Below are 55639 nucleotides of genomic sequence, written 5' to 3'. Positions count from 1 at the left end.
GCAATCGGATCCAGCCGCGAACGCACCTGTGTCGCCAACTCTCTGGTCGGCACGAGCACCACACCACGGGGCTTTTTGGGTCGCGACGCCCCCCGCCTCAGAAGCTGAATCATCGGCAGCCCGAACGTGAATGTTTTGCCGGAACCCGTCGGTCCGCGGCCTAGCACGTCCCGCCCCTCGACGGCCGCGGGGATGGCCGCAGCCTGGATAGGGAAGGGCTTAGTTATCCCCTCGGCGGAAAGCTCCTTGGTGATGCAGTCATCCAGCCCAAGCTTTCCGAACTCTGATCGGGACAATTACGCCTCGACCTCGCTGCGATCTCCGGACCACAGGGTGTGGAAAGATCCCTCGCGGTCAGTACGGCGGTAGGTGTGCGCGCCGAAGAAATCACGCTGGCCCTGGATCAGTGCCGCCGGAAGACGCTCGGCACGCAGGGAATCGTAGTAAGACAGGGAGGATGCGAATACCGGTACCGGGAGGCCCAGCTGGGTAGCCAGGATGACTACGCGTCGCCAGGAATCAATCAAACCGCCCAGTTCGCCCTTGAAGTAAGGATCCAGCAGCAGGGAGGGTAGCTCCGGGTTGGCATCGTAGGCCTCGCGGATGCGGTTGAGGAACTTCGCGCGGATGATGCAGCCACCACGCCAGATGGTGGCGAGGTCGCGGGGATCCACGCCCCACTTGTGCTCTTCGGAGCCAGCCTTGATCTCGTCGAAGCCCTGCGCGTAGGCCACCAGCTTGGAGGCATAGAGTGCGCGGCGGACATCCTCAATGAACTCTTCCTTCGGAACATCCAGAGTGCTGAGCTCGCCAGCAGGCAGGTTGCCGATAGTGGCGTCGCGCTGCTCGCGAGCGCCGGACAGAGCACGGGCGAAAACGGCCTCGCCGATGCCGGTGGTGGGGATGCCCAGATCCAGAGCAGCCTTTACCGTCCAGCGGCCGGTGCCCTTCTGGCCTGCTGAATCGACAATGACATCGATCAGTGGCTTGCCGGTCTTCTCATCCACCTGGGAGAGCACCTCGGCGGTGATTTCGATCAGATAGGAGTCGAGGTCGCCCTCGTTCCAATTCTTGAAAACCTCTGCGATCTCCGCCGGCTCCATACCCGCGCCGTAGCGCAGCAGCTGATAAGCCTCGCCAATGACCTGCATATCGGCGTACTCGATGCCATTGTGAACCATCTTCACAAAGTGGCCGGCGCCATCCGGACCAATGTGCGTCACACACGGGGTGCCATCGACCTTCGCAGCTACGGACTCCAGCAGCGGGCCCAGAGCCTCCCAGGATTCCGCCGGGCCACCGGGCATAATAGCCGGCCCATTCAGGGCGCCTTCCTCGCCACCGGAGATGCCTGCGCCAACAAAGTTCAGTCCACGCTCGGACATCTCCGCTTCACGGCGGATCGTGTCGGTGTACAGCGCATTACCGCCGTCGATGATGATGTCGCCCTCGTCCATTTCCTCAGCGAGCTGGGAGATGACGGCGTCCGTACCAGCACCTGCCTGCACCATAATGAGCGCGCGACGTGGCCGCTCCAGCGACTTAACGAAATCGGCGATCGTCTCCGAGGGAACGAAGTTGCCGGTCTCACCGAAGTCCTCCATGAACTTCTCGGTCTTCGCGGTGGTGCGGTTGTAGACGGCCACGGTGTGACCGTTATTGGCAAAGTTCCGGGCGATGTTGGACCCCATGACGGCCAGGCCAACAACGCCAATCTGGGCGGTTCCTTCAGCAGTAGTCATGGTTTTACATCTTACAGGGCGAAGAGTTGGTTAGGCTTAGGCGCATGTCCAATATTTTCATTGAACTAAGTCGCGTAGCCACCGAGCGGGAACTCACCGGCGAGGAGATTTCTACCCTCAACGAGCTGCTCCAGAAGCATCCGACGCTTGACCGCACCCTAGGTGTGCAATACCGCGCCATTGGTCCGAAGAAGCTGCAGCTGGCACTCGAAGTCACCGAGGATCACCTGCAGCCGTGGGGAGTGACGAACGGTGGTGTTTACGCGAGCCTGGGGGAGACCGCCGGCTCTATGGCCAGCTTCGTCGCCGCTGGTGCCGGACCGGCCGTGGTCGGAACTTCGAATCAGACGCACTTTCTGCGTCCGTCGGTAAAAGGCGACGTCATTGTCTCAACCGCGGAAGCAGAGCATACCGGGCGCACCACGCACCTTTTCCGCATCGAGCACATAAATGAAAAAACCGGCAAATGCTGCGCCTTGACTTTCCTCAAGACGCAGGTTGTGCCGGATATGCCGAAGGCTTAGTCAGAGACCGCGCGGGTATCGCGACCCTCGCCGAAGCGCAGGTTGTCGCGCACCTCGATGGAGCGCGTGCCTTCCTTGTCCTCCAATTCGCGCAGCTTGCGCAGTGCGTTGCGTGCGTGCAGCTGCTGGCGGGTAGCTACCAACTGCCAGCGGCGGCGGGACACGGAGTTAAGACCCCAGCTGAATGCAGCGACTGCACGGTTGCGGAAGCCAACCATGTACAGCAGGTGCAGAACCAGCCACATGACCCAGCCCATGAAGCCGGAAACCTCGGCCTTGTTCATCTTCACCACCGCGTTGAAGCGGGAAACGATGGCCATGGAGCCCTTGTCGAAGTAGTTGAACGGCACGCGACCCTCGTGGGAAGTGCCGTTGTTGACCTCGTCCAGGATGGTGGTAGCGGCGTACTGGCCACCCTGCATGGCGACCTGAGCTACGCCCGGCAGGCGGTCCTTGCTCATCATGTCGCCCACGATGAAGATGTTGTGGTAATCGCCCAGGGTCAGGTCATCGTTTACCGGCACGCGACCCGCACGGTCGACCTCGATACCTGCCTGCTCGGCAACGTGCTTGCCCAGTGGGGAGGCGGCCACACCGGCGGACCAGATCTTGGCGTAGGAGGGGATGAAGTACTCTTCTTCGGTCTTCATGTCCTTGTAGCGCACGCCTTCCTTGGAGACATCGGTCACCAGGGAGTTGAGGATGATCTCTACGCCCAGATCTTCCAGGCGGCGGGCGGCCTTGCGACCCAGGCGCTTGCCAAACGGCGCCAGCACCTGCGAGCCACCGTCGATCAGCAGAATCCGGGTGTCCTCGGTGTCGATCTCGCGGAACTCGTCGCGCAGGGTGCGGTGGGACATCTCGGCCAGCTGACCGGCCAGCTCCACACCAGTCGGGCCAGCACCGACAACAACGAAAGTCAGCAGACGCTTGCGCGCCTCCGGGTCGGTGGTGATCTCGGCGCGCTCGAAAGCACCGGTCACGCGGGCACGAATTTCCAGTGCGTCGTCCACGGACTTCATGCCCGGCGCGAACTCGGCAAACTGCTCATTGCCGAAGTAGGACTGGCCAGCGCCCGCCGCGAGGATCAGGGAATCGTACTTCAACACGGCATCCATGCCACCCAGATCGGCGGTAACGGTCTGCTCGTTGATGTCGACGTTGCGAACCTCGCCCTTGACCACACGGACATTGTCCTGGTCAGCCAGGATCTGGCGAATGGAGGGCGCGATCTCGCCTTCGGAGAGGATGCCGGTTGCAACCTGGTACAGCAGCGGCTGGAACAGGTGGTGATTCGTCCGGTCGACGATGGTGACCTTGACGTTTTCGTTCTTAAACTTCTTAGCCGCAAAGAGGCCGCCGAACCCCGCGCCGATGATTACGACGTGGTGGCGGTTAGATGCGCTGGTCATGTAGTTGCTTCTCCTCAAATATGGTTGTAATCCGGCACCATCTTAATTGGTTCAGGCTTGGCCTTCACACCGAGAGCCCCCGGGTTAAGAAAAATTCAACCCATTTCGGTTGCGCCTCGAGAGCAAGAAGTTGTTTTCCTAGTAACTTCGGGGGGAGTTGCAGTGTTAAAGGAAGGCAGGATGACGTCTCCGTACATCGATGAGGAGCGCTGGCCGCACCTCGTGGCCACTCCACAGGCACGCTTTATGGGCCGCCGCGCCGAGGCTGTTACCTCGCGCTTGGAAGCGCTGCTTTCCTCTCAGGGTATTTCTCTGGACGCCGGCACGGTGCCGCACATGGTCGTTCGAGACGGCCAGGTGATCGATCGGATGGTCGCGGAGGGGTGGCTCGGTCTAGCGGAGGGGTACATGGCCGGCGAATGGACGGCTGAGCCTCTGCCGGAGGTGCTGGGGGCACTGCTGGATCAGCCCTTCGAGGGCAAAATAGGAGAGTTCCTCGCTCGCCGCACGCCCAGGCGCCGCGGTCCCGTACCGGGCGAATTGCCCGAGGCGCTCGTTGAGCTTTATACGGGCGCTACCCGGGCAACTGGTGCAGCGCAGTTCAGCAGCGCCTCGCGTACAAGCGCCCACGACCACGGGATCGATTTCACCTGGTTCGGCGACCCCGATGATGTAGATCGCCAGGATCTCGACGACGCCCAGCGGCGTCGTATCACCACCATGCTCGACGAGGCCGAAGTCGGCCCAGGCGACCGCGTATTGGAAATGCCGTCCTCCGGAGGCCAACTGGCAGTACAGGCTGCTCAGCGCGGCGCACGTGTGGATGTGCTGACCAGCGACGAAGACCACGCCGATGCTGTGCATGCCCGTGTGCGGGCCGCCGGGGTAGGGGGTGCGGTGAATGTGGAGGTTATCGCCGGTCCAGTACCTTCCCCCCGACAATGGTCGGGGCGCTACGAGGCCATTTTCTCTGTTGAGCGCATGGAGACTTTGGGGCTGGGTGGCCTCAGCCACTACCTGAAGGCAGTGGATCGCATGCTGTCCGACGATGGTCTGGCAGTAATCCAGTCAATCGTCGCCACCGACGAGCTCCGCGAGACTGCCAAGGAATCCCTAGATGTCATGCGCGCATACGTATGGCCTGCCCTGGAGTACCCCACAGCCCAGCAAGTGCGCGAAGTCACCGCCGAGCACACTCAACTTACCGTTGTTGCAGAGAACAACCTGAGCGGCCACCTACGTGCGACCTTGCCACTGTGGCGCGCGAACTTCCTCTCCCGCGAACGCCAAGCCGCCGCAGCGGGCTTCGACCCAGTCTTCCGCAGGCTCTGGGATTACCAGCTGGCGCTGCATGAGGCTCTGGCAACCACTGGGGATATCGGCTGCGTCCAATTTGTTTTCGCACCGAAGTAGTTTTCCGATTTTCCCTCCGGAGATCACCGGATAGTTTTAGCGTAATAATAACTATTCGTGTTTGACCTTCGAGAGGATCCCTCCTGTGACTACTCCCACCAACCCCGATGTCATCATCGTCGGCGCCGGTCTAGCCGGCCTTGTCGCTGCCTATGAGGCGCAGAAGTCGGGGCTGAAGGTCCTGATCCTGGATCAGGAAAACCGTAACAACCTGGGCGGACAAGCTTTTTGGTCGCTGGGTGGCCTGTTCTACGTGAGCAGCCCGGAACAGAAACTGATGGGCGTAAAGGACTCCGAGGAGTTGGCGTGGCGCGACTGGGAGAACTCAGCGCAGTACGACGATTCCAACAACGACTACTGGCCCCGCCGTTGGGGTAGGGAATATGTCCGCTTCGCCGCGACGGAAAAGCGCGACTACCTCAAGGCTCTCGGTCTCAACGTTCTTCCCACCGTCGGTTGGGCCGAGCGCGGCTCCGGCGACGCAAGTGGCCACGGTAACTCCGTACCGCGTTTCCACCTCACCTGGGGTACTGGCCCTGAGGTCGTTCGCGTTTTCCGCGAGCCCATTGAGGCCGCCGAGGCTGAGGGCAAGGTCGAGTTCCGCTTCCGCCACCAGGTCGACGAACTCATCCTAGAAAATGGCGCCGTCGTCGGCGTGCGCGGCAGCGTGCTGGAACCGAGCGATTTGGACCGCGGCGTGGCGTCATCGAGAAACACCGTTGGCGAATTTGAGCTGCGCGCACGTGCGGTGGTCGTGACCTCCGGAGGAATCGGCGGCAACCTGGATCTCGTACGCCGCGCTTGGCCGACCGACCAGTGGGGGCCGGTGCCGAATGACATGGTTACCGGCGTGCCCGCCCACGTAGACGGCCGCATGATTCAAATCTCCAACAATGCCGGTGCGAACCTGGTGAACACTGACCGTATGTGGGCGTACACCGAGGGAATGAAGAACTGGAACTCCATCTGGCCTGGCCATGGCATTCGCATCATCCCTGGCCCGTCCTCGCTGTGGATTGACGCGACCGGCAAGCGATTCCCCTCTAACCTCATCCCGGGTGGCGACACAATCTCCACCATGAAGCACATCGGCACCACGGGCCATAGCTACTCTTGGTTCATCCTCAACAAGACGATCGCCGACAAGGAATTCATTTTCTCCGGCTCCGAGCAGAACCCAGATCTGACCATCAAGAAGGTCAAGAACCTGCTGTCCAAGGTAGGCCCCGGCACGCACCCCGCGGTCAAGGCCTTTATGGACCACGGCGAGGACTGGGTGGTCGCCGACGACCTCGGTTCCCTGGTCGAGGGCATGAACGCCATCGCCGATGGCGATGCACCCGCCCTTGACGTACACGATCTGCGCCGCATCATCGAAGATCGTGACTCGCAGATCGACAATAACTTCAGCAAGGACGCGCAAATCAACTACATCCGCACTGCCCGCGGATACCTCGGCGACAAGATTGTCCGCTGTGCCGCGCCGCACCGCCTACTCGACGAGTCGAAGGGGCCGCTTATCGCCGTCAAGTTGCACATCCTGACCCGCAAGACCCTCGGCGGCATCGAGACCGATCTTTCCGGACGGTGCTTGCGCTCTGATGGATCGGTGCTGCCTGGCCTCTATGCCGCAGGCGAGGTCGCCGGTTTCGGTGGCGGCGGTATGCATGGCAAGAATGCCCTTGAAGGCACCTTCCTCGGTGGCTGCATCCACTCCGGCAAGCGTGTTGGCGAGAACCTGAAGGCGACCATTGCTGAGCTCTAGTCAGTGGCGCACCGCTGCATGGCGTGCCGGTGCTCATTAAGGAAGAAGTTGATGTCCGCGGGGTGCCCACGACCTACGGCACCAATGCCAACCCCACGCCCGCGGCCTCCGACGACGAGATCGTCCGCCGACTCCGTGCCAGCGGTGCGATCATCCTGGGCAAAACCACTATGCCTGCCTTTGGCGCTTTCCCTTTCACCGAGTCGGAGGCTCGCGGTATCACCCGCAACCCGCACAACCCGCGCTTCACCCCTGCCGGCTCTTCCGGAGGCTCCGCGGCGGCCGTTGCCGCTGGATGGGTGCCCTTCGCCGTTGGTGGCGACGGCGGCGGTTCTATCCGCATCCCCTCGGCCCATTGCGGTCTCTTTGGCCTCAAACCCGCCCGCGGTACTCTCCCCGGTGAACTGTGGTGCCGCCTCGGCACTGCTGGCCCCATCGCCCGTACTGCACGCGACTGCGCCCTTCTTTTTGACGCCCTATCTGGCTCCGAAGCCACCGAATCTGAGGTGGCGTCATTAAGGATTGGCGTAAACCTCCAACCGGCAACGCCACTGACCCCACCACACCGCGACCATGTCCGGGCAGTATGCCGTGTTGCCGATCAGCTGCGAGGGCTGGGACACACTGTGAGCGACTATGCGCTGCGGCACAAGGATCCGACGGCGGCTTTCGTCACGCAGTTCTTCGCGGGGATTCGGGAGGAGATCGCCGGGCTGGAGTATCCCGACCGCATCGAGGGGCGCCACAAGGTTACCCACCTGGCAGGTGCATGGGCACAGGGGCCGGTGCTGCGTTGGGCGGAGAAGTTCTCCGACGAGCTGGGGGAGGAGCTGGATCGGGTGTTCGAGGACGTTGACGTGCTCCTTACACCAACGGTGGCCTCGCGCCCGGCCCGCGCTGGTGTGCTTTCCGGGAAGGGGATGTTGGCGGCACAGATCGCGAGTTTGCCCTCGGTTGCCTTCACAGCGCTGTGGAACGTTTCCGGGCATCCGGCGATGAACATCCCCGCAGGTAGAGGAAGAGATGGCCTGCCCGTTGGTGTACAGCTCGTAGCACGCGACGAGCGGCTACTTCTTAACCTTGCCGCTTCATTATCCGCGCCATAGCTTCCGTCATGACGCGCCGTGGCATGCGCTGCGAGATGCTTGTTAGCACCTTGTTGCGCGCGCCCGCGACTACCGACGGCGGCGGCGACTTGCGCAGCAGTGCTTCGATTCCCGCCGTCACGACATCGTGGCTGCTCATGCGCTTGAGCCCGCCGTCGGCTCTGTCACTGCCGGCGACTCGGAAAAACTCCGTCTCGGTTGGCCCCGGGCACAGCGCCATGATTCGTACGCCAGAGCCCTTTCGCTCAGCGTATAGGCCTTCGGTAAACGACAGCACAAACGCCTTCGTCGCACCATAGACCACCATGCCAGGGGAGGGCTGGAACCCTGCAATGGATGACACATTGAGGATGAACCCATTGCCTCGCTCTTCGAATCGTGGCAGAAACATGTGAGTCAGCTCCACTAGTGCGTGGACATTGACCGCGATTTCTGCGCGCAGGCTATCTGTCGGGATATCACTAAAAGACTCGTAGTTCGCGAAGCCTGCGTTGTTGATCAGCGAGGTTACCGTGATCCCGCGCGTGGACAGCTCCCATGAAATCTCGCCGGCCACGCCATGTTCGGATAGATCCTTCGCTATAACTTCGACCTTTACTTTGTGACGCCTCTTAATTTCGGCCGCAATCTTGTGCAGCCGATCCTGACGGCGTGCGACCAGCACGAGATTTGCGCCCTTTGCTGCCAGCTGGGAGGCGAATTCTTTGCCTAGGCCTGAGCTGGCGCCTGTGATGAGGACGGTTTCCTGTGAGAGGTCTAAAGTGCTCATACCTTCATTTGTACATGAATGTCGGCGGGCTGGAAGGTTGGCTTTCTAATTAGAAAACGCGTTCTACTTAAACTAAAGAGTTAGCATTTTACTTGGTAAAAGCATTGACTCATGTAGAACGGGTGTTCTAAACTATTGTTAGTTCATCAAAAGGGGGTATGCATGACCACCACACTCACCACTGCCAATACAGTCACAAGACCTCCCGATACTGCCGAGCCTTACTACCGCCTTGCGCGTTCCGATGACCCGTTGACTGCCACATCGCGGGCATTGAACCTGACCCATTTAACTATGGTGGAGCAGTCTACTCCGGCGCCCGACGATCTCGTTCCGGATCACGTTTCCAAGATTGCGGTGCGTTTCGGTATTAGCAAAGTGGTAGCTACCAACTATGCTGACGCAGGCCTGATGCTTCAGGCTTTCCCGCGTATTCACGAGCTATTCCGGTGCGGAGCATTTTCGATTCGGCACATACAGCAGGTCACCGAAGCGGTCCAGGCGGTCGCGCCCGGCGAACGGGCTGACGTGGAAGACAAGATCCTCAGGGCGTTGAGACCCACCCGCCCGAATCAGCAAGTGCCCACACCACGAGCGGTTTACAACAAGATCAAAGCAGTCATTGGCCGGCCGGATCACATTCCGCCCATGGATACAAACTCTCCTGAGCTTTTTATAGACCGCAGCAGATGCGAAACAACGGTCTTTACCCTGACCGTTCCGCGGCTGAAGGGCGTGGAGTTGCACAAGGCTGTTAAGGCGGCCTCTAAGAGGCACAGCTGCACAATGGGCGAGGCCTTTCTGGCGATGCTCGAACAGAACATCACCACCGAGGTCACTTTAAACCTATATAAGGCCGTCGACCCACAACCCGGCGGGGTATTCGCTGAAGACCATTGGTTGAGCGACGTTGCCAGCCGTAAGTGGCTCGCGAAGGTCACTCACCTGGCAGCCCCCGGCTATACCGCGACGAAGGGCTACCAGCCGACGGAGCTGCTGCGGGCGTCAGTAACCGGGCGTGATGGGCACTGTCGCTTTCCGGGGTGCGACGTTCCGGGATACGCCTGTGATGTCGATCATGTGCATCGCCACGCGAATGGAGGGGCGACGACCACTGCGAACATGCACCTGCTGTGTCGCACGCATCATCGCCTGAAAACAGCCGGCACTTGGGACGTTGAGCTGCATGCGGATGGCACGGAGGTGTGGACTTCTCATGGAGACGGACACGAGATCGTGACCGTGCCCGGCGGGCCGTTGGCTCGCGAGACTTTCGCCGAACGGGGTATTCGGAAAGCGCGGGTGGCGCGGACATTCAGCGAAGAGGAACCACCATTCTAGTTTTTACTTTGAGGAGGTCACAGGCAGCACCATCACAGCACCGACGATGCAGATGATGCTGCACATAAGGAACATTCCCGGATAGTCGAAATGCCTTAGGGCAAGGGCGGCCAGACCGCCGCAGAACATGTTGCTCACTCCCTGGGTGAGTGACATGAGTGATACGTCGCGCGCCCGGTTCTTCTTACTGGGCAGCGACTCATTGACCATGGCCTGATCCACGCTGCTGAACACGCCCCAGCTAATCCCCAGCAGTGCCGCCGCGACATACACGAGACCCATGCCGCTGGCGACCGTCATCAAGCCCGTGGCCATGGCGACTCCGAAAGCGGAAGTGATAACCAGAATCTTGCGCCGTCCCAAGCGATCGGAAAGATTGCCGCTGACGATCGCCGTGATGATCGTGAACACCGCATACAGGGCGGTGAGCGCCAGCACGCCCGCATCCGGATCCGGTACGCCGATGTGGTCGCGCAGATAATACAGCAGATAAAACAGGCTCGTGTAGTTGGCGAGGTGGATGACAAAGCGACTGCAAAAGACCAGCCAATAGTTGCGATACGACCCCTCACCGCCGACCGTCACGGACAGCGAATCATGCGGTCGGACGTGTACATCAACGCGGCCGCGCCCGACTGCGAATTGGAAGATGAAAAGAAGGGATATGACGCCGACAGCCCAGTACGCCTGCTGAATCGGCAAAGCCGTCGCAACTGCGGTCCCGCCGACAATTCCAAATGTGTATGTTGCGCCCACGATTCCGGAAACCAAGCCGAACTTCTCCTGCGGCACGACATCAGCGGTGACCGTCATGAGGTTATTCGTTACGAAAGCAACGAACACCTGCACCAGGCACCACAGCCCAGTCAGAACCCAGAAGCTGGGCGTAAAAGACATCAGCAGCAACCCCAGGGTGGCCAGCGGTGCCGCCAATAACACCCATGGCAGGCGCTTACCCCAGCGATTCACCCAAAACCAGCTGCGGTCTGCAATATAGCCGGTCAGCAGGCTGGAAACGACGGCAGTGGCTCCGCCCAGCATCATCATCAGGGCCAGGGAATCTTCCTTGGTATCCGGGCGCAGCTGGATCATCTGCAACCCCAGCAAAAGCTGCGTCGGTCCAGCCCAGGAAAATACTGAACCGAAAAAAGCAATGCCGAACTTCCAATAGAACAGTCGCGGCTCGCGTTCGGCGGCGGTGAGTGTTTGCAACATTAGTGGCCTTCCTCACGGAACTTCGCATCAATTTCTGGGGTAATAGCACCCTCGCGGATCAGTTCCTGCAGTAGTCGCCCCGCGGGTTTGACCTGCCGTTCTATATCCACCACACCGAACTTCTGCGCCATGCCCTCCGACCACTCCCAGTTGTCGACGAAGCACCAGTGGTAGTAGCGCTCGACCTCGGGCATACGGGACAGCTCCGCCAGGTGGTCCAGAATGAAAGCGCAGCGGAAGCGCTCGTGGGCATCGGCAGTGCCGTTTTCCGTGATCCACACGGGCAGCTGGTAGCGGCGTGCCAATTCGCCGGAGACCTCGGAAATCCCCGGCGGGTAGATCTCCCAGCCGAGATCATTGGTTGGGGTGCCGGGGAACGTGGCGTCGGAAAAACCGCGAACTGCTGTGCGCGAGTAATAGTTGATGGCCACAGCGTCCGCGAAGACCCCGCCGCTGGGAACTTCGATGTCTGGGCGGCCGAGTAGGGGGTGGAAACGCCCCTCGAAGAACGCGGGTTCGATTGCGCCCTGGAATAGCCACTCGACCAGGGGTGTAAGGGCGCGGTGGAGGAGGTTGCGCGGGTTCATGGGGGCGAAGACGCGCCGGTGGTGGGCGAAAGTTACGCGCGGAGACTCGAGGCGGGAGTGGATGCGCTGGTAGGCGAGTAGGTGAGCGGCCGCCATATTGCGCAGGCACGGACGGACTTTAGCGAGGCCGCCGCGGCCGGGTGGGGTAGAGCCGAAGAGATAGGCCTCGGTGGCGAAGACATTGGGCTCATTGATGGTGATCCAGTCGCGCACGATGTCGCCGAGGTGGTCTAAGACGACGTCGACATAGCGGAGGAAGATCTCCACATTGGCCTCGCGGGTGAACGCTCCGCTGGCTTCGAACCACGCGGGATGGCCGAAGTGATGCAGCGTAACGAGTGGTTCAATGCCACGTTCCCGCAGGTCCAGGAACTCTTCGCGGTAGCGTTGCAGGGCTTCGTGGTTGTAGCGGCCAGGCTCGGGCTCGACGCGCGACCATTCCACGCCGACGCGTGCGATCTGTAGTCCGAGGTCGCTCATGAGCTGGTTGTCCTCGCGCCAGCGGCGCCAGTGGTCAGTGGTGGGGTGGGGAGTGGTGCCGTCTTTGGCGATCCATTCGCTCCAATTGTTGGGGCGGGGTGATCCTTCGATCTGTAGTCCCGCCGATGCTGTACCGATGCGGATGTGGCTTAGGTCCATGAACTTAACTTATTGACGCCCTTAGTTTCCTTTGGCTAAGTTATCCGTTTTTACCCCAACGGGGGTAGTTGGTTTGTTAGAACTAAGCAATGATCAAAAAGACGACAGCGCTAGCATGCGCTACAGCCATTGCAATTGTCGGATTCGCTACGCCTGCTCAGGCGGCGGAATTGACGAAGAGGGAGAAGGTCGCATATTCCAATGTGTTCGGCGATCTGCATATGAGAATGCCGAAGACGGTGGATCGGATCGAGTACACGACGACCACCTCAGAGGGGGAGAAAGCGCAGGTCAGTGGATATATTGTGGAGCCGGTGGTGGAGTGGAAAGGTAAGGGGCCACGCCCAACGGTCGTCATTGGCCGCGGAACGGTTGGGCAGGGTGACCAATGTGCACCGAGCAAGAACTGGCCTCTGGATGGGCAGCCGGATCCGATCAAGTCGAAGCGTTTGGTGAACCTGGAGGGAATCTACGACTGGGTATTTGCCTCTAAAGGCGTGCGTGTGGTGGTGACCGACTATATCGGTATGGGCACCCCAGGTGTGCACACATATATGAATCGGGATGACCAGGCGCATGCGATGTTGGATGCAGCACGGGCTGCGGGTGTGGGCGATGGTCCGGTGGCGTTTTACGGGCACTCGCAAGGTGGTGGCGCATCTGCAGCGGCTGTGGAAGCAGCAGGTGACTATGCGCCGGAACTGAATGTGGTGGGTGCGTACGCGTCCGCGCCGCCTGCGGACTTGGAGGCGGTGCAGCGAAACATTGACGGTTCGGATCTTATGGGGGCGATCGGCTTTACGATTAACGGCTTGCTGGAGCGCTATCCGCACCTGCAGCCGCTGTTGGATAAGCACCTCAACGAAGAGGGCAAGCAGGCGCTGAAGGATCTATCCACGATGTGTACCGGGGAGATCACGGAGAAGTACGGACACAGGAAGACGAGCGAATGGACGAAGTCTGGTAAGACGCTCGACGAGCTATTGAAGGATATGCCGGAGGCGCGGGAGGCTATGGAGCGCCAACGCATTGGAACCAAGCGTCCGGTGGCGCCGGTGATGGTGATATCTGGGCGTCACGACAAGAACGTTGAATACAACCAGGCGAAGGAACTAGCTCGCACGTGGTGCGCGAAAGGTGCGCAGGTGGAATACCGCGACGACATCATGCCACCGGTGGGCGAATACAATCACTTCATTCAGGCGGTGACAGGTGGTGCCTTTGGTATCGACTTCATTCTGCAGCGTTTCCGCGGCGAACCGTTGGGGCGGACATGCGAGGCGCCAGTGGGGCAGCTGCAGGGCTCGGTGGAAGGAAGCGCAGCAATGCCGAACGTGATTGGAAGCTAAAGTGTCATAATGTATATTATCGGCTTTTGCTGGCTTGCCACAGCTGGAAGCAGGTGCCGGCCAGGAATAGCACGCAGAACGCGGCGAAGACATACGTCAGCGTCGTGCCCTTCCACAGCAGATAGCCGATAAAGAACAACAGCACGACGATGCGCATGATGCGCGAGTATTTCAGTAACTCTGGAGACATAGCTCCTAAGCCTACTTAACTTGCTCTAGTACCAGCAGCACATCCAGAGTGCCTTGGTCTGCAATCGTCGCGGCGACGAACTGTGGAGTCGCGATGTCAAAATCGGAACGCTTAAACGGAATGTTGCCCTGCAGGATTACATGCTCGCCAGTGCGCAGAACCTTCAACTCGGCGGTCATTTCTTTCTTCTTGCCGTGGAGTTCCAGATCGCCGGTGACGCTCACAGTATCGGTCGTGCCATCATCCGGCAGTTTGGAGACATCTGCGGGCTTAGTCAGCGTAAACGAGGCTTCCGGGAACCTATCGGTGTGCAAAATGCTCTTGCGTACGTTGATATCGCGTTTTTCAACGTCACTGCTGATGCTGGCGACATCGACGGTGACTTTACCTTCGGTGAGCTTCTTGTCCTTGACCTTGAAGTCTCCCTTGACGTCCTCCGTGCGACCCGAGGTGGTTTTGGCACCCGCCGGGAGCTTCTCGTCGAACGTGTAGCCAGCCTGCGAGACATTGTCGCCGGCTCCCCTCACCACATGCCAGGTGCCGTCCATGGCTACGGTAGCAGGCTCTCCACCTGCGGTAATGTCCGCGGTGCGGAGCCCGCGGTCGCTAAAGAAATTCACGACCAGTGGCCCGAAGGCCATCAGCACGCCAACGACCATGCCAATAACGGCGAGAGTGATGATTCCCTTACGCATGCTCTATAGCATAACCCTTAGTGTCTGCGACCTCGAAGTTGCTCGACGCGGTGAGCCAGGGCCTCTAGTTCTGACGCCAACTCCTCCACTGTCTCGGCCGGCTCCCCTTCCTGCACCGCGGTGCACAGGTCTTCGGCTGCGCAGCGGAGTTCGAATAGCTGATCGTGAAACTGCTCGACTGCGCTAGCCGGCAGAATGATGGAATCTTTGGGAATCGACGTGCCTGCAAGCTGGGCACGCTGCTCATAAGCGCGCTGGCGACAAGACTGGCCGCAATATTTACGCGGTCGATTCGTCGGGCCAGGTACAACTTCCCTGCCGCACCAGAGGCAGTGCTTTGGTCGAGGCATGGAACAATTCTTCCCGGTTCTTCGTTGTTATGATGGATTAGTTCGAACTAATTGAGGAGTGATGAAAAGATGGCCGATCGCGTACTGCGCGGAAGTCGCATGGGTGCCGTTTCTTATGAGACGGATCGCGACCACGATCTGGCTCCCCGCCAGATGGTGAAGTACCGCACCGAGGCTGGAGAAATCTACGAGGTTCCCTTCGCCGATGACGCGGAAATCCCGCAGGAATGGATGTGCAAGAACGGCCAGCTAGGCACGCTGGTAGAGGGCGAAGGGCAGGAATCCAAGCCCGTCAAGCCCCCTCGTACTCACTGGGACATGCTGCGTGAGCGTCGCAGCCTCGAGGAACTCGACGAACTGCTTGACGAGCGCATCGAACTCCTCCGCAAGCGCCGCCGCACCGCGGTGAAGCTCATGAAGGAGCAGGAAGCGGCTCAGAAGTAGCGACGTACGGTGCCAGCGCCGATGCGCCAGGACTCCTGTGCCAGGTTCTTCACCTGGTTGTAACGGTGCGTGGCACCCCACTTCGTCACCTGGACCAAAGCCTCGGAAACGATATTGCCGCTCATCTTGGAATCACCGATTTCACGCTCGGTGAAAGTGATCGGAACCTCGCGGACGTCGAAGCCGGCTTCGACGGCACGCCATGCCAGGTCCACCTGGAAGACATAGCCGGCAGAATCAACGGCATCGAGATCGATGCCCTCCAGCACCTCTCGACGATATGCGCGGTAGCCACCTGTGATATCGGACAGACCCGCGCCCAGAGCCATGGAAGCGTAGACATTGCCACCGCGGGACAAAACCTGGCGGCTGACCGGCCAGTTTACGGTCTTTCCGCCCTTGATATAACGGGAACCCAGAACCATTTCTGCTCCCGTGTCGATGCGATCCAGCAGCAGGTACAGCTGCTCGGGAGCGTGAGAACCGTCCGCGTCCATTTCACACAGGATCTCGTAGTCACGCTCCAAGCCCCAGTGGAAGCCAGCGATATAAGCGCCGCCCAGGCCGCCCTTGCCACCGCGGTGCATCACGTGAATCTTCGGGTTTTCAGCGGCCATCTCGTCGGCCAGCTCACCGGTGCCGTCCGGGCTGGAATCGTCGACGACAAGCACGTCCACACGCTCGGGCTCGGCCTTCAGCAGCCGACCAATAATGAGCGGAAGGTTTTCCTTCTCGTTGTAGGTCGGGATGATGACCAGGGTTTTATCGCTGAGCTTATTCATGAAAAGCTTTCTTACCTCTCCTATATGTAAATGCCACGGACAGCAGCCCCAGGATAGCTAGAATCCGCTCTACCCATGGGCCGACGCGAGCCGACAGTGTCATTGTATCGCTTAGAGGCAACTCGGCCTCGAGGGCGTCAGAGGTGAAGATACCCGTCCGCTGCTCGACGCGCCCGTCGGGAGCGACAATAGCCGAAACGCCCGAGGTCGCGGCAACGACTACGGAACGATCGTATTCCTTTGCTCGCATACGCGACATGGCCAGCTGCTGGTAGGTCATGTCCGTGAAACCAAAAGTGGCGTTGTTCGTGGGGCTTGTCAGAATCTGCGCGCCACCGCGCACTGCCGAGCGGAACGCACCATCGAAGCTAACCTCATAGCATGTGGCCACACCCACCGGAATTCCTGCCATGTGCACCACACCGTTATCGTTTCCAGGCTGGAAGTTACCGGCGCGATCGACATACTCGCTGAACTTCCGCAGGAAATCCCGGAAAGGCATGTACTCGCCGAAGGGCTGCAGATAGTGCTTTACATGCTTCTCCCCCGGCCCGTTTTTGTCCCACACCACCATCGTGTTGTGCTCCGGGCTAACGGTACCTACAAGGATTGGTGCGTCGATGGAGCGTTGCGCTTTCTCGACCCGCTGGCGGGCGGTGGCATCGGTAAACGGATTGACGTCCGCTGAATTCTCCGGCCAGATAACGATGTCCGGGTGGGACTCCACCTTTTCTGTGCGACGCACGTGGTTATCCAGTACAGCGCGACGCTGCGCATTGAAATCCAGTCCCAGGCGTGGCACATTGCCCTGCACCGCGACGACATTCACGGTGTGGTCGGCGGAGGGCGCGGGGATCAGCAGCGCATAGGCGCCGACCAGTGCAACCACACCGGCCAGTGCGGAGGCGGGAACTACGTGTTTGCGGATGCTGAGTGCGAGGAGCAGACCAATCAGCACAACGGCGAAGGTGACAACCGAGGGGCCGCCGAGGCGTATCAGCCAACTCAGCGGGCCACTCGCCTGCCCCCATGCGATGCGTCCCCAGGGAAAACCGCCGAAGGGGAAAGAAGATCGCAGCCACTCCACAGCGACGAACCAGGTCGGAATGCCGACGATGTGGGCCGTGAGGGGGCGTCGAAGCAAATACTTGAGGCCTACGCCGAAGAGCAGGCTATAGAGGGACTGAATAACAGCCAGGGCGATCCACGCGGCAACGCCGACGAACTCTCCCACCCACGGCAGCAAAAGACCGTAGATGGCTAGACCCTGCACCCAGGCCATCAGCATGGCATGGCGGGAATCAGCAAAGTAGAACAGCAACGCGAACCCGAGCGGCGCGGCCCACCACAGGCCGGTCGGCTCGAAGGAAGCGAAGACCATCACGCCGCTGAAGACAGCGACGAGGATCTTAAGAATCATTCGTTTTCGCCCGCGCGGTGGTCAATAACGTCTCCCCAACCGCCCGAGTTCTGGATGCGATTGACGCGAGTGTAGGTTGTGACGCCGAAGCGCTCCAGAGAACGGCGTGCTGCTTGACCCAACATTTTGCGGATCAGCGTGCGCGTCGGAGGAATCAGGAAGAAGATTCCCAGGAAACTAGAGACAATACCCGGTACCGCTACACCCACCGCACCGACCATGGACAGCGCCATATCGGCAGTTAGAGCGCCCGGGCGATCATTCTGGCTCAGCGCGCGGACGGTGAGCTCGCGCATCTGCCACGTAGCGAGGGCGAGACCCAGCACAAACAAGCCCAAAAGAATCAGAAGCGCCCAGCCCCAGCCGATCCAGACTCCCAACAGAATGAAGGCGATGAGTTCCATAACCAGATACACGGCAGGTAGAAATTGCATGATGGTTTGGAGGCTCCTATAGTATCCGTCTGAAAAATTGTTATGAAAACGCGATCTTTGTAACAAAAGCGTGCTTACATAACGATAACGAAGGTGTGGAACAAAAGGTTCCTACACGCCAAAGCATTAACTACGTTTAAGGGAGTACCTCGATGCGTATTCGTCGCACTATTATCGCCGCTGCACTGGCACCCACGATGGCTCTAGCCACCGTTACCCCGGCCGTGGCAGCAACTAATACCCAGAGTTCCAGCTCTGGTACCACTACCGAGGGCTCCAGCACCAAGGACTCCGACGAGTGGTGGGAGAACCTGAACCCGTTCGCGAAGGTTGCAATCGGCATCGCCGCGGCAACCGGCATTTCCGTGGCATTCGGTGTGTTGCGGACGATCTTCTACAACATCTTCCACGTTTAGATCTTCCACGTATTAGCGAGGAGCACGCCGCCACAGCCAACGCGGAACTACCTGCATAGCAGCGGCCAGCAGTTTCAGGGAGCGCGGGATCCACACGGATTCCGCGCTTTCGTCATTGATAGCGCGGACTGTGACAGCCGCGACTACATCCGGAGTTGTGGACAAGGGCGCCGGATCCATGCCACGAGTCATGCGACCAATGACGAAGCCTGGGCGGACAATGACCAAGCGCACCCCGGTGCCCTGAAGCGCATCCTGCATGCCCTGGCAGAAACCATCGAGACCCGCTTTCGCCGAGCCATAGACATAGTTCGGCCGGCGCACGCGCGCACCCGCGATGGAGGAATAGGCCACCAGTACTCCCCTGCCGCGGGACTTCATTACCTGTGCCAGCTCCGTGAGTAGCACCGCCTGGGCTGTGAAGTCCGTGTGCAACACGCGGTACACTTCGGCGGAATCGCGCTCGGCAAGCTCTTGGTCGCCCAGCACCCCGAACATCGCCAGGGCGACGTCCAAAGGGCCGGTGGCCTCGATCTCCGCTATGAGGCTGGCGTGGGAATCCACGTCGGTGGCGTCGAAAAAGAAGGAGTCAACCTGAGTGGCGCCGAGGTTATACAGCTCTTCGGCGAGATCCGTGGTGCGGCGGCCAGCGAGCACCAGATGGTTGCCGGGAGCCAGCATGCGGGCGATCTCGCCACCGATTTCGCTGGTCGCTCCGAAAATTGCGATCTTCTTAGCCATCGAGGGCCACAACTCCTCGTCTCATCGCGGCGACTGCCTTGCGGGAGGCCGCCTTTACTTCATTGGAATAACCGGTCAACTTGATCTGATCCAACAGGTCGATCACCCGGCGGCACCAGCGTACAAAATCACCCGGGGTGAGGGTGGCGCCGCTAGCCTCCGCCGCGCGCAGGCAGTACTCCAGCGGTGCACCGGCAGTCCACTGGTGCACGGCGGTGGCGAAGCCCAGCTCTGGCGCACGGGTCACGGTGAGGTTGTGGCGCTGTTCATCGGTGGAAAGTTCTTGGTAGATGCGCCAAGTCTGGCTAATTGCGGTGGCCAGGGGTTCCGTCGGCACACCGTCGTCTTTAGAACCGGAATCGCGTCGATTTTCGAACACACACGTGCTTGCCACTGCGGCAAGCTCCGCCGGATCCAGCTCGTCCCACACGCCACGGCGCAGACACTGAGCCACCAGCAGGTCAGATTCGTGGTGGATCTTAGAAAGCCGCTCGCCCTCCATGGTGATGCGGGCAGTGTTTCCCTCGAGCTCCACGTAGTCCAGCTCCGACAGTAACGCGAGGATGCGGTTGAACTGCGCAGACAAAGAGTCGGACTCCTGCGGCTGCTCCTTTTGCTCGAACTCCAGGCGGCGGGCGGCCTTCAGGTACTGCTCTGCGGCGCGACAAAGCTCTTCGCGGCCCTCCCAAGCGTGCACCGGGTGCGCGTGTACTTGCTCGCGCAGCTCGAGCGCTCGAAGGGAACGGCGGCGTGCCCGCGGCTTAAGCTTTTTGGGCTTATCCAGCTGCAAGCGTCGCAGGTTGGCCGCTACTGCCCTAGCCTGACGCTTCGGGTTGCGTGCCACGCCCTTGTGCAAATGCATATGGCCAATATGCACCGGCGTGTTGCCGAACATATCGGGATTCACACGCTCCACCCAGCCGTCCTCGGTGATAATGGTGGGACGGCCACGGTGGTCCGTCCGAGCGATCACGGCAGTCATTGGGTTCTTACCGGTAGGCAGTGCGATTACATCGCCAGTCTGCAGAGATTGCAGCAGCGATGTCGTTTCCGTTGCGGCCTCGTCGACCACCATGCGCTTGGCACGTCGCTCCTCTTGAGAAAGTTCGCGGCGCAGCTGCCCGTACTCGGTAACCATTTTGAAGTCGTCATTGAGACTATTGGACGGGCGACGTACCTCGCGGATCTTAGCTTTCAGCTGCTTTTCCTGTTGCGCCAGCTCGCGGCGGCGCTTCTCAATCTGCTCGGCGCTCTCCACCACCGCGCCGTTGGTCTGGTACTGCGCAAAGGAACGCAGCAGCAGCCGATGCGCCTCGTCCAGTCCCATGGTGCCGATGAGGTTCACGGCCATGTTGTAGCCGGGGCGGAAGGTGGAATCCAACGGATAGGTTCTTGTTGACGCCAAGTCTGCGACCCCATAAGGATCCAGACCCTGGCTCCACAGCACCACCGCGTTGCCCTTCGTGTCGATGCCACGGCGGCCAGCGCGACCTGTGAGCTGAGTGTATTGGCCGGGGGTGAGGTCGGCATGCGTCTCACCATTAAACTTCACCAACTTCTCCAGCACCACCGAGCGGGCAGGCATATTGATGCCCAGGGCCAGAGTTTCGGTGGCAAAGCAGACTTTTAGCAGCCCGCGGGAGAATAGATCCTCCACGATGTGGCGGAAGGCCGGCAACATGCCGGCGTGATGGGCGGCGAAGCCGCGGGACAGCGCGCGCCGCCACTGGCGGAAGCCCAGGACATTTAAGTCTTCTTCCGTCAGATCGGCCACACCCGCGTCGATCGTGCGCAGGATTTCTTCTCTTTCCGCTGGAGACGAATAGTCCACGCGATCGACCAGCAGGGCGCGAACGGCGGCGTCACAACCAACACGCGAAAAGATAAAGTAAATCGCCGGCAACATCCCGGCGGTGGCCATGTGCTGGATGACGTCGCCGCGCTTAGGGCCACGGCGTTTGCCAGTTTCCTCAGCCTTGGCGGCGGCTGCAACAACCTTGCGATTGATGGCACCGAGATGCTGCTCCGAGCCCTCGAAAAGCGGCAGGATCTGGCGGCCCACCATCATGAACTGTGTCAGTGGAACGGGACGCTTTTCAGTGACGATGATCTCGGTATCGCCGCGCACTGCGGAGAGCCAACCGCCGAATTCCTCAACATTGGATACAGTCGCCGACAGCGATACCAGGATCACGCGCGGATCGAGATTGAGGATCGCCTCCTCCCACACCGGCCCGCGGGAACGATCAGCCAAAAAGTGCACCTCGTCCATGACGACGTGCGTGAGCGTTTCCAGGCGCTCGGAATCGGCATAGATCATGTTGCGCAAGACCTCGGTGGTCATCACAACGATGGGTGCATCACCGTTGATGGTGACGTCACCGGTGAGCAAGCCGACGTTTGCCTCACCGTAGCGAGCGACGAGATCGTGGAACTTTTGGTTACTCAACGCTTTGATAGGCGTGGTGTAGAAACACGTGCCGTCACCGTGGAAGGCAGCGAACACGGCGAACTCGCCGACGATGGTTTTACCCGCGCCCGTCGGGGCGGCCACGAGAACGCCCCGCCCCCGGTCGATAGCATCGGCCGCTTGTACCTGAAAGTCGTCCAGAGGGAAATCGTACTGGGCGCAGAAGCGCTCTACCTGGGGGCTAGAGAATGTCATCGAAATCGCTAGTCGAGAAATTCTGTGCCTTGGGATCCTGGCGCTTGGGAGTAGTGATCGGGCGGGCTGCGCTGGTGGACTGCGGAGGTGCGGTGGCGGTTACGGGGCGGATCGGCTCCGGGGCGTCGATGTCGGTGGTTGCATCGTCATCGACCTCCAGCCATTCCTCCTGGTTATCCTTCCTGCGCTTGTCGTTGATCCGAGCAATTTGCGTGGCGATTTCCATCATTGCACACAGCGAGATCGCCAGGATCACCATGGAGATCGGATCCTGACCAGGAGTGACGAAGGCAGCGAAGAGGAAAAGGAAAGCCCAGATGAAGCGACGCTTGTCCTTGAGCTGCTGATAGCTCACTACGTGTGCCAGATTTAGCAGCACGGTGATGAGCGGAACCTCAAAGCTCACACCGAAAATCAACAGCAGCGCCATGGCGAAGCTGAAATAGCGCTCGCCGTTAAGCGCGGCGATCTGTGCCTCATCACCAATGGTGAGTAGGAACTCCAAGCCATAAGACAGTACGAAGTAGGCCAACACCGCACCGACGGCAAACAGCAGTCCGGCGGAAATGCCCACGCCGAGAGTCCAACGCTTCTCGTTCTTGTGCAGACCTGGGGTGATATATGCCCAGATCTGTCCCAGCCATATGGGCGAGGAAAACACCATTCCGGCCAGTGCGCCGACCTTCAAGCGCAGCATGAACATTTCAAAAGGCCCGGTGGCCAGCAGTCGGCACTCCCCTGCTTCGGAACCGAAGCGGGCTTCCTCCGGCAGGTTACAGTACGGTCCGCGCAGCACCTCACCCAGTGAAGGGATCGGGCCGACCTCGACGTTGTACCAGATATATCCGATAACGGTGCCGACGGCGATCGCGATCAGGGCAATGAAGACGCGCTTGCGCAGCTCATTGATGTGCTCGACGATGGTCATCGAACCATCGGCGGGTTTCTTTAGCTTCTTAGCCACTTACTCGTTTGGTTGCTGTTCGGTCTTGGGCTGGGACTGCGGCTGAGCCAGATCCTGAGCCTGCTGCTGCTCGGCGGTCGGAGCCTGCTTCTCGGTCAGCTCCTTGCTCTCCTTGCCATCCTTGTCGGTCTTCATCTCGTCCATCTCGGACTTGAAGATGCGCATCGAACGACCCAGGGAGCGCGCAGCATTGGGCAGGCGGGTCGCTCCGAACAGCAGGAAGATGACCAGAGCGATGATAATTAGTTCAGGAACGCCAAGGTTCGGCATTGGTTTCTACAAGCTTTCTGTAGTTGGGATTGGTCTTTCTATCCTAGCCCTCGAGCCTCGTATGCATCGAGGCCACGCCGGGCTAGGACTTTTAAGTTCTCGGCCAATGGTAGCGGTTCCAGCACTCGAATTCCGGGCGAAAAGCCGAGCAGGAAACGCATAAACCACTCGCCCGTGTTGGGCACGTCGACGACCAAGCGGGATTCATCCTCCACCACCCACATAGGGAAGTATTCCAACATCCAACGCAGCGACTCATCCAGCTCTACCCGCGCCCATTCGTCGGTCTCCTCAAAGCCGAAGGGATCCTGCGGGTCGATGTCGGGTTGTACTTGAGGGGAGGCGGAACCCTCCTCGCCCAGGTCGAGCGCGTCGATGCGGGATAGCGCAAAAGTTTTTGTGGTGACGCCACCTTCCCGTGCCCAGAGGTAGTACTCACCGTCGACGAGAGCGACATGGTCCGGGTCAGCGGTCCGGGACGTGAAGGTATCGCTAGAAAGCGATTGGTAGTTGAAACTCACTTGACGGCGAGTTTGGATGGCTTCGGCAAGGCGACGTCGCAGTGGCAGAAAAGCCGGCGCAGAGGGGGTTGTCTCGGGGGTGAAAGCCTCCGTGTACTCGCGCCGGGCGCGCAGCAGAGTCTGAATCTTATCGCTGGCGGAGTCGATATTCTGCTGCATCTCCGGCGGTGCAGTAGAGCGCAGAGCCTGCAGGTTCAACAACAGCACGCCAGCCTCCAGGCTGTTCAAGGCGACCGGGTGGTCCAAACCGGCGGAGAACTTTACCGATGCACGCATTCGATCCACCGTCACTTCCACCGGCATATCCAAAATGCTCTCGGGCATGCGGCACATGCTGACCTGTCCCAGTTCATGGGTGATCTGCGGGGTGGAAAGGCCCAGGGTGCGCGACGCTTCCATCAGGCTGCCGTCCGGATGATTACGGAACCAGGCCAAGACGGAAAGGGTGCGTAGGAATTGTTCGGCGTTGGAACGTGGTGGCGTCATGAAGCAGCCTCCTTGAGTACCGCGACGATAGCGGCGACAATATCCGGTGGCGAAGTGACCACGACCTGCGGGGCGTAGGCAGCCGCGGTCCGGATCAGCCAGTCGCGATCCACAGGCCCAATGGTGCCCGAGTCGTTAGTGAGGCGGCGGAGCTCCCAGGCTCCTTCGCCAGGAAATTCGACCGTGGCGGTGACCATCTGATGGCTGCTTTCCAGACCCTGCTCGATCAGCTGCTGCGGGGTACCCTGCGGACGCGGGTGCTGGGCGAACTCCGGCAAAGCGGAAACGGAGTCGATGCGCGCTAACCGGAAAGTGCGCTGTGCGCCACGGTCCAGGTCGAAACCCGTGACGTAAATAAGGCCATCCCGGGCGCCATAGGCCCAGGGCTCGAGGCGACGCTGCTGGGGATTGTCGACCAGCGAGGGATAGTAGTTGAAGGTCAGGACGAGACCGTTATCGAGGGCGCGGAAAATCGCGTCGATGGAGTCCCCATCCAAGGCTGTGTGATCAGGCACGCTTGGAATGGTTACCTCGCCGGAGGCGACACGACGCTGCAGACCAGCGGCAGCCAATTTGGTGTAAGCGGACTGGGCAGCAGAAAGCATCTCCCCCGACTGTGCCCAACGGCTCGCCGCGGTGATGACAGTGGCTTCCCCATCGGTGAATTCAATGTCCGGCAGGAAGGACTGGGAGGAGTCGAGGGAAAGCAGATCCGTACCTCCGATGTGCACCCCGAGCGCTTCCAGATCCTTCCGGTCGCGCTCTAGCTGCTTTCGCGCGGAGTCCATGTTCACCTGCTGATAGCCTTCAACATTGGCCAAAATCCACTCGGGCGTGCGCGGCTTTTCGGAATTAATGAGTGCAATGACCAGATTAAATAGGCGCGTAGCGCCTGGTATCCAGTGAGTTTCAACGGGGCGGTTGCGATTCATCGGGCTTCCATAGAGGCAATAATACGATCGACATCCTCATCGGTTGTGGCAAAAGGGTCGGCCAGCAGGGACTCCGCCCCGTTCTCGCCGTTGACCTTCACCCGCATCCAATCCACCGTATAAGACAACTCCGGGTGGGCACGAACAGCGGAAATGAAGCGTCCACGCACCGCGGCACGGGTGGTTTGTGGTGCCTGGCGTACCGCTTGCTCGATCTCCTCTGTCTCCAGCAATGTGCGAGCCAGGCCGCGGCGGGCCAACACGTGGAATAGGCCACGCGTCGGGTGGATGTCGTGGTACATCAAATCGATCTGTGCCAGGCGCGGGTCAATTGGATCCAGGCCGCGGGCAGCGGCCATGCGATCCAGCAGGGACTTCTTGATAACCCAGTCGATCTCAGTGGAGACCGGGGCGAAGTCGCCCGTGTCGAAGCAGTCCAGCACTCGGCCCCACAGATCCACCACGGGGGCTAGCTCAGCATTGGGGGTGCCCAGCTCCACGTCCTCACGATGAGCGAGATAGGCGCAGGCGGCGTCATAAAAAGCGCGCTGTACCTCCAACGGTGTGGCAGTCGAACCGCTGCGCAAGGCAATGTCCACCTGGCCGGTGAAGTCGCGGGCGATTTCGCGAATCGAGCGGATCTCATTGGCCATCTCGAAATCGGGCAGTGCGACGCCGGCTTCGATCATCTCCAACACCAGCAAGGTCGAGCCGACCTTCAGCGCTGTGGTGACTTCCGACATGTTTGAATCGCCAACGATAACGTGCAGGCGACGGTACTTGGCGGAATCGGCGTGCGGCTCGTCGCGGGTGTTGATGATTGGCCGCGAACGGGTGGTAGCGCTAGAGACGCCCTCCCAGACGTGGTCGGCGCGCTGGCTCATGGTGTAGCCGGGTCCGAAATTCTCGTTCGGCGCGCCGGGGTACGGGATGGCAAGTTTGCCCGCACCGCAGATGAGCTGGCGGGTAACCAAGAAAGGCAATAGCTGCTTACTGAGGCCTTTCAAGGGAATATCGCGGCTGACGAGGTAATTCTCGTGGCAGCCATAGGAGTTTCCCAGCGAGTCCGTGTTGTTCTTGAGTAAATAGACCTTGCCACCGACGGCCTGCTCGGCGCGGTCGGCCAGCTCATGCATCATGAGATCACCGGAGCGATCATAGGCGATCAGCTGGTGCAGGCTATCGCACTCCGCCGTGGCGAACTCCGGGTGTGCGCCAACGTCTAGATAAAGTCGCGAGGCATTCTCGGTGTAGATGTTCGAGCTGCGGTGCTCTTCCACCACAGGGGCGAAGAGTTTGCGGGCGATCTCGTCTGGGCCGAGGCGACAGGAAGAATCCTGCATGTTGGCGATCCCGTACTCGGTCTCCAGACCCATGATGCGGCGGCGAATAGCTGTCACTGTCCGCCCTTTTGCACGTAAGAGCGAACAAACTCCTCAGCGTTATTCTCTAGCAGTCCGTCGATTTCATCCAGAAGGTCATCGGTGCCGGTGACGTTGATCTGCTGGGTGCCGGCGCCGGTGGCTTGTTCGATCGGTTGGTCGTCGTCACGCCGACCGCCGCCGGCGCTAACCTGTCCGCCCTGTGCCATGTTTAAACTTCCTTTCTGCCAACCCCGGAAACCTTCTCCGGGTTGATTTCCTTCAAGCCTGCCACGAGTTCGGAAATGCCGGGCCTAGTCCCGGATTCCAGCAGCGTTCGCAGCTCCAGTTGATTGAACCCGCGCGGATCGTCCATGGTGATCTGCACGACGCCGTCCGGGGTATCCACGATAACGTTATCCCAGTTCGCCGAGAGGATATCCGCAGAGTAATTCGCCACCAGGTGGCCCCGCAGCCATGCGCGAGTTGAGGCCGGCGGGGTATCGACAGCGGAGGTGACCTCCGCAGGGTCGATAAAGGTACGCATCCGCCCCTTCTTAACCAGCGCGTGGTAAAGCCCGCGGCGCGGGTCGATATCCGAATATTGCAGGTCGACTAGTGCTAGGCGGGGGTCGGTCCACTCCAATCCGCGGGCACGGTAAGCGTTAATCAGCTGCAGCTTCGCCGTCCAATCCAGGCGGTCGGCGGTGGATAGCGGATCGGCCTGAAGATCGTCGAGGATCTGGCCCCACAGCTCATAGACCTCAAGATCGTCTCCACGCAGGTCCATGATCTCCCCCACGCGCTTGCGAATTTCCCGCTGCGTCTCGATGGCCGTGCGCTCAGCTTGGCCATAGAAGCGCAGGCGCGTAGTGCAATCCAGGTCGCGAGAAACGCGCTGGACGTCGGACACAGGCTCAAGCAAACGCAGATCACCGAAATAAGCACCCTGCGCCACGGCCGCGAGTACTAACGCAGTGGTTCCGAACTTCAGGTAGTTGGAGAACTCGCTGAGGTTCGCGTCCCCGATAATGACATGCAGACGACGCCACTTGTCCGCGTCCGCGTGGGGTTCATCGCGGGTGTTGACGATGCCACGGTTGAGCGTGGTCTCTAGTGAGATCTCGGTTTCGATATAGTCGGCGCGCTGGCTGATCTGAAAGCCAGGCTGCTCGCCCTGCTGCCCCAGCCCAATGCGCCCGGCCCCACAGAACACCTGGCGGGTGACGAAGTGCGGGATCAGCGCAGCCTGTACATCTTCCACGTCCAGATCGCGCGGGTAGAGGTAGTTCTCGTGCGAGCCATAACTGGCGCCCTTGCCATCGACGTTGTTCTTGTAGATCTTCAGTTCCGGCTCTGCGGCCTCGGCCGCGCGGTGCATGATGATGTCGCCGGCCTTGTCCCACACCACCGCGTCGTAAGCGGTCGTGGATTCCGGAGAGGAATACTCGGGGTGTGCATGGTCTACGTAGAAACGCGCGCCATTGGCAGTAATGACGTTCGCAGCCCCCAGCGCATTGGGATCTAAAACCGGTGCGCTTCCCCTGCGGTAGCGGCGCAGGTCAAAGCCGCGAATATCGCGCAAGGGTGATTCGTTCTCATAGTCCCAACGGGTGCGACGGTTCACCCCCTGTCCGCTGTGCTCCGCATAGGCCACGACGGCCTGGGTGGAGGTATGGATCGGGCTGGCTGTCGGATCGTCTACCGCGACAATGCCATACTCCGTTTCGGAGCCAATAATATGCGGTCCAAACAAAGTGCGAGCCTCCTAAACCCTCATTAAACCCTGTGTACGTCGATGTCTACGACGCGCTTCGTCCCATGGCCGTAGATTCGCGCCCACTCCGCCGGGTTCGTGGTGTCCGGCAGGTCCTCGGAATCGGCTACCTCTGCACGCACGGCTTCGGTCACGTGCTCTGGGCGCATGCCGTCGGAACCCTTATGCAGCGCGTCCTTGATAGCCAGCGTCTTCGCCCGATCCACGATGTTTGCCAACATTGCGCCGGAGACGAAATCTGCCCAGTACAGATCATCGCTCGTACCGTCGGCGTAGTGCAGCGTGACATAACGGTGCGTCTCATCCCGGGCGAATAGCTCCTCGACAATGCTGCGTCGCAGGGAGGCGACGGCGGCTTCGTCGGAACCGGCTGCAGCGGAGAAGTCGGCGTCAATAGGAAGAGAAGCGTCGAGATGCTTGGATAGGATCGCTTCCGCGCCTTCCGCATCGGGGCGGGCAATACGGATTTTTACGTCGAGTCGGCCAGGGCGCAGGATGGCCGGGTCGATAAGCTCCTCGCGGTTCGATGCGCCGATGATGATGACATTGCCCGCGGCCTCCACACCGTCGAGCTCGGCGAGGAGCTGCGGAACGACTGTGGACTCCATATCAGAGCTCACACCGGTGCCGCGCGTGCGGAACAGCGCCTCCATCTCGTCGAAAAAGACGATCACCGGACGGCCGGAGCTAGCCACGCGGCGAGCCTGCTCGAAGATCAACCGGATCTGGCGCTCGGTCTCGCCGACGAATTTGTTCAGCAGCTCGGGTCCCTTGATGTTGAGGAAATAAGGGGAATCTGATTGCGCCAGAGAGTTCGCCACGGCCTTGGCAATGAGTGTCTTGCCATTACCGGGCGGGCCATAGAGCAGCACTCCCTTCGGCGGTCGAAGCCCGTAACGAGTGTAGATCTCGGGATGCAGGAACGGCAGTTCGACCGCGTCGCGGATCTGGGTGATCTGCTGGCCCAGGCCACCAATGTCGTCATAGGTGACATCCGGAACTTCCTCCAGGATGAGGTTGTTCGTCTCGGCTCGGGGCACTGCCTCGAAAGCCCAGCCGGATTTGCGATCCACAATGACGGAATCGCCGGTGGCCACGGTGCCAGCCAGTTCTGTGGTGGCCTTGACCACGAACTCCTCGCCCACCTTGTCGGCGATAATTAGGCGGTTACCCGTGACCTCCACTACCTGCGCGATATCGCCGAAGTCCGGTTGCCCCGTGACCTCCACGACCTGCTGGCCCTCCCCGAGGCGCACCATCGCGCCGGGAACTAGCTCGTGCTGTGGCACATGCGGCGAGACCATGAGCCGCATCCGGCGACCAGCCGTAAAGACCTCCGCACTGAGATCGCGGTTGGTTTCCAGCAGGGTGCCGTAGGTACTGGGAGGTTCGGCCAGGGCTTCCAACCGGCCGTTCATTTCCTCCAGCTTCGCACGGCTGGCCTGCAGCAGCTCCACGAGTTTCGCGTTGCGCGCGCCGAGTTGCCGATTGGCGACCTGCAGCTCGCGCAGAGTTTGAGGTCCTTCCGCTGATGTGTGCTCGGTCATACTGGCCAGTCTACTAACGGCGGGCGCGGCGTTGCGGTCGAGGTGCGGTGACGCCATCAGCCAGCCTGCGAGCCAGGATCAGAAATGCCGTGTGCGCGTTCATCCGGTGTTCGGGGCGGGTGGCCAGGCCGTCGACCTTCCACTCTCGTACCAGGGATTCCCACGCTTTGGGCTCGGTAAAGCAGCCGGTTTCGCGGATGCCCTCCATGACCTTCATGAGCTGCGGGACGGTGGCGACATAAGTCATAAATACGCCACCGGGAATAAGCACGTCCTTGACGGTATCCAGCATCTCCCAGGGCTCCAGCATGTCCAGCAGCACGCGGTCGACGTCGCCGACATCCTCCTTAGTGACGGTCTTTAAGTCACCCAGACGTAGATCCCAATTATCGGGGTGGCCACCGAAGTAGTCCTCCACATTGTCCTTGGCATAGGCCAGGTGATCTTCGCGGATTTCATAGCTAATGACCTTGCCTTTCGGTCCGACGGCGCGCAGCAGCCACGTACTCATGGCACCGGAGCCCGCGCCGGCCTCCAGTACGGTCGCGCCGGGGAAGATATCGCCTTCCACGAGGATCTGAGCGGCATCCTTTGGATAGATCACCGCTGCGCCACGAGGCATGGAAAGCACGTGGTCAACCAGCAGGTGACGGAAGCACAGGTACTCGCCTGCACCGGAGGACTTCACTACGGTTCCTTCATGCTGACCGATAATGTCGTCATGGCGGATCTCGCCCTTGTGGGTGAAGAAGCTTTCGCCTTGTGCGAGGGTAATTGTGAAGTGCCGGCGCTTGGCGTCGGTGAGCTGCACGCGGTCGCCTTCGGTGAAACGTCCGGAATAAGCCATATGGGATCTTCCTTCCTGCTTTAAGGGATCTGGTTCATTTTACTAGGCTGGTCAGGGTGATTAAGAAACTAGCCCTCTCCCCCTCCCGCGCCAACGACTACAAGCAGTGCCCGCTGCTGTATCGCTTCCGGGCGATTGACAAGTTGGAGGAGCCAAGCACCGTCGCACAGGTAAAGGGAACTCTGGTACATGCGGTGCTGGAGAATCTGCACCAGCTGCCACGGGAGCAGCGGACCTATCCGGCAGCGGTGAAGATGATCCGACCGGAGTGGGAGAAGATGCTGGCCAAAGACGACGAACTGGCCGAGCTGGTGCCGGAGCAATCCACTCTGGAATTTTGGGAGGAATGTCGCGAGCTGGTTAAGGGCTATTTTCAGATGGAAAACCCGGAGGGTTTTGACGCCCACGAGTGCGAACAATACGTGAATCTGACGCTGCCAAACGATGTCCCGGTGCGCGGTTTCATCGACCGGGTTGATATTGCCGAAACCGGTCAGGTGCGCGTGGTGGACTATAAGACCGGTAAGAAACCCGCGCCGCGTTTCGCCGATACTGCCCGATTCCAGATGCTGTTTTACGCCTTAGTGTGGTGGCGCATGACTGGCGAACTACCCACTCAGCTGCGATTGATGTATCTGAAAGTCAGCGACGATATGGTGCTGAGCCCCACTGCTGCGGAACTGGTTGCGTTTGAGCGTGAATTAGGCGAGCTGTGGCAGCGGATTATGTCTGATGTACGCAGCGGAGATTTCCAGCCGCGTACGACCAAGCTATGCGGTTGGTGCCATTTTCAAGACCTCTGCCCGGCCTTTGGTGGCACCCCGCCGGACTATCCCTCGGAGTTTTCCTCGCTGTAGTCCGTGTACAGCTTGCCCTGGAATGTCGGGTTCAGCAGGTTCTCCGGGCTCAAGACCTCGTCGAGGGTCTTTTCGTCAAGCAGGTCCATTTCCAGCACCAGGTCGCGCACGGACTTGCCAGTGCGGGCGGCCTCCTTACCGATCTTGTCACCGTTGTGGTGGCCGATCAGCGGGTTCAAGTAGGTAACGATGCCGATGGAGTTTTCCACGTACTTGCGGCAGACATCGGCGTTGGCGGTGATGTCCACGACGCAAAGGGCACGCAGAGTGGTGCAGGCCCGGGCCAGGAAACGCACAGACTCGAAGACGCACTGTGCGATGACGGGCTCCATGACATTCAGCTGCAACTGACCGGACTCCGCGGCCATGGACACGGTCTGGTCGTTGCCGAAGACCTTGAAGCAGATCTGATTGACGACCTCGGGGATCACTGGGTTGACCTTGGCGGGCATGATGGACGAGCCCGCCTGTCGCTCCGGCAGGTTGATCTCATTGAGGCCAGCGCGTGGGCCAGAGGACAGCAGGCGCAGGTCGTTACAGATCTTGGACAGCTTCATGGCCACGCGCTTCACTGCGGCGTGAGCGTTGACATAGGCGCCGGTGTCGCTGGTTGCCTCGATGAGGTCGCGGGCGGGCTCGATCTTCAGTCCACTGACTTCGCTCAGCGCGCGGATGACAGCGCTCTGGTAACCGGGTGGGGTGTTGACGCCGGTACCGATGGCGGTGGCGCCGAGGTTCATCTCACGGAGCTGAGCCTGCGCGCGTTCCAGCTGTAGGCGCTCCTCGGCGATGTTGTAGCCAAAAGCGCGGAACTCCTGACCGAGGGACATCGGCACCGCATCCTGTAGCTGGGTGCGCCCCATTTTGAGGATGTTGCGGAATTCGTGACCCTTCGCCAGGAAGGCGCGCTCCAGGGCATCGAGGTGCATGATGAGCTGGTCGATGGCGAAGTGCAGACCCAGGCGGAAGCCGGTCGGATACGCATCGTTGGTGGACTGGGACATGTTGACGTCATCGTTGGGGTTGATGATGTCGTAGGAGCCCTTCGGATGGCCGAGGTATTCCAATGCCAGGTTGGCGATGACTTCATTGGTGTTCATGTTCACACTGGTGCCGGCGCCACCCTGGAATACGTCGATCGGGAACTGATCCATGCAACGGTGCTCTTCCAACACCTGATCGCAAGCCCACATAATGGCCTTCGCCTTCTCATCTGGCAGGGCGAAGACCTCATTGTTGGCAATCGCGGTGGCCTTCTTCACCATCACCATGCCGCGGATAAACTCCGGAATCTGGTTGATAGTGGTGCGGGAAACCTGGAAGTTATCGACCGCGCGGAGGGTGTGCACGCCGTAATAAGCGTGATCCGGAACCTCCATGGTTCCCAGGAGATCTTCCTCGGTGCGGAAGCTCTTTGCAGCTCGCGCCAGCTGGGAGTGTGTTTCAGCCGACGTGATGATATCGGTGGAGCTGACGACATTGTCGCCGTGAACCTTTGCCGCTGCTGCAGAGGGGATTGGTTGATCAGTCACGATTCGTCCTCATGGGTGTTGGGGATAAAGATCTTTCCCCTACCCTAACGAATTGTGACTAGATGCGAGCAATCCGTATGTCGGTGGCCAAAATAGCCTCTGCGCCGAGGGCAGAAAGTTCGTCCATTAGGGAGTTTGCCTGCGTTTTCGGCACCATTGCACGGACGGCTACCCAGCTGTCGTTGGCCAGAGGGGATACGGTTGGAGCGGACAAGCCCGGGGTGATGGCAGCAACCTTCTCAAGGTTCTTGCGATCCACGTTGTAGTCCAGCATTACGTAGTTGTGTGCGTGCAGAATGCCCTGGATACGGTTGATCAACACTTGCTGCTCAGCGGTGACCTCCGCTCCCTTTCGCCCTACAATTACGGCCTCGGAGACACACAGCGCGTCGCCGAAGGGCTTGAGTCCCTGCTGGCGCAAGGTACGACCGGTGGAGACCACATCGGCGATGACATCCGCTACGCCCAGGCGGATAGAAATCTCAACAGCTCCGTCCAGACGGATCACCTGCGCATCTAGACCGCGTGCGGCGAGATCCTTGCGCACCAAGTTTGGGTAACTCGTGGCAATGCGCTTCCCATCAAGCTGCTCCACCGTCCACTCTTCATCCTTCGGGGCGGCGTAGCGGAACGTCGAGGCGCCAAAACCCAGAGCCAGCAGCTCGTCGACCTCTTCTCGGGTATCGGCGGCCAAGTCACGACCGGTAATACCGATGTCCAGGTGTCCGGAGGCAATGTAAATGGCAATGTCCTTAGGGCGCAGGAAGTAAAACTCCACGCCATTGGCCTCGTCGGTGATCGTCAGAGACTTGGAATCACCTCGGGTGGCATAGCCAGCTTCCTTCAGGATGGATGTTGCCTTCTCGGACAGGGAGCCCTTGTTGGGCACTGCGACGCGCAGCATGATCGTCGTGACTGCCTTTCTTGCTTAGAGGAACTTGTAGACGTCAGCGGGAGTCAGGCCCCGGCCAACCATGACTACCTGTAGCCAGTACAGAAGCTGGGAAATCTCCTCGGCCAGCTCCTCATCGGACTCGTACTCCGCGGCTAGCCATACCTCACCAGCCTCCTCAACGATCTTCTTGCCCTGGAAATGCACTCCGGCGTCCAGAGCCTTGACCGTGCCAGACCCTTCCGGGCGCTCCTGGGCGCGGGAAGAAAGCTCAGCGAAAAGGGAATCGAAGGTTTTGAGTTCTTGTTCGTTTACGTCGTCCACGTCATCTATTGTGGCAGATCGCACACCAGCCGGTGCAGTGTGCCCTAGGTCTGCGTAGATCTGGCGCAGATCATGTAGCGTGAAGCCTTCCAGATCCTGCACTCCCCCGCGCAGCTCAGCCAAGGTGTGCACATCATCGGGGATTGCGGTGCCTGCGTCCGTTGGGGCTCCAAGCACTCGGCAGCCAGCATCCCGCGCGGCAGTCATACCGGTTGTGGAATCCTCCACTACCAGGCATTCATCCGGCGAAAAGCCAAAGCGCTCGGCAGCGGTGGCATAGATATCAGGGGCGGGCTTGCCATGTGGAACCTCGTCGCCGCACAGGGTGAAGTCGAAAAATTCCCGTCCGATGGATTCCAGGGAGAGCTCCGTCAACGCGCGGTTGGTATTGGTTACCAACGCCATGGGGAAACCGGTGGCTTTGGCCTCGGTGAGAATGTCCCGGATCCCAGGGCGGAACTCTAATTGCCGCGATAGGAGCTCGCCGACGCGCGTGTACATAAAGTTCAACCACTCCGCCTTGGCGGCGTCATCGAGTACTAACCCCGCATGCTCGGCGCAAATTTCGACGGTTGTGGGGGTTGTGGCGCCCACCGTCCGCTCGCGAACCTCGGGCGTTAGCGGACGCCCCATTTTCTCGCCCATTTCGAAAGTTGCGATGCCCCATAGCGGTTCGGAATCGACCAGGGTGCCGTCCATGTCCCAAAGTATTGCTTTCATGATGAGCCTCAGTTTAGGACAAACCCGTCGCCCGCCCTCGACCATATGGGATAGTAAGTGACGTAGGACACACCTATGAAAGGAACAGCATGAGCGAGCAGTCGGCTTACTTCATACCTGGCGAGGCTAAGGAAGAAGGTGGCCAGATATACCGCAACTATCACCCCACCCGTCACACCGAAAGTCCATGGGGGCCGGGCTTTCAACACGGCTCCCCTCCTGCGGCACTCATCGCCACCGTGTTGGAGGACGGTGCGCGCGATGCTGGACTGTCTTTGCAGGAAGGCCGCTTCAGCCGCATGACCGTGGAAATCCTTGGCGCCGTGCCGCTGGGCGAGTTGCAGACCACTGCCCGGGTGGTGCGTCCGGGAAAGCGCATCAGCTTCCTCGAGGCAGTCGTCACAGACGTCACGGGCCGCGAGTACATCCGCGGCTCCGGATGGTGGATTCGCCGCGGGGACACCACGGAAATTGAGCGCACCGTCGGTGAGTCCATGCCCGGCCCACACGCTGCCGAGGACGGAACGGAGTTTCTCGAACGCTGGGCAAGCGGCTATATCGATTCGATCGATGTGCGTAAGGCAGACCTGGACGACAGCCAGCTGGAGGTTGCCGCAAAGCGCAACCCTGCAATCTACTGGTCGCGTACGCAGCTGCCTGCTGTGGCTGGCAAGGAAGATTCCACCTGGGTACGGCTCATGAAGACCGTGGACATTGCCAATGGCCTGAACAACCTATTGGATACCGACAAGTGGACGTACATGAACGTCGATACCACCGTCTACCTGCATCATGAGATGCGCGGTGACTGGCTGGGGCTAAGCGCCGAGGCGAACTATGGTACCGACGGCATTGGTACGACGGTCACCCGCATCTATGACGAACAGGGGCTCATTGGCACCTGCAACCAGGCAATTATGCTGGCGCCGCGTTAGCTTTCGCAGACGGCCTCGGCCTGGTTGGCCACGAAGATCTCATCGGCATCGAGATCCACGGCCAACTTCTCGACCAGGGCGAGCAGATCCTTGATCTCCTCGTCCTCTAACAGCGCGTCCTCGTGACGGGCGGAGAGCTCCTTGAGCTTCGAAATGTGCTGCGTGATGACAGTGGTGATCGCCAAAGTGGTGGCGTTGGGCTGCTCCTCCGCACTGTCCTCAGTGTTTTGCAGCTGCAAGGTGGCCGCGATCTTGTTCAACTCTGCCTCGTCGCTAGCTGCCACGGACTGTGCAGCCTGCAGCATACCGTCGATGATTCCCTCGGCTTCGTCCACCGCAGACTCCGGGTACGGAGCCTCCCAGAATTCGCGATCCTCGTCACGGAGGTAACTTCCCGTCGCCATTTGGCGCAGGTTGTCGATGAACTCTTCACGGGCATCGGTGGTGGCTGTGCTCAGCTGTGTGGTGCTCATAAGAGATAGTGTGCCCTCTAAACGCTAGAGGCGCACGCCCAACAGCGCATCGATAGCGGTTTTTATTTCTGACGCCGCAGCCTCATCCCCTGCCGCGCCCGGCTTAACTGCCACTGCCCAGTCGTCGAGAGCCTCCAATGCGCCTGCGGTATCGAGGTCATTAGCCAGACAGCGACGCACGGTGGCGACGAGCTCACGAGCCTCATCCAGGCTGGTGGAGCCCGTGCCTAGGGCTTGCCGCCAGAGGGCAATCCGATGTTCGGCTTGTGCCAGCACATCGCCGGTCCAGTCGCGGTCTTGACGATAGTGGCCCGCGTACACCCCGAGGCGAATCGCAGCCGGTTCGTGTCCGGCGGCAGTGAGCTTGGAAACAAAAACGAGGTTGCCCAGGGACTTGCTCATCTTCGTCCCGTTTAGACCGATCATGCCGGTGTGTACATAGTGGTGCGCCATGCGCTCTACCTCGTGGGCTGCTTCTGCATGGGTGGCGGAAAACTCATGGTGTGGAAAGCGTAGGTCGCTGCCACCGCCCTGGATGGCAAATGGTGCGCCCAGACGATTCACCGCAATGGCTGAACATTCTATGTGCCAGCCGGGGCGTCCGGGGCCAAAGCGCGAATCCCACTTCGGCTCTCCTTCCCGGTGCGCGCGCCACAGGAGCGCGTCCATCGGGTGGCGCTTGCCGGGGCGTTCCGGGTCTCCCCCGCGTTCGGCAAAGAACTCGGCCATCTGCTCCTCGTTATAGCGTGACTCGTAACCAAACTGCGGCAAGAAGGTGTAGTCAGCGTAGATGTCCGGGTACTCGTCATCTTCCAGCTGGTAAGCAGCGCCGACCTCCAGGAGCTTGGCCACCATCTCGATAACCTCGTCGATGGATTCCATCGCGCCGATATAGTCGCGGGGCGGAATGACGGCTAGATCCTTCATATCGGAGCGGAACAGGTCAATTTGGCTGCTTCCCAGATCCTGCCAGTCAACCCCGTCACGTTCAGCGCGTTCGAACAACGGATCGTCCACGTCGGTGATGTTTTGTACGAAGTGCACGCTGTGCCCCGCAGCGCGCAGATAGCGGTGAATCAGATCGAAGGTGAGATAAGTCGCGGCATGCCCCAGATGAGTTGAATCGTATGGAGTGATGCCGCACACATACATACCTACCTCGTCTCCGGAGAGGTCGACGGGCTTGAGAGCATCGTCGGCAGTGTCATACAGGCGAAGCTGTGGGGCTGCGCCCGGCAGCTGTGGGACTTCCGGTTCCGGCCAAGAGTGCATGGGAATCGATTCTAAGCTTGCAGCACGCCGAATGCGAGTAGACCCATTACGGCCAGGCCTAGCGGGATACGCCACAGTGCAAACCAGGCAAAGGAGTGGTGGGCCACGAACTTCAGCAGCCACGCAATAGACGCATAGCCCACTGCAAAGGCAATCGCCGTGCCCACGAACAGCTGGGCGCCCGAGGCGGCCTGACCGGCATCGGGACTAAAGGCGTCGGGAAGAGAAAAAAGCCCCGAGGCCAGAACGGCAGGGATGGCGAGCAAGAAAGAGTAACGGGTGGCGACCTCACGGTCGAGGTTGAGGAAGAGACCCGCCGAGACGGTGCCGCCGGAGCGGGAAACACCCGGGATTAGTGCCAGGCACTGAGCGAAACCCATGATGATGGAATCACGCATGGTGAGCTCGCCAAAGCTGCGCTCCCGGCGCCCCATACGCTCGGCGAGGATGAACACGAAGGAGAAAACCACGAGCATGGTCGCGGTGATCCACAGGTTGCGTAGGTTATCCCGGATGAGGTCCTTGCCCAGGTAACCCAGAATAGCCACGGGCAGGGTGCCAACGATGACCATCCAGCCCATGCGATAGTCGAATTGGCTGCGGAACTCACGACGGCCGTGCTTACCGGTAAGGTCGGTGATCCATTCCCACATGCCCCGACACCACGCGCTGGCGATATTCCAGATGTCCTTGGCGAAGAACACCAGCACCGCCAGCTCAGTTCCCAGCTGTATGACAGCGGTAAACGATGCTCCGGCATCCTCGCCCCACAGCAAGGTAGAGAAAATGCGCAGATGTCCAGACGAAGAAACCGGCAGGAACTCCGTTAGGCCCTGGATGAGCGACAGAATGATTGTCTGCGCCCAAGTCATGTCTGTAGTCATGGGGACAAAGCCTAGTCCTTTCGGCCCGCCTTGACGGTGTGACGTGGCCGGGCTGGTAGCGTTGGTGTTTGTGAATGTGCACGTCAATCGCTTTACCCGTACCTTTTGTATGACCGCCGTGGCTGCTCTGGCCATGGGAACCCTTTCCGCCTGTGGATCCGATGACGCGGACGAGGACGCGCCGGTTGCCGGTGAACCTGCAGAGCCACAGGATGGACCTGATTCCGCGCCCGGATCTGGTGATTCTGTAGACGTGAAGAGCCCGGTACTAGGTGCCGCGCGCGTTGGCCTTTCTGCCGACGAGAACGCACCGGGTGCGAATGCGGTGGCGGTGCTCACGAAGGGCAAAGTGCACTTTATTGACGCCGCAAATCCCAGTGCAGAACCGCGCCAGATAGACGTTGACGATTCCTGTGACAACATCTCCTCCTCCGCCACTGGTGTGGCTGTGGCTTGTCAGGATAAGGCCATTGAGCTGGGCGCAGATGGGAAGGAAAAACGCCACCTGGACGTAGAAGGCAAGGTGACGACCGTGACCTTCCTGGACAATGGCAAGGCCGTGCTGGGCAAAGCGGGAGAAGACAAGGCTCGTTTCTTTGATGACAAGGGTGGAGAGACCGGCAACGCCATTGTGAGCCGCAGCCTGGACCAGGTTGTATTGGTCAAACCGCATGACCGTGGCCAGCGCGCGGCACTGATCGACCGCGGGCAAACCAGCATCAACGATGTGGACGTGGACGATGGTTCGTTGAACGCTTCTCTCCGTATCGGACAGGGTGTGGGGCAGGTTGCCTCTGGGCGTGGCGACGACGGTGTGGTTGTGGCCAGCGATGCTCGTCAAGGACAACTGCTGATCTACACCATGAATGATGTGGTGCGTCTACACCAGGCCACTCCGATCAAGACACCCTGGGGTGTCACATGGGATGCACAGCGGAAGCTTGCGTGGGTGTCCTCCACCAGTAGTAACGACGTCAAGGCCTATCGCATCGACAGTGGCGTGCCAGTAAAGGCTGCCCAGGTAAAGACTCAGAGCAAGGTTCGCGGGGTTTTCGACGCTGCTAATGGGGCGCTGGTGACTGTGGCGGAAAACGGCAAGGTGAACATCCTCAGTGCGAAGGAGATTGAGGAGAACCTCAAGTCGATGAAGAGCCAGGCCAAGGATGACTATCCGGTGAAGCGGGACTAGAAACGGGACGAAAAAGAGGAGCACACAATGTTGAAGAAGATCCGCCACAGCGCTTACCAAGCTGCGCTGAAGGGAATGTTTACGCTGCGCCCCGAGCGCATTCATGGGCTGATGTCCCGAGGCCTGCAGCAGGTGGCCGGCTCCAGGACGGCGCTGTCGGCACTCGATGGGACGCTAGTCGTGCACGATGAATCGCTGAGTCAGAAGATTGCCGGGTTGAATTTCCCCCGGCCGCTTGGCCTAGCCGCGGGCTTCGACAAGGACGCCAAGGAAGTCAACGCGTGGGGGCCGCTGGGCTTCGGCTTCGCAGAGATCGGCACCGTTACCGCATTGGCGCAGCCGGGTAATCCTACCCCACGCCTGTTCCGACTTCCGGCGGACAAGGCAATCCTCAACCGAATGGGGTTCAACAATGAGGGGTCTCGTGCCGCGGCCATGCGCCTACAGAAGCGCAACACCGACATTCCGGTGGGCGCGAACCTGGGTAAGTCCAAGATCGTGGCCGCCGAACTTGCGGATCGCGACTACCGTGAGTCCGCTAAAGCTATCGGTGGGGTGGCCGACTACTTGGTCATCAACGTCTCCTCCCCCAACACCCCGGGTTTGCGGGATCTACAGGCCGTGGAATCACTGCGGCCCATCATCCGCGCTGTACAGGAGGAAAGCTCCAAACCTTTGTTCGTAAAGATCGCCCCAGACCTCAGCGACGAGGATATCGACAAGGTCTGCGACCTGGCGATCGAAATGGGAGTGACCGGGTTGATCGCGACGAACACCACCATTAGCCGCGAGGGGCTGCAAACCCCAGCGCATGAGGTGCAGGCCATGGGAGCTGGCGGTATCTCCGGTGCGCCAGTGGCGGCCCGCGCACTAGAGGTCTTGCGCCGCTTAGCAGCGCGAGCCGACGGAAAACTAGTGCTAATCGGCGTGGGCGGAATCGACTCTCCGCGTGCAGCATGGGAGCGGATCTGCGCCGGCGCAAGCCTGATCCAGGGGTATACGCCGTTCATCTACGGTGGGCCGGATTGGATCCGCGAGATTCACCTGGGCCTTGCCGCGCAGCTTAAAGCCCACGGCCTGCAGAACATTGCAGAGGCCGTGGGCAGCGAGTTGCCGTGGAAGGAAGCCTAGTTTTCGGCCCAGCCCCACAGAATGCCACGAGCGGTGGCCTTAAAGTTCAGGTTAAAACCGAGGACGGTACAGGTCTGACGGTCGTCGATGTCCAGCTCCTCGCCCACTGCGTGGACCGCGAATAGGTAGCGGTGCGGACCATGACCCGCCGGCGGGTTAGCACCGTAGTAACCCCAGGATCGGGAATCGCCGCGTAGCGCCACTGCTCCTTCTGGTAGGCCACTGAGGTCTGCGTCCCCTGCGCCGAGAGGCAGGGAGGTGACATCCGCTGGAATATTAAAGACTGCCCAGTGCCAGAAGCCACTGGCCGTAGGGGCGTCGGGATCAAAACAGGTCACCGCGTACGTCTTGGTGCCCTCTGGCCCCTTAGACCAGCTCAGCTGGGGCGAAACATCGTTGCCGCCCAGTTGATCCTCCGGCAGGCGATCGCCGTCAGCAAAGGTTTCGCTGGTCACCTGCAACGGCGGCAGATCCGTCAGCGGCGCGTAGGGATCGGGGCCGGGGAACCGATCATCGATGTAGGTGGGCTGGTGTTGTGCATTGTTATCGGACATAGCCCCACGCTAGTCAAAGCTTCTCGCGGGTGCACTAAAGTGCTTATTCCAACACAACTATCTCGTTCTGACCTGCGTATTTGTGTAAATCCCGCCCTTGGCATTAAAGTGACGGGAGTTGCTACCACACATGTGGTGAGCGCCTAACCTTGTCCGGGTGGCGGAATGGCAGACGCGCTAGCTTGAGGTGCTAGTGTCCTATTAACGGACGTGGGGGTTCAAGTCCCCCTCCGGACACAACATGAAAATCCCACGCTTTGTAGCCAGCGCCTTCAGCGCGTGGTGGGGGTTGAAGCTACGGTATCGCTTTCTAAGCGTTCTCGTACCCATTCTTCTGGTGGCCTTCGTTTATTTGGTTCCAAAGCCTGCCGTCAGCGATATCCGAGCTTGGGTGGCGTCTACCGGCCCTTGGGCTCCGTTGACCTACCTGCTGCTTATGGTCGGCTTTACACAGCTGCCACTACCCCGCACGATGTGGACTATCGCTGCCGGTGTGATGTTCGGCCCCCTCTGGGGTTCCATTCTGGCATTAACGGGCGTAGGCATCTCTGGTGCGCTGTCGCTATTTCTGGTGCGTGCAGTGGGAGGCACCTGGGTGGAGAAGAAAACCCGCAGCGATAAGCGCATTCAGCTGCTGCAGGAGCGTATCGCCGAGCGCGGTTGGATTGCTGTTTTGGGCCTGCGCATGGTCCCTCCGATCCCCTTTTCGCTTCTTAACTACGCCTGCGGACTTAGCCTTATACCTTTCGCCCCGTACCTCGCTGCGACGGTTGTGGGATCGGCTCCGAATACGATCGCCACGGCTATGGCCTCTGATGCTCTGGCAACGGGTGGCCGACCCTGGATTCTGCTCGTGAGTTTTGTTGTGGTCTGTGTTGGTTTTGCCCTGGCAGCCAACGAGATTCGGCTCTGGCGACACCTCAGCAAAGTCAGCAAAGCTAATGAAGTAAATTAATAGTTATGTTTGCCGTGTATGCCGCGTATAGGGGCCGCTCTCAGCGTCGTGGGGAATATGTACGTGATGTCGCTGCGGCGCTGGAGCAGTCCTCGATGGTTGATTCCGTGGAGATGAAGGGCATTGACGACTTCGTCTGTATTGCGCCCGGCCCCGATGAGGCTGGTGGATTGGTGCTCTCTTTACTGCAGGCGGGTGACTTCGCGCTCGGCATTGGCACGGTGGTGTCGGATGTAGATGGTGACGCCCCGTCCTCCGCTGCCGAAGCTATAGGCGCCGCGACGCGCGCGGTTCAGCGCTCTCAGCGCGCAGGCGCAGTCTCGGTACGGATTGAAAAACCTGGGCCGGGAGGAGTTATAGCACCAGGATTGGCTGCGGAAGTGGCCCAGGATATCGCGGCGGCTTTCACCCTTTTGGCGCACGTATTGGCGCGACGTACCAAGGAAGGCCGGGAGGCCACTGCCCTGCTGCGCGCTGGTCATTTGCAGGCCGAGGCCGCGGAGATTGTGGGAATTAGCAAGCAGGCCATGAGCCAGCGGCTGGCCGCCGCCGGGTGGCATGCGGAACAGGCCGGCTGGACTTTGGCGGTGCACATGCTGGCCAGGGCCGATGAGCTAAGAAATTAGCCCTGGTTGTAGGGATTATTGGGGTAATCGCCGGTAGGGTGCTGCTGCTCGGGGGTAGAAGCCGGTGGCTCATCGACCGGATCCACAGGCTTATTTGCCACGGCGTTGGCAGCGGCCACGGCCTCGGCAATCTCCGGCGAAGAAGCAGTGTTGAACCAATCCGAGGAGCTCGACTCGTTGGCCTGCTCGCGAGTGGCGTCATCCACAGGCTTCGGTTCGTAGCGGAACACGCCCTCGTCGTCCTTCTTAGCCAGCGCCTTGGCGAATTGCTCGAGGGAGTCGCCGAATTGCATTGGGATCATCCAGGTCTTGTTGGCCGAGCCCTTCGCCATTTCCGGTAGCTTTTCCAGGTACTGGTAGGCCAGAACCTCCGGAGTTACTTGAGCGGACTTGATGGCAGCATTGACCTTCTGAATTGCCTTGGCTTCGCCCTGTGCCTCGAGGTACCGGGCTGCACGGTTACCTTCGGCACGCAGGATTGCGGCTTGGCGCTCAGCCTCGGCTGCCAGGATGTGTGCGTGCTTCTCGCCTTCGGCGGAAAGAATGCGTGCCTGCTTTTCACCCTCGGCCGTCTTAATGTCCGATTCGCGGCGACCCTCGGCCGTGAGGATCATGGCGCGCTTTTCGCGGTCAGCCTTCATCTGCATCTCCATCGACTGCTGGATGGATGCCGGCGGATCGATGGCTTTTAGTTCAACGCGGGAAATGCGCAGACCCCATTTCGTGGTGGCTGCGTCGAGCTCGCCGCGCAGGCGGCGATTGATGACCTCGCGGGAGGTCAGGGTTTCCTCCAGGGTCATGCCGCCAACCACATCACGCAGGGTAGCCACGGAAATCTGTTCCACGCCCACGATGTAGTTGTTCACGCCGTAAATGGCGCGAGCCGGATCGTTGATCTGGAAGGTCACCACCGTGTCGATGGCGACGGTCAGGTTATCTTGGGTAATTACAGCCTGCGGTGGAAAGCTTACGACCTGCTCACGAGTGTCGACCTTGGCGCGAATACGATCGATAAAGGGGACTAGGAGCGTCAAACCACCAGACACAGTGCGGGTATAAGTACCCAAGCGCTCAATAACGGCCGCCTCGCCCTGCGGGATAAGGGCAACCATTTTGACTACCAGCGTCACGATGATGATCAATAAGACCACCAGGAAAATCGTAAAGTTCATAAGCCTTCAAGCACTCTCTAGTTGTTTTTCCACACGACTGCCGTCGTGCCGTCAATTTCTAACACTTGCACCGTTTCCCCCTGGGTATAGCGATCCCCTGGGTTCGCCGATCGCGCCGACCATAGCTCGCCGGCAACGCGCACCATACCGCCGTGCTGCACTTCGTCCGAGACTGGTTCGATGACTTCGGCCCTTTGGCCCTGCAACTCGTTGACGTCGAAAGTTTGAGCCGAACGAGCGCGGAGGAGGCGCTTGCGCAGAATGGGTCGGATCGCCAGGACAGTTGTCAGAGAGGCGATGCCGAAAACGACAATCTCCAGCCATATGGGAATGCCCGCCAAAGACACGCCGGCTGTGATCAGCGCAGCCGCACTGAGCATCAGCAAAGACATATCAGCTACCAGAAGCTCCCCTAGGGCGAGGAGTCCAGCTGCGATTAACCAAATGATCGGACCCATGCTTCCGATCCTAATGGTTGGGTCAGTACTCTGGTGGAACCGTCACGAAATCGATCAGTCGTTCCACTGCCCCGATCAGTGTCGAATCGAGGTCGCGAAACGTCTTAGCTGCACGGGCTACACGACGCCAGCCATCCTGTGGGGTGCCCCACCCCAGTTCCTGGCATACCCCGGTCTTCCAATCTATTCCGCGGGGAATCTGTGGCCACGCGCGGATGCCCACACTGGCGGGCTTCACGGCTTCCCAGATATCGATATATGGGTGGCCGGTTACCATCACATGCGGTCCCAGGGACTCGGTCAGGCGAGCCTCCTTCGTCCCCTCCACGAGGTGATCGGCCAACACGCCGACGCGGCGGGTGGCTGACGGCTGGAACTCGGCCAGGCGTTCAGGAAGGTTATCGAGGCCCTCCAAGTACTCCACAACCACACCTTCCACGCGCAGATCATGCCCCCAGACTTGTTCGACGATGGCGGCGTCGTGGATACCCTCCACCCAGATGCGGGAGGGTGCCGCCACCTTCGCTTGCAAGCCTTCCACGCGCCGTGAACCAGAGTTGGAGGTTCGCTTCTTCGGAGGGAGCGACCTGGGATCTACAAATCGAGTCAAGGTAATTGGCTTGCCTTCAAGCAGAAAAGCGCCCTCGCGGAGCTTGAAAAGGCGGGTCTTTCCATAGCGGTCCTCCAAGCGAATGAAGTCACCGTCGGCAGTCTTTTCCCCGCCCACTACCGCACCGACGAAATCATCGGCAATCACTTCCACCACCATGCCCAACTCCGGAGTTACACGCGGGAAGCTGGGTTTTTGGTTGCGGGCGTGACCCTGCAAGATATTACCGTAATTGAAGCTCATGGGCAACCAGCTTAGGCTAGGAAAAATGACTGATCCGGTACCGACGTGGCTTGGGGCGCAACTGTGGTCGCCCGTCCAGAACACCTCCCTGTGGTTGGCGTGGTGGTTGCACGGGATTATCAGTGCAGACGAGGTGATCGACGCCTTCCATGCCACCCAGGGCAAGCATCATCGTTTGGAGCCGGACGGCGGCGGGCTCGTGGAGTTGTTAGCGCAGGTTCGTGCAGTGACGAACGACGCGCCCATCGGGTTGGACGAGCGTCCACTGATTCAACTGATGCTCTCCGGCCCCGGCGACGCGGCGCTCCTACCGGTGGGGGTCGAGGGGGCGTCACTTATCGTCGCTGATCGCGACCCCTTAGTGAGCCACGTACTGAGCCCTGAAGTTATCGACGCCCACTTGGTCAGTTGGTCGTGGCATCAGGTGGAAGGCCCTACCCCACCCTTGCCGGTCTATTCTCCTGGTGAGGCTGATCAGTTGCTGCGTGAGGCTGCCGACAAGGCGACAGCATTGGTGAGAGCTGTAGGGCATGTGCCGATGGGCGCAGCGGCTTTTCAACGAGCAGAGTTAGCGGTTGGAGCGCTCGATGATGCGTTTGGATTACCGGGGATGCCGCCGGGAGTGCCGAATCGGGCGGCCAAATTGATGGCCAGGGCTGACCATGTGGCGGCGATTGTGGAAGTTACGAAGCGTTCGGCTGTGGGCGCGAGCCTGGACCCCCATATAATGCCAATGCTCCGGGCAGTAAGGACTGCCCGGATGGTGGCTGTGGACTACGCGCAGCGCGAATTGCTGCGATAGGTTTTCTTACTCGATCATGCGGACGGCCATGGGCTGCATGCCGCCCCAGCGCACGTCCGATACCTTGACGACATCACCGGACTGCGGTGCCTCAATCATCTTGCCATCACCCAGGTACAGGGCGACGTGGCCGGGCCAGAACAGCATGTCTCCGCGCTTTGCCTGCGAAGACGGTACCTGCTTACCGGCAGTGTACTGGTAGCCGGAGTAGTGCTGAAGCTCGATGCCTACGCTGTAGAAGGCGTACATCATCAAACCAGAGCAGTCGAAGCCGATCTTGTTGTAGTCGCCGTGGGCGTCAGCCACGCCACCGTCACGAATGCCCTTGGTTGGCCCGTAGAAGTTACCGCCACCCCAGGCATAGGGCTGCCCCAGCTGGCTTTCGGCACGCTTGATGACGCGCTCGATCTTTTCCTCTGCACTACCGGAGGTGTCCGGGGCGTTCGGATCCAGAGCGTCGGCAATAGCCTCGGCGGGGTTAGCTGGAGTTTCCGGAGCAGCTGGGGCTTCCGGAGTTTCCGGGGTTGCAGCCTCTTCAGTGCCTGCTTCGGCTTCTTCAGCGTTGGGATCTGCCGGAGTTCCTGCGGCAGCAGGTGCCTGAGGAGCTGCGGGATCCTCAGGAGCAGAAGGAGCTGCGGGGGCTGCTGCGTTGTTCACGGTACCCATAGCGCGGTCGTACTCTTGACCTGCGGTAGTGCGACCCGCTTCAGCAGCGGCGGACAATGCTCCATCCGGGTTTCCGGCGAGTGCGGTGGAGAACCCGGCCATCAGAGCGGATTCACCAGCCTTGCGCAGGCCGTCGATTGCAGCCTGACGCTGCTTATCGCCGCCAGCGTTCAGGTCGTAGGAACCTTGCAGCTCGGCTGGAAGCTCGGGCAAGCCTGCTGGGTTGCCCAGCGAGGAGCTGGCGGGCTTCGATTCAGGTTCGTTGGTCTTGCTGGCTTCACCAGTTTCTTCCGAAGCTGGAGTAGCTTCGGTGCTCTCGGTGGTCTCGGTAGCCGCAGTAGTCTCAGTAGCCTCAGAAGGCTGAGTGGTCTCAGTAGTCTCAGTAGGCTGAGTGGTCTCAGTAGTTCCAGCGGACTCAGGAGCCTTCTCAGAGCTCTCTTCAACCTTCGCACCGGACTTCTCGGCCGCCTTTTCGGCAACCTTGCGCTTGTCCCAGCTGGAAGCATCCGGGTGGAGGTTGGTGAAAGTCTCTACAGCAGCGCGAGCATCGCGCAGCGCCTTCTCTGCCTTCTTCTTCTCCTTGAGCAGTCGCTTGTACTCAGCTTGCTTATCGGAGAGTTTCTTCTGGCTATCGCTCAGCGTGGTGCGGGCAGTATTGTACTTTTCAACTGCGTCGTCAACTGCGCTGTTTGCTTTGTTGCGGGAGTCGCGCAGCGACGATTCTTCGTTGGCATTCTGCGTGCGAGCGAGATCGAGACGATCTACCTCGCTCTTTTGCTTCTTCGCCGCAGCCTCAATGTAGGAGGATCGATCAAGGGTGTCGCCCACCGCATCGCTGCCGCTAGCGGCCAAATTAACAGCGGAAGCGTCGCCGCCCTGAGCATAGGCGGAACGTGCAATGTCATTCAGCTTCACCTGAGCCTTCGAGACAGCAGAATCGGAGGACTTCAGACGGTCACGCGCGGAGACAACCTTGTCCTGTGCCTTCTGCGCCGCTCCTTGGCTATTGGTGAGGTCCACGCGAGCTTTGTTGGCATCTTCGCGAAGAGTGCCCATCTCGGTTTCCATATCGGATACCTGAGACTTTGCGCGTGAGACCTGACCGACGAGGTCGGCCAGGAAGCTTTCTACGGTGCGCTTGTCATCGGCGTGGGCAACCATAGTCGTGGATTGCAGCGTCACGCCGGCAGTAACTGCTACTGCCAACGCTGTGCGCTTACGGCTTTGAGGTCGTGGTGTCACGATCGATTCTCCTGATGTTTTTACAACTGGGATTGAAGCGAGCGAAACCCTCGGTCCAGCTGTTCGCACTTCCCCATGCGATCAGTACAGGTCCCGTCGGGCTATTCTCAAAAGTCACTTCGAGTTCAACTCGTTTCAAAAGTTGACACTCGGAACCCTAGGGCACTTGAGTCAAGGCCGTAAACTTTTACAACATATTTCGCACTAACCGCACCAGTCACATAAGTAACGGCAATTGCCTTGACCTGCGAATAGTAACGAAGAAGTTACAAGTGTGAGATGTGTCACATTTTGAAAACCACAGGCGTGTCACGTTGCATTACATGGGTTGACCCTGCGATTTTCTGAATCCGCACTTAAAGATAGTCAAGCCCCCGGGCTTGACTATTTCAAACTGTTATTTAGTTCCGCGGTGAGCGGAGTTTGCATAACGAGGTGATTACGGCCGCAATAATGAGCGAAAGTAAAACCCCAACGTTTGCCATCCCTGTGGGAGCCTCAAAGCCGGTGGCCTGATTGAGGAAGTCCTGCGTTACCTCAGGGTGACTATTAGCCTCGCGGAGAATCTTCGTATTTGACTCGATCGCGTAGCGCGAGAGGTTCTCGGATACGACTGCCGCCTGCCCAGGAGACTTCAGGATGACGGTATCCGCGTCCGTGCCATCGAGAACCTTCTGTGCCTTGTCGCGCAAACTATTATGAAGCGGGCCGTCCTGTGTGATGTACCCGATCTTTAGCTTTCCTATTTTTGACGCCGATTCTCCCCCACTGGCGCCCTCGACAATCGAATTGAGACTTTTGGTTAGGCCGGCTGATCCAGACTCCACCTCGGTTGGGAAGTCTTCGGCGACGAACACTGAGGCGTCATCAAGAGAGGCGATGAGCTGTGCGACGTCGTCCGAAGGAGAGGGGGCGTGCGAATCGGTCATGGGGCAGTTTTAGCACCGAAATAGGGGTGGGGGTGCTGACGACACGCTTAAAATCGCAGGATTCGCAGCAGAACGAACGTACTGTTAAAATTCTGAGTGACGTCGCGGGAACAATGCTGCCACAATGGTAAGCAGAGCCTCTTGCGTAGTAGTCGAAGGCATTAGCTGATTAGTGCAGCTGACTAGTGCGCGGCGGCGACCACATCGACGACACATATCGACTAAAAGAAGAGATTAAAGGAGCTCACTGTGGCTGAAAGCATCAACTCCTTCGATTCCAAGAGCACTCTGCAGGTCGGCGAGAAGTCCTATGACTACTTCGCGCTGAGCGCAGTGCCGGGAATGGAGAAGCTTCCCTACTCCCTGAAGGTTCTCGGCGAGAACCTGCTGCGCAACGAGGATGGCCAGAACATCACTCGCGAGCACATCGAGGCAATCGCCAACTGGGATCCCTCCGCAGAGCCCAACTTCGAGATCCAGTTCACCCCGGCCCGCGTTATCATGCAGGACTTCACCGGCGTGGCCTGCATCGTTGACCTGGCAACCATCCGCGACGCTGTCGTGGCTCTGGGCGGCGAGGCTGACGACGTTAACCCGCTGAACCCGGCTGAGATGGTCATCGACCACTCCGTGATTATCGAGGCATTCGGCAATGCAGACGCTCTGGAGAAGAACGTCGAGATCGAGTACCAGCGCAACGACGAGCGTTACAAGTTCCTGCGTTGGGGCACCGGCGCCTTCGAGAACTTCCGCGTTGTTCCTCCGGGAACCGGCATCGTCCACCAGGTGAACATCGAGTACCTGGCTCGCTCTGTCTTCGACAACAACGGCCTGGCTTACCCTGACACCTGTGTCGGTACCGACTCCCACACCACCATGGAAAACGGCCTGGGCATCCTGGGCTGGGGCGTTGGCGGCATCGAGGCTGAGGCTGCAATGCTCGGCCAGCCGATCTCCATGCTGATCCCGCGCGTCGTCGGCTTCAAGCTGACCGGCGAGATCCAGGCAGGCGTCACCTCCACCGACGTCGTTCTGACCATCACCGATATGCTGCGCCAGCATGGCGTAGTTGGTAAGTTCGTCGAGTTCTACGGCAAGGGCGTTGCTGAGCTGCCGCTGGCTAACCGCGCAACCATCGGCAACATGTCTCCGGAGTTCGGCTCCACCGCCGCTATTTTCCCGATCGACGAAGAGACCGTGAAGTACCTGGAGCTGACCGGTCGCGACCAGGAGACCCTGGATCGTGTCGAGGCATACGCCAAGGCACAGGGCATGTGGCTGGATCCGGAGAACGAGGCAGAGTACTCCGAGTACCTCGAGCTGGATCTGTCCACCGTTGTTCCGTCCATCGCTGGCCCGAAGCGTCCGCAGGATCGCATCGAGCTGACCGACGCCAAGTCCCAGTTCCGCAAGGATCTGCACAACTACGTCGACGCTGATGCTTCCGCTGCTACCCCGGACTTCGATGCAGAAGGCCCGGCTACCGAGAACACCTCCTCTCAGACCGCTGATGCACCGGCTTCTGCCGCCGATGCGAAGGGCAATGTTGTTTCCGCAGCCGCTGGCGCAGAGGGTCGTCCGTCCAACCCGGTCACCGTCAACTACAACGGTCAGGACGTGGAGCTGGATCACGGTATGGTCGCAATCGCGTCCATTACCTCCTGCACCAACACCTCCAACCCGTCCGTCATGGTCGGCGCTGGTCTGCTGGCTCGCAACGCCGCTGCTAAGGGCCTAAAGGCTGCTCCGTGGGTTAAGACCTCTATGGCTCCGGGCTCCCAGGTTGTTAACGGCTACTACGAGAAGGCTGGCCTGTGGAAGGACCTGGAGGCTATGGGCTTCTACCTGGTCGGCTACGGCTGCACCACCTGTATCGGTAACTCTGGCCCGCTGCCGGAGGAAATCTCCGCAGGCATCAATGAGGGCGACCTGGCCGCTACTGCCGTGCTCTCCGGTAACCGTAACTTCGAGGGTCGTATCAACCCGGACGTCAAGATGAACTACTTGGCTTCCCCGATCCTGGTTATCGCATACGCCATCGCCGGTACGATGGACTTCGATTTCGAGACCCAGCCGCTCGGCCAGGATCAGGATGGCAACGATGTCTTCCTGAAGGACATCTGGCCGTCCACCCAGGACATCGAGGATGTCATCGCTTCCTCCATCACCAAGGACCTGTACACCGAGGACTACGCAAATGTCTTCGAGGGTGACGAGCGCTGGCGCTCCCTGGAGGCTCCGTCCGGCAAGACCTTCGCTTGGGATCCGAACTCCACCTACATCCGCAAGGCTCCGTACTTCGACGGCATGAGCAAGGTGCCGGAGGCTGTCAACGACGTCAAGGGTGCACGCGTTCTGGCTCTGCTGGGCGACTCCGTGACCACCGACCACATCTCCCCCGCATCCACCATTAAGCCCGGCACGCCGGCCGCGCAGTACCTGGATGCCAATGGTGTGGAGCGCAAGGACTACAACTCCCTGGGCGCACGTCGTGGTAACCACGAGGTCATGGTTCGCGGTACCTTCGCCAACATCCGCCTGCAGAACCAGCTGCTGGACGGCGTAAGCGGCGGTTACACCCGCGACTTCACCCAGGAGGGTGGCCCGCAGTCCTTCATCTACGACGCTGCAATGAACTACCAGAAGGAAAACACCCCGCTGGTTGTTCTGGGTGGTAAGGAATACGGCACCGGCTCCTCCCGTGACTGGGCTGCTAAGGGCACCCTGCTGCTGGGCGTTAAGGCCGTCATCGCCGAGTCCTTCGAGCGTATCCACCGCTCCAACCTGATCGGCATGGGCGTTGTTCCGCTGCAGTTCCCGGAGGGCGAGTCCTGGAAGTCCCTGGGTATCGAGGGCACCGAGACCTTCGACATCGAGGGCATCGAGGAGCTCAACAACGGCTCCACACCGAAGACCGTCAAGGTAACTGCCACCAAGGAAAACGGCGAGAAGATTGAGTTCGATGCCGTCACCCGCATCGATACCCCCGGTGAGGCAGACTACTACCGAAACGGCGGCATCCTGCAGTTCGTTCTGCGCAACATGATGTCCGACAAGTAAGGACTTAAAAACCTTACGCGCCGTGGCGATAGTCATGACAGGGCGGTGACCATAGCGCCTCTTCCCTAGCGGGAAGACCAGCGTTGGTCACCGCCCCTTTTGCTTTTACTCCCACAGAAGGTTAAACCCAGATGCCCAAAGTAAGCGACAGAGATTTGGCAGAGCGAAAGGTCGAGATTCTCGCCGGCGCCCGCCACTGCTTCGCGACCTTCGGCTACGACGGAGCCACCGTCGCCCGCCTAGAGGAAGCCACTGGCAAGTCCCGCGGTGCGATCTTCCACCACTACCAAAACAAGGATCACCTGTTTTTAGAGGTGGCTCATGAGGATATGCGCAAAATGGCCGAGCTCGCTGCAGATGAAGGCCTAATCGGCGCAATCCGCACGCTTGTCAAGTCAAAAGACTTGACAGACTGGTGGGGAATGCGAGTTGAAATCACTCGCCGCGTCAACATTGACCCCTGCTTTGCAGCGAAGTGGGAGTTGGATCAGCTGGCGCTAAAGGAAACCGTGCGCACCCGACTACGGGAGCAGCGCGCCAGCGGCAGGATTCGTGCTGACGTAGAGATCGAGACCATTGCTCAAACCCTGGAGTTGGTGTTGGAGGGCGTTTTGGGCAGACTCGCGCAGCTCCAGGGGACGGAAGGGTTATCTGATGCCCTGGATTTCGTGGAAGGGTCCCTGCGTTCCCCCGGCCAATAAGTCGTCCGGCCCGGTGAGTAGCATGTAGTACATGATCGCAATCATGACCGTGACCGGGCTGGATCACACCGGAATTATCGCTGCCGTGTCCACTGCCCTGGCAGAACTAGACGTCAACATTCTCAACGTCTCCCAGACCATCATGGACGACTACTTCACCATGATTCTGCATGTGCGCATTGACGACACGAAGTTTGGCATCGCCGATGTGCAGGATCGCATGGCGGAGGTCGAGAAGCAGGAAAAGCTGGTTATTAGGGTGCAGTCGGAGTCGATCTTCTCCGCCATGCACGACGTTTAAGGGTTCGGGGGTTAGAACATGAATCCACGTCGTGGCGTCACAAACCAGAGCAACAACATCCTCGAAACCATCGAAATGATCGAGAAGTACCGTCTCGATATTCGAACGGTGACGATGGGCATCAACCTTATGCCGTGTATTCGCGAGACGATGCAGGCGACCGCGGAGGCAGTGTACGAGCGCGTGGTGGACTATGCCCGCAGCCTCGTGCCGGTGTGCCAAGGAATCGAGCGCGAGCTGGGTATTCCGATCGTTAACAAGCGCATCTCTGTCACTCCTGTGGGAATTCTCGCATCCGCAGTGGAAGGCAATCCAGTGCGCATCGCCGAGGCTCTAAACCGGGCTGCAAATGAAGTGGGTGTGAACTTCATCGGTGGCTATTCCGCACTGGTTGAAAAGGGCGCAACACGAGGTGAGTTGGATCTGATTCGCTCTCTGCCGGAGGCGCTGAATGAGACCGATGTCGTGTGTGCCTCCGTTAATGTGGGTAGCTCTAAAGCAGGCATCAATATGAATGCTGTTCGCGAGATGGGGCAGGTCATTAAGGACTGCTCTACCTACGGTTCCAGTGGCACACTGGCCTGCGCAAAGCTCGTGGTGTTCGCCAACTCCGTGTCCGATAATCCGTTCATGGCGGGTGCTTACCACGGTGTGGAGGAGCCAGATTGCGTAATCAACGTGGGCGTATCTGGCCCTGGTGTGGTGGATCGCGCAGTAGCCGGGATGACCGGCGCGACGTTGAACGAGGTGTCTGAGGAGATCAAGCGCGCTGCATTTAAGATCACCCGCACAGGTCAGCTGGTGGGTGTCATGGCCGCACAGCGCCTGGGAGTTCCCTTCGGCATTGTCGACCTCTCGTTGGCCCCGACGGCAGAACTTGGCGATTCGGTGGCGCATATCCTGGAGCATATGGGGCTCGGCCAGGTTGGTACGCATGGAACCACTGCTGCCCTGGCGCTGCTCAACGACGCAGTGAAGAAGGGCGGCATGATGGCCTGTTCACGCGTCGGTGGATTGTCCGGATCCTTCATCCCGGTTTCGGAGGACAAGGGAATGATTGACGCAGTGCGCAGCGGTGCGATAAGCATCGACAAGCTGGAAGCGATGACGGCAATCTGCTCTGTGGGGCTGGACATGATCGCTATTCCTGGCGATACGCCCGCGGAATCGATTGCAGGCATGATCGCAGACGAGGCTGCCATTGGCGTGATGAACCACAAGACGACCGCTGTGCGTGTTATCCCCGCGGTGGGAACCAAGGTGGGCGATAACGTGGACTTTGGTGGTCTGCTGGGCTATGCGCCGGTAATCGGCGTCAATCAGGTCAGCAGCGCGGAGTTTATCAACCGCGGTGGCTTTATTCCGGCGCCGTTGCACGGTTATCGGAATTAGGAACTTGCGGAACCTAAAAACTAGCTGAAACATAAAACAAGCAAGGAGTGGTTCGGCACATGGTGGAGATCTTTCAGTACGGTCGCTCGTCGGTCGTAATCGACGACCCAGCGGATGGTCTGGTGCGGGGCGCCCAGGCCGGTACCTTCGACGAGCGTTGCTCTCTGCCTGCGGGTTCGGCGGCAATTAACGCCGCCTTGTCGAATAACGGGCGCATGCCGGTGGCGGGCAACGCCGCGGGTTTTAGCGCGGTGCAAACGGCAGTGCTGTGCGTAGGAGCCTGCCTGGTGCTCTTCAGCGGCTTTTTGGGGCTCCGTGGTGGAACGCAATCCACGGTGATTGGCATTGTGCTTTCAGCTATTGGTCTGTTGATGGCAGGTATTGCCTTTTATAGTGCAAGAAAACGCCGTGGTCGCCTGCAGATTCTAGGTAAGGCTTGGGGAAATGGCTGGCTGCGCTTTGCCCCCGTACGGGTCGGAGGGGTGTGGATCTCGCGAGTGTCGACCCACAACGACAATGGCGATACCACTAACACTGACCGTCGGTTTTATTACAAGGCTATGGCTCAGGCTTATCCAACGGATGGCCTTCAACCCTTCACCTTCCGCACCGGAGAGTTCAATGCTCCTGCCGACTGGAACGGCCACGCCTACAACCTGCGAATGGCAGAAGGGCCGATGGATGTGCTGGAGCCGGAGTACACAAATGGCTGGACCATCTGCCGTTATATCGCTGGCCAGCCAGAGACTGCGACGATTGCCACGGATCTTTCCGCAAAGCAGGTCAAGGCAGCTCTAGAGGTCGCGCAAATCCGATAGGGCTCTGCAAGAGCTGGCTGTGCCGGGCGGGGATCCGGTCCCGCAGGATGATCTCCGTCCGGGTTCGTTGAACCCCTTTAACCTCTTGTAGCTTCAGAGTGATTTGTTCGAGGTGGCCATGATCACGTGCCACCACCTTGCAGGTGAGGTCATAAGGACCGGCGAGTGAATGAGCCTCGGTAATCCACGGTATCTTC

The 55639-nt window shown here is 59.8% G+C and carries 56 protein-coding genes and 1 tRNA gene (2 of these 57 running past the window's edge); 21 read left to right on the top strand and 36 right to left on the bottom strand.

The genetic code is table 11. The features are described 5' to 3' along the window. Both ACWXWJ_RS01565 and gndA read right to left on the bottom strand, forming a co-directional pair. Positions 1-296: the 5' end (the start) of a DEAD/DEAH box helicase gene (locus ACWXWJ_RS01565; protein WP_473963330.1), read on the bottom strand. Its footprint begins 853 nt before the window's first position; the window shows 296 of its 1149 coding nt (coding positions 1-296); the start codon lies at positions 294-296; the stop codon falls past the left edge of the window. Continuing rightward, the gene (gndA, locus tag ACWXWJ_RS01560) at positions 297-1742 is read right to left on the bottom strand and encodes an NADP-dependent phosphogluconate dehydrogenase (protein WP_473963329.1); all 1446 of its coding nucleotides are present in this window, start codon (positions 1740-1742) and stop codon (positions 297-299) included. Positions 1743-1786: 44 nt separating this feature from the next. Here gndA and ACWXWJ_RS01555 point away from each other — a divergent pair, with 44 nt between their 5' ends. After that, positions 1787-2266, top strand: coding sequence for a PaaI family thioesterase (locus ACWXWJ_RS01555; protein ID WP_473963328.1), 480 nt, complete (start codon positions 1787-1789; stop codon positions 2264-2266). On the opposite strand, the gene ACWXWJ_RS01550 is transcribed toward ACWXWJ_RS01555, so the two are convergent. Next, positions 2263-3678 (bottom strand): NAD(P)/FAD-dependent oxidoreductase, encoded by a 1416-nt coding sequence (locus ACWXWJ_RS01550; RefSeq protein ID WP_473963327.1) that lies wholly within the window; start codon positions 3676-3678, stop codon positions 2263-2265. The two genes, ACWXWJ_RS01555 and ACWXWJ_RS01550, sit on opposite strands and share 4 nt — an antisense overlap. Positions 3679-3858: 180 nt before the next feature. Between ACWXWJ_RS01550 and ACWXWJ_RS01545 the strand changes: the two genes are divergently transcribed. From ACWXWJ_RS01545 to ACWXWJ_RS01535, 3 genes are all read left to right on the top strand, one after another. Then, positions 3859-5091, top strand: coding sequence for a class I SAM-dependent methyltransferase (locus ACWXWJ_RS01545; protein WP_473963326.1), 1233 nt, complete (start codon positions 3859-3861; stop codon positions 5089-5091). An 85-nt stretch (positions 5092-5176) separates the two neighbouring features. After that, complete coding sequence (locus tag ACWXWJ_RS01540; protein WP_473963325.1) at positions 5177-6856, top strand: FAD-binding dehydrogenase; 1680 nt, start codon at positions 5177-5179, stop codon at positions 6854-6856. Positions 6857-6870: 14 nt separating this feature from the next. Then, positions 6871-7962, top strand: coding sequence for an amidase family protein (locus tag ACWXWJ_RS01535; protein ID WP_473963371.1), 1092 nt, complete (start codon positions 6871-6873; stop codon positions 7960-7962). Here ACWXWJ_RS01535 and ACWXWJ_RS01530 read toward each other — a convergent pair. Then, a complete protein-coding gene (locus ACWXWJ_RS01530; protein ID WP_473963324.1) occupies positions 7931-8731 on the bottom strand; it encodes an SDR family NAD(P)-dependent oxidoreductase in 801 nt (266 codons plus the stop codon). The two genes, ACWXWJ_RS01535 and ACWXWJ_RS01530, sit on opposite strands and share 32 nt — an antisense overlap. 162 nt (positions 8732-8893) lie before the next feature. Between ACWXWJ_RS01530 and ACWXWJ_RS01525 the strand changes: the two genes are divergently transcribed. Next, a complete protein-coding gene (locus tag ACWXWJ_RS01525) occupies positions 8894-10072 on the top strand; it encodes an HNH endonuclease signature motif containing protein (protein WP_473963323.1) in 1179 nt (392 codons plus the stop codon). A gap of 3 nt (positions 10073-10075) precedes the next feature. Here ACWXWJ_RS01525 and ACWXWJ_RS01520 read toward each other — a convergent pair whose 3' ends face one another. Beyond that, complete coding sequence (locus tag ACWXWJ_RS01520; RefSeq protein WP_473963322.1) at positions 10076-11287, bottom strand: MFS transporter; 1212 nt, start codon at positions 11285-11287, stop codon at positions 10076-10078. Beyond that, positions 11287-12513: a glycoside hydrolase family 1 protein gene (locus tag ACWXWJ_RS01515; RefSeq protein WP_473963321.1), complete on the bottom strand. Its 1227-nt coding sequence runs from the start codon at positions 12511-12513 to the stop codon at positions 11287-11289. Before ACWXWJ_RS01515 ends, ACWXWJ_RS01520 begins: the two co-directional genes overlap by 1 nt. Positions 12514-12602: 89 nt before the next feature. On the opposite strand from ACWXWJ_RS01515, the gene ACWXWJ_RS01510 reads away from it, so the two are divergent. After that, entirely contained in the window at positions 12603-13862 is a 1260-nt protein-coding gene (locus ACWXWJ_RS01510) for an alpha/beta fold hydrolase (protein ID WP_473963320.1), read from the top strand. Between the two features lie 16 nt (positions 13863-13878). Here the strand turns inward: ACWXWJ_RS01510 and ACWXWJ_RS01505 are convergent, their stop codons facing one another. Genes ACWXWJ_RS01505 through ACWXWJ_RS01495 form a run of 3 tightly spaced genes read right to left on the bottom strand, consistent with a single transcriptional unit; the run spans position 13879 to position 15097 of the window. Next, complete coding sequence (locus tag ACWXWJ_RS01505; RefSeq protein ID WP_448307701.1) at positions 13879-14052, bottom strand: hypothetical protein; 174 nt, start codon at positions 14050-14052, stop codon at positions 13879-13881. Between the two features lie 11 nt (positions 14053-14063). Next, positions 14064-14747: a YceI family protein gene (locus ACWXWJ_RS01500; RefSeq protein ID WP_473963319.1), complete on the bottom strand. Its 684-nt coding sequence runs from the start codon at positions 14745-14747 to the stop codon at positions 14064-14066. A 17-nt stretch (positions 14748-14764) separates the two neighbouring features. Then, positions 14765-15097 (bottom strand): hypothetical protein, encoded by a 333-nt coding sequence (locus ACWXWJ_RS01495; RefSeq protein WP_473963318.1) that lies wholly within the window; start codon positions 15095-15097, stop codon positions 14765-14767. A 69-nt stretch (positions 15098-15166) separates the two neighbouring features. Here ACWXWJ_RS01495 and ACWXWJ_RS01490 point away from each other — a divergent pair, with 69 nt between their 5' ends. After that, on the top strand, positions 15167-15541 hold the full coding sequence (locus ACWXWJ_RS01490; RefSeq protein WP_293791209.1) for an RNA polymerase-binding protein RbpA: 375 nt from the start codon (positions 15167-15169) through the stop codon (positions 15539-15541). On the opposite strand, the gene ACWXWJ_RS01485 is transcribed toward ACWXWJ_RS01490, so the two are convergent. Genes ACWXWJ_RS01485 through ACWXWJ_RS01475 form a run of 3 tightly spaced genes read right to left on the bottom strand, consistent with a single transcriptional unit; the run spans position 15532 to position 18177 of the window. Beyond that, positions 15532-16323: a polyprenol monophosphomannose synthase gene (locus ACWXWJ_RS01485; protein WP_293791210.1), complete on the bottom strand. Its 792-nt coding sequence runs from the start codon at positions 16321-16323 to the stop codon at positions 15532-15534. The two genes, ACWXWJ_RS01490 and ACWXWJ_RS01485, sit on opposite strands and share 10 nt — an antisense overlap. Next, positions 16316-17743: an apolipoprotein N-acyltransferase gene (lnt, locus tag ACWXWJ_RS01480; protein ID WP_473963317.1), complete on the bottom strand. Its 1428-nt coding sequence runs from the start codon at positions 17741-17743 to the stop codon at positions 16316-16318. Before lnt ends, ACWXWJ_RS01485 begins: the two co-directional genes overlap by 8 nt. After that, positions 17740-18177 carry an FxsA family protein gene (locus ACWXWJ_RS01475; RefSeq protein WP_293791212.1) on the bottom strand — a complete coding sequence of 146 codons (438 nt, stop codon included), beginning with the start codon at positions 18175-18177 and terminating at the stop codon, positions 17740-17742. The genes lnt and ACWXWJ_RS01475 overlap by 4 nt, the downstream gene beginning before the upstream one ends. 152 nt (positions 18178-18329) lie before the next feature. Here ACWXWJ_RS01475 and ACWXWJ_RS01470 point away from each other — a divergent pair, with 152 nt between their 5' ends. Further along, positions 18330-18593 carry a hypothetical protein gene (locus ACWXWJ_RS01470; protein ID WP_473963316.1) on the top strand — a complete coding sequence of 88 codons (264 nt, stop codon included), beginning with the start codon at positions 18330-18332 and terminating at the stop codon, positions 18591-18593. A 12-nt stretch (positions 18594-18605) separates the two neighbouring features. Here ACWXWJ_RS01470 and ACWXWJ_RS01465 read toward each other — a convergent pair whose 3' ends face one another. Genes ACWXWJ_RS01465 through ACWXWJ_RS01415 form a run of 11 tightly spaced genes read right to left on the bottom strand, consistent with a single transcriptional unit; the run spans position 18606 to position 30704 of the window. Continuing rightward, positions 18606-19334 carry an SDR family NAD(P)-dependent oxidoreductase gene (locus ACWXWJ_RS01465; protein WP_473963315.1) on the bottom strand — a complete coding sequence of 243 codons (729 nt, stop codon included), beginning with the start codon at positions 19332-19334 and terminating at the stop codon, positions 18606-18608. Further along, positions 19327-21999 carry a DEAD/DEAH box helicase gene (locus ACWXWJ_RS01460; RefSeq protein ID WP_473963314.1) on the bottom strand — a complete coding sequence of 891 codons (2673 nt, stop codon included), beginning with the start codon at positions 21997-21999 and terminating at the stop codon, positions 19327-19329. Before ACWXWJ_RS01460 ends, ACWXWJ_RS01465 begins: the two co-directional genes overlap by 8 nt. Then, positions 21986-22927, bottom strand: coding sequence for a twin-arginine translocase subunit TatC (gene tatC, locus ACWXWJ_RS01455; protein WP_473963370.1), 942 nt, complete (start codon positions 22925-22927; stop codon positions 21986-21988). The genes ACWXWJ_RS01460 and tatC overlap by 14 nt, the downstream gene beginning before the upstream one ends. 36 nt (positions 22928-22963) lie before the next feature. Further along, positions 22964-23233: a Sec-independent protein translocase subunit TatA gene (gene tatA, locus ACWXWJ_RS01450; protein ID WP_293791216.1), complete on the bottom strand. Its 270-nt coding sequence runs from the start codon at positions 23231-23233 to the stop codon at positions 22964-22966. A gap of 38 nt (positions 23234-23271) precedes the next feature. Beyond that, a complete protein-coding gene (locus ACWXWJ_RS01445) occupies positions 23272-24240 on the bottom strand; it encodes a helix-turn-helix transcriptional regulator (RefSeq protein WP_473963313.1) in 969 nt (322 codons plus the stop codon). Continuing rightward, positions 24237-25172 carry a helix-turn-helix transcriptional regulator gene (locus ACWXWJ_RS01440; protein WP_473963312.1) on the bottom strand — a complete coding sequence of 312 codons (936 nt, stop codon included), beginning with the start codon at positions 25170-25172 and terminating at the stop codon, positions 24237-24239. Before ACWXWJ_RS01440 ends, ACWXWJ_RS01445 begins: the two co-directional genes overlap by 4 nt. Further along, positions 25169-26572: a Pup--protein ligase gene (gene pafA / locus ACWXWJ_RS01435; RefSeq protein ID WP_473963311.1), complete on the bottom strand. Its 1404-nt coding sequence runs from the start codon at positions 26570-26572 to the stop codon at positions 25169-25171. Before pafA ends, ACWXWJ_RS01440 begins: the two co-directional genes overlap by 4 nt. Further along, the gene (locus ACWXWJ_RS01430) at positions 26569-26763 is read right to left on the bottom strand and encodes a ubiquitin-like protein Pup (protein WP_473963310.1); all 195 of its coding nucleotides are present in this window, start codon (positions 26761-26763) and stop codon (positions 26569-26571) included. The genes pafA and ACWXWJ_RS01430 overlap by 4 nt, the downstream gene beginning before the upstream one ends. A 2-nt stretch (positions 26764-26765) precedes the next feature. Beyond that, positions 26766-28289, bottom strand: a complete 1524-nt coding sequence (dop, locus tag ACWXWJ_RS01425; protein WP_473963309.1) for a depupylase/deamidase Dop — start codon at positions 28287-28289, stop codon at positions 26766-26768. A gap of 23 nt (positions 28290-28312) precedes the next feature. After that, positions 28313-29857 carry a proteasome ATPase gene (gene arc / locus ACWXWJ_RS01420; protein WP_448307691.1) on the bottom strand — a complete coding sequence of 515 codons (1545 nt, stop codon included), beginning with the start codon at positions 29855-29857 and terminating at the stop codon, positions 28313-28315. Between the two features lie 13 nt (positions 29858-29870). Further along, on the bottom strand, positions 29871-30704 hold the full coding sequence (locus ACWXWJ_RS01415; RefSeq protein ID WP_293791223.1) for a tRNA (adenine-N1)-methyltransferase: 834 nt from the start codon (positions 30702-30704) through the stop codon (positions 29871-29873). A 56-nt stretch (positions 30705-30760) separates the two neighbouring features. Here ACWXWJ_RS01415 and ACWXWJ_RS01410 point away from each other — a divergent pair, with 56 nt between their 5' ends. Beyond that, positions 30761-31561: a RecB family exonuclease gene (locus ACWXWJ_RS01410; protein WP_448307690.1), complete on the top strand. Its 801-nt coding sequence runs from the start codon at positions 30761-30763 to the stop codon at positions 31559-31561. Here the strand turns inward: ACWXWJ_RS01410 and aspA are convergent. Genes aspA through ACWXWJ_RS01395 form a run of 3 tightly spaced genes read right to left on the bottom strand, consistent with a single transcriptional unit; the run spans position 31534 to position 35029 of the window. Further along, positions 31534-33093, bottom strand: coding sequence for an aspartate ammonia-lyase (gene aspA / locus ACWXWJ_RS01405; RefSeq protein ID WP_473963308.1), 1560 nt, complete (start codon positions 33091-33093; stop codon positions 31534-31536). The two genes, ACWXWJ_RS01410 and aspA, sit on opposite strands and share 28 nt — an antisense overlap. Positions 33094-33151: 58 nt before the next feature. Then, the gene (gene hisG, locus ACWXWJ_RS01400; RefSeq protein ID WP_293791226.1) at positions 33152-33997 is read right to left on the bottom strand and encodes an ATP phosphoribosyltransferase; all 846 of its coding nucleotides are present in this window, start codon (positions 33995-33997) and stop codon (positions 33152-33154) included. Between the two features lie 24 nt (positions 33998-34021). Next, complete coding sequence (locus tag ACWXWJ_RS01395; protein ID WP_293791227.1) at positions 34022-35029, bottom strand: phosphoribosyl-ATP diphosphatase; 1008 nt, start codon at positions 35027-35029, stop codon at positions 34022-34024. 89 nt (positions 35030-35118) lie between these two features. Here ACWXWJ_RS01395 and ACWXWJ_RS01390 point away from each other — a divergent pair, with 89 nt between their 5' ends. Further along, the gene (locus tag ACWXWJ_RS01390; RefSeq protein WP_293791228.1) at positions 35119-35964 is read left to right on the top strand and encodes a thioesterase family protein; all 846 of its coding nucleotides are present in this window, start codon (positions 35119-35121) and stop codon (positions 35962-35964) included. On the opposite strand, the gene ACWXWJ_RS01385 is transcribed toward ACWXWJ_RS01390, so the two are convergent. From ACWXWJ_RS01385 to ACWXWJ_RS01375, 3 genes are read right to left on the bottom strand one after another with little or no spacing between them, the layout of a single operon-like run. Next, complete coding sequence (locus ACWXWJ_RS01385) at positions 35961-36437, bottom strand: hypothetical protein (protein WP_293791229.1); 477 nt, start codon at positions 36435-36437, stop codon at positions 35961-35963. The two genes, ACWXWJ_RS01390 and ACWXWJ_RS01385, sit on opposite strands and share 4 nt — an antisense overlap. 24 nt (positions 36438-36461) lie before the next feature. After that, positions 36462-37709, bottom strand: a complete 1248-nt coding sequence (gene mshC / locus ACWXWJ_RS01380; RefSeq protein ID WP_473963307.1) for a cysteine--1-D-myo-inosityl 2-amino-2-deoxy-alpha-D-glucopyranoside ligase — start codon at positions 37707-37709, stop codon at positions 36462-36464. Between the two features lie 11 nt (positions 37710-37720). Then, positions 37721-38593 carry an undecaprenyl-diphosphate phosphatase gene (locus ACWXWJ_RS01375; RefSeq protein ID WP_448307686.1) on the bottom strand — a complete coding sequence of 291 codons (873 nt, stop codon included), beginning with the start codon at positions 38591-38593 and terminating at the stop codon, positions 37721-37723. A 70-nt stretch (positions 38594-38663) separates the two neighbouring features. On the opposite strand from ACWXWJ_RS01375, the gene ACWXWJ_RS01370 reads away from it, so the two are divergent. Both ACWXWJ_RS01370 and ACWXWJ_RS01365 read left to right on the top strand, forming a co-directional pair. Further along, complete coding sequence (locus ACWXWJ_RS01370) at positions 38664-39782, top strand: hypothetical protein (RefSeq protein ID WP_473963306.1); 1119 nt, start codon at positions 38664-38666, stop codon at positions 39780-39782. Positions 39783-39809: 27 nt separating this feature from the next. Beyond that, positions 39810-40913, top strand: a complete 1104-nt coding sequence (locus ACWXWJ_RS01365; RefSeq protein WP_293791233.1) for a quinone-dependent dihydroorotate dehydrogenase — start codon at positions 39810-39812, stop codon at positions 40911-40913. On the opposite strand, the gene ACWXWJ_RS01360 is transcribed toward ACWXWJ_RS01365, so the two are convergent. Continuing rightward, positions 40910-41467: a YbhB/YbcL family Raf kinase inhibitor-like protein gene (locus tag ACWXWJ_RS01360; protein WP_293791234.1), complete on the bottom strand. Its 558-nt coding sequence runs from the start codon at positions 41465-41467 to the stop codon at positions 40910-40912. The genes ACWXWJ_RS01365 and ACWXWJ_RS01360 overlap by 4 nt on opposite strands. A gap of 151 nt (positions 41468-41618) precedes the next feature. On the opposite strand from ACWXWJ_RS01360, the gene ACWXWJ_RS01355 reads away from it, so the two are divergent. The 3 genes from ACWXWJ_RS01355 to ACWXWJ_RS01345 all read left to right on the top strand — a co-directional run bounded on the left by ACWXWJ_RS01355 (position 41619) and on the right by ACWXWJ_RS01345 (position 43048). Then, positions 41619-41704: transfer RNA gene (locus ACWXWJ_RS01355), tRNA-Leu, on the top strand. A gap of 100 nt (positions 41705-41804) precedes the next feature. Next, complete coding sequence (locus ACWXWJ_RS01350) at positions 41805-42422, top strand: TVP38/TMEM64 family protein (protein ID WP_473963305.1); 618 nt, start codon at positions 41805-41807, stop codon at positions 42420-42422. A gap of 5 nt (positions 42423-42427) precedes the next feature. After that, positions 42428-43048, top strand: coding sequence for a DNA-binding protein (locus ACWXWJ_RS01345; RefSeq protein WP_448307683.1), 621 nt, complete (start codon positions 42428-42430; stop codon positions 43046-43048). Here ACWXWJ_RS01345 and ACWXWJ_RS01340 read toward each other — a convergent pair. Genes ACWXWJ_RS01340 through ACWXWJ_RS01330 form a run of 3 tightly spaced genes read right to left on the bottom strand, consistent with a single transcriptional unit; the run spans position 43045 to position 45531 of the window. Beyond that, positions 43045-44220 carry an SPFH domain-containing protein gene (locus tag ACWXWJ_RS01340; RefSeq protein ID WP_293791237.1) on the bottom strand — a complete coding sequence of 392 codons (1176 nt, stop codon included), beginning with the start codon at positions 44218-44220 and terminating at the stop codon, positions 43045-43047. The two genes, ACWXWJ_RS01345 and ACWXWJ_RS01340, sit on opposite strands and share 4 nt — an antisense overlap. 17 nt (positions 44221-44237) lie before the next feature. Then, positions 44238-44678, bottom strand: a complete 441-nt coding sequence (locus ACWXWJ_RS01335; protein WP_473963304.1) for an NfeD family protein — start codon at positions 44676-44678, stop codon at positions 44238-44240. Positions 44679-44700: 22 nt separating this feature from the next. Continuing rightward, entirely contained in the window at positions 44701-45531 is an 831-nt protein-coding gene (locus ACWXWJ_RS01330) for a DUF3097 domain-containing protein (RefSeq protein ID WP_473963303.1), read from the bottom strand. 25 nt (positions 45532-45556) lie between these two features. Here ACWXWJ_RS01330 and ACWXWJ_RS01325 point away from each other — a divergent pair, with 25 nt between their 5' ends. Next, positions 45557-46333: a hypothetical protein gene (locus tag ACWXWJ_RS01325; protein WP_473963302.1), complete on the top strand. Its 777-nt coding sequence runs from the start codon at positions 45557-45559 to the stop codon at positions 46331-46333. 6 nt (positions 46334-46339) lie between these two features. On the opposite strand, the gene ACWXWJ_RS01320 is transcribed toward ACWXWJ_RS01325, so the two are convergent. Next, positions 46340-48241 (bottom strand): DIP1281 family NlpC/P60 protein, encoded by a 1902-nt coding sequence (locus tag ACWXWJ_RS01320; RefSeq protein ID WP_473963301.1) that lies wholly within the window; start codon positions 48239-48241, stop codon positions 46340-46342. 401 nt (positions 48242-48642) lie between these two features. Further along, positions 48643-49170, bottom strand: a complete 528-nt coding sequence (locus tag ACWXWJ_RS01315) for an Rv1476 family membrane protein (RefSeq protein ID WP_473963300.1) — start codon at positions 49168-49170, stop codon at positions 48643-48645. A 249-nt stretch (positions 49171-49419) separates the two neighbouring features. Between ACWXWJ_RS01315 and acnA the strand changes: the two genes are divergently transcribed. From acnA to ACWXWJ_RS01290, 5 genes are all read left to right on the top strand, one after another. After that, on the top strand, positions 49420-52230 hold the full coding sequence (gene acnA, locus ACWXWJ_RS01310; RefSeq protein ID WP_473963299.1) for an aconitate hydratase AcnA: 2811 nt from the start codon (positions 49420-49422) through the stop codon (positions 52228-52230). A gap of 131 nt (positions 52231-52361) precedes the next feature. Then, a complete protein-coding gene (locus tag ACWXWJ_RS01305; RefSeq protein ID WP_448307676.1) occupies positions 52362-52931 on the top strand; it encodes a TetR/AcrR family transcriptional regulator in 570 nt (189 codons plus the stop codon). A gap of 31 nt (positions 52932-52962) precedes the next feature. Then, positions 52963-53232: an ACT domain-containing protein gene (locus tag ACWXWJ_RS01300; RefSeq protein WP_293791245.1), complete on the top strand. Its 270-nt coding sequence runs from the start codon at positions 52963-52965 to the stop codon at positions 53230-53232. 18 nt (positions 53233-53250) lie between these two features. Then, a complete protein-coding gene (locus tag ACWXWJ_RS01295) occupies positions 53251-54624 on the top strand; it encodes a PFL family protein (RefSeq protein ID WP_293791246.1) in 1374 nt (457 codons plus the stop codon). A 59-nt stretch (positions 54625-54683) separates the two neighbouring features. Next, positions 54684-55442: a hypothetical protein gene (locus tag ACWXWJ_RS01290; RefSeq protein WP_448307674.1), complete on the top strand. Its 759-nt coding sequence runs from the start codon at positions 54684-54686 to the stop codon at positions 55440-55442. On the opposite strand, the gene ACWXWJ_RS01285 is transcribed toward ACWXWJ_RS01290, so the two are convergent. Further along, positions 55408-55639: the end of an Lrp/AsnC family transcriptional regulator gene (locus ACWXWJ_RS01285; protein WP_473963298.1), read on the bottom strand. The gene runs 260 nt beyond the window's last position; the window shows 232 of its 492 coding nt (coding positions 261-492); the start codon falls outside the window, past its right edge; its stop codon occupies positions 55408-55410. The genes ACWXWJ_RS01290 and ACWXWJ_RS01285 overlap by 35 nt on opposite strands.

Source organism: Corynebacterium sp. p3-SID1761 (assembly GCF_055862885.1).
This window is presented reverse-complemented; position numbering and strand designations above follow the sequence as displayed.

Excerpts from the sequence above, each read along its gene's own strand:
- lnt (WP_473963317.1), bottom strand. The coding sequence starts at position 17,743 with ATGATTCTTAAGATCCTCGTCGCTGTCTTCAGCGGCGTGATGGTCTTC.
- ACWXWJ_RS01330 (WP_473963303.1), bottom strand. The coding sequence starts at position 45,531 with ATGAGCTTCAATTACGGTAATATCTTGCAGGGTCACGCCCGCAACCAA.
- ACWXWJ_RS01445 (WP_473963313.1), bottom strand. The coding sequence starts at position 24,240 with ATGACGCCACCACGTTCCAACGCCGAACAATTCCTACGCACCCTTTCC.
- ACWXWJ_RS01340 (WP_293791237.1), bottom strand. The coding sequence starts at position 44,220 with ATGAACTTTACGATTTTCCTGGTGGTCTTATTGATCATCATCGTGACG.
- ACWXWJ_RS01305 (WP_448307676.1), top strand. The coding sequence starts at position 52,362 with ATGCCCAAAGTAAGCGACAGAGATTTGGCAGAGCGAAAGGTCGAGATT.
- ACWXWJ_RS01440 (WP_473963312.1), bottom strand. The coding sequence starts at position 25,172 with ATGAATCGCAACCGCCCCGTTGAAACTCACTGGATACCAGGCGCTACG.
- ACWXWJ_RS01390 (WP_293791228.1), top strand. The coding sequence starts at position 35,119 with ATGAGCGAGCAGTCGGCTTACTTCATACCTGGCGAGGCTAAGGAAGAA.
- ACWXWJ_RS01375 (WP_448307686.1), bottom strand. The coding sequence starts at position 38,593 with ATGACTACAGACATGACTTGGGCGCAGACAATCATTCTGTCGCTCATC.
- ACWXWJ_RS01550 (WP_473963327.1), bottom strand. The coding sequence starts at position 3,678 with ATGACCAGCGCATCTAACCGCCACCACGTCGTAATCATCGGCGCGGGG.
- ACWXWJ_RS01465 (WP_473963315.1), bottom strand. The coding sequence starts at position 19,334 with ATGGCTAAGAAGATCGCAATTTTCGGAGCGACCAGCGAAATCGGTGGC.
- ACWXWJ_RS01345 (WP_448307683.1), top strand. The coding sequence starts at position 42,428 with ATGTTTGCCGTGTATGCCGCGTATAGGGGCCGCTCTCAGCGTCGTGGG.
- ACWXWJ_RS01315 (WP_473963300.1), bottom strand. The coding sequence starts at position 49,170 with ATGACCGATTCGCACGCCCCCTCTCCTTCGGACGACGTCGCACAGCTC.
- ACWXWJ_RS01475 (WP_293791212.1), bottom strand. The coding sequence starts at position 18,177 with ATGCAATTTCTACCTGCCGTGTATCTGGTTATGGAACTCATCGCCTTC.
- ACWXWJ_RS01325 (WP_473963302.1), top strand. The coding sequence starts at position 45,557 with ATGACTGATCCGGTACCGACGTGGCTTGGGGCGCAACTGTGGTCGCCC.
- ACWXWJ_RS01300 (WP_293791245.1), top strand. The coding sequence starts at position 52,963 with ATGATCGCAATCATGACCGTGACCGGGCTGGATCACACCGGAATTATC.
- arc (WP_448307691.1), bottom strand. The coding sequence starts at position 29,857 with ATGACCGAGCACACATCAGCGGAAGGACCTCAAACTCTGCGCGAGCTG.
- ACWXWJ_RS01365 (WP_293791233.1), top strand. The coding sequence starts at position 39,810 with ATGTTGAAGAAGATCCGCCACAGCGCTTACCAAGCTGCGCTGAAGGGA.
- ACWXWJ_RS01470 (WP_473963316.1), top strand. The coding sequence starts at position 18,330 with ATGCGTATTCGTCGCACTATTATCGCCGCTGCACTGGCACCCACGATG.
- ACWXWJ_RS01460 (WP_473963314.1), bottom strand. The coding sequence starts at position 21,999 with ATGACATTCTCTAGCCCCCAGGTAGAGCGCTTCTGCGCCCAGTACGAT.
- ACWXWJ_RS01385 (WP_293791229.1), bottom strand. The coding sequence starts at position 36,437 with ATGAGCACCACACAGCTGAGCACAGCCACCACCGATGCCCGTGAAGAG.
- ACWXWJ_RS01490 (WP_293791209.1), top strand. The coding sequence starts at position 15,167 with ATGGCCGATCGCGTACTGCGCGGAAGTCGCATGGGTGCCGTTTCTTAT.
- ACWXWJ_RS01335 (WP_473963304.1), bottom strand. The coding sequence starts at position 44,678 with ATGGGTCCGATCATTTGGTTAATCGCAGCTGGACTCCTCGCCCTAGGG.
- gndA (WP_473963329.1), bottom strand. The coding sequence starts at position 1,742 with ATGACTACTGCTGAAGGAACCGCCCAGATTGGCGTTGTTGGCCTGGCC.
- mshC (WP_473963307.1), bottom strand. The coding sequence starts at position 37,709 with ATGCACTCTTGGCCGGAACCGGAAGTCCCACAGCTGCCGGGCGCAGCC.
- ACWXWJ_RS01485 (WP_293791210.1), bottom strand. The coding sequence starts at position 16,323 with ATGAATAAGCTCAGCGATAAAACCCTGGTCATCATCCCGACCTACAAC.
- ACWXWJ_RS01290 (WP_448307674.1), top strand. The coding sequence starts at position 54,684 with ATGGTGGAGATCTTTCAGTACGGTCGCTCGTCGGTCGTAATCGACGAC.
- ACWXWJ_RS01360 (WP_293791234.1), bottom strand. The coding sequence starts at position 41,467 with ATGTCCGATAACAATGCACAACACCAGCCCACCTACATCGATGATCGG.
- hisG (WP_293791226.1), bottom strand. The coding sequence starts at position 33,997 with ATGCTGCGCGTCGCAGTGCCCAACAAGGGCTCCCTGTCCGAGAAGGCA.
- ACWXWJ_RS01505 (WP_448307701.1), bottom strand. The coding sequence starts at position 14,052 with ATGTCTCCAGAGTTACTGAAATACTCGCGCATCATGCGCATCGTCGTG.
- ACWXWJ_RS01520 (WP_473963322.1), bottom strand. The coding sequence starts at position 11,287 with ATGTTGCAAACACTCACCGCCGCCGAACGCGAGCCGCGACTGTTCTAT.
- tatA (WP_293791216.1), bottom strand. The coding sequence starts at position 23,233 with ATGCCGAACCTTGGCGTTCCTGAACTAATTATCATCGCTCTGGTCATC.
- tatC (WP_473963370.1), bottom strand. The coding sequence starts at position 22,927 with ATGACCATCGTCGAGCACATCAATGAGCTGCGCAAGCGCGTCTTCATT.
- ACWXWJ_RS01555 (WP_473963328.1), top strand. The coding sequence starts at position 1,787 with ATGTCCAATATTTTCATTGAACTAAGTCGCGTAGCCACCGAGCGGGAA.
- ACWXWJ_RS01415 (WP_293791223.1), bottom strand. The coding sequence starts at position 30,704 with ATGGCTTATTCCGGACGTTTCACCGAAGGCGACCGCGTGCAGCTCACC.
- ACWXWJ_RS01525 (WP_473963323.1), top strand. The coding sequence starts at position 8,894 with ATGACCACCACACTCACCACTGCCAATACAGTCACAAGACCTCCCGAT.
- ACWXWJ_RS01395 (WP_293791227.1), bottom strand. The coding sequence starts at position 35,029 with ATGAAAGCAATACTTTGGGACATGGACGGCACCCTGGTCGATTCCGAA.
- ACWXWJ_RS01530 (WP_473963324.1), bottom strand. The coding sequence starts at position 8,731 with ATGAGCACTTTAGACCTCTCACAGGAAACCGTCCTCATCACAGGCGCC.
- ACWXWJ_RS01495 (WP_473963318.1), bottom strand. The coding sequence starts at position 15,097 with ATGCCTCGACCAAAGCACTGCCTCTGGTGCGGCAGGGAAGTTGTACCT.
- ACWXWJ_RS01295 (WP_293791246.1), top strand. The coding sequence starts at position 53,251 with ATGAATCCACGTCGTGGCGTCACAAACCAGAGCAACAACATCCTCGAA.
- ACWXWJ_RS01500 (WP_473963319.1), bottom strand. The coding sequence starts at position 14,747 with ATGCGTAAGGGAATCATCACTCTCGCCGTTATTGGCATGGTCGTTGGC.
- ACWXWJ_RS01515 (WP_473963321.1), bottom strand. The coding sequence starts at position 12,513 with ATGGACCTAAGCCACATCCGCATCGGTACAGCATCGGCGGGACTACAG.
- ACWXWJ_RS01510 (WP_473963320.1), top strand. The coding sequence starts at position 12,603 with ATGATCAAAAAGACGACAGCGCTAGCATGCGCTACAGCCATTGCAATT.
- ACWXWJ_RS01545 (WP_473963326.1), top strand. The coding sequence starts at position 3,859 with ATGACGTCTCCGTACATCGATGAGGAGCGCTGGCCGCACCTCGTGGCC.
- ACWXWJ_RS01430 (WP_473963310.1), bottom strand. The coding sequence starts at position 26,763 with ATGGCACAGGGCGGACAGGTTAGCGCCGGCGGCGGTCGGCGTGACGAC.